Below are 46,393 nucleotides of genomic sequence, written 5' to 3'. Positions count from 1 at the left end.
CATGGCTGAATCAGGTCGAGAACTGGTTTGCCCGCATCCAGCGCGACGTCATTGCGCGTGGCGTATTCACCAGCACCAGGGATCTCGACAAAAAGCTCATGCGGTACATACGTCAATACAATAAGCAAGCACTCCCATTGAAATGGAAGTACTCCGATCCATCGCGGCGAATCCGGTGCAATTCATCTGGTTCAACGGACTAGTTCGCCATGAGCGCGAAAGTAGTTGGAAAATGGTCCACTGCCATGATGAGTGTGCTCCTGCTCACCATCCTTTTTGCAGTGCTAATCAGCTTTCACAACGCAATCGCACGCTACTTGTTTTCCATGGACCGGGAGGATATCCTTCCGCGCTCTCTGGCGACGATCCATCCGACGCAGCAGACGCCCCATCGAGCGAGCATCGTGCAAACAGTTTATGGCGGAGCGACGTTGCTTGTCTGTGGATACTTCCAACTCAATGCAGTGAATGTCGTTGTTCCGTTGACCGCGGCGCCCTCGGCTATCGGCATCATTGCGGTCCAGTGTCTCACTTGCTTTGCAGTAGTCGGATTCTTGTCGTCGAACCCACGACGTACCAACCGCTGGCAACGTGCGATCGCGCCAATATTGAGCTTTTTGGCCTTGATGGCGGTTCTGTACCTAGTCGTCGCCAACATGGCACTTTTGACAGGAGGTGTCTCCATTGCAAACCAAATCATCCCCGGCGGGATGTTGGCGACGGCGCTTATCGGTTTCAGCGTCGCAATCTGGCTGCGCCATCGCCGACCGTCCCTCTATCCGAATCTCGCCCGCGTGCTCACCGAGGTTTACGCCAGCCACATGAGCTGTTCCCGCCCCGCACCCATCAGGGTATCGCGTCACGAACCTGAGAATATCCCGATTCGATATCCGCGCCAGCTCAATGTCCTTGCGACCAAAAGTAGTGGCCCAGGAAATTGCGAATGATGCGACCGCGCTGATATCGCGTGCACTCAGCAAGACCACAGACTTCCTCCAGGTATTCGGTGAAGCGGCACACCTCATGCCGTACAGTGCCTGGCTCTGACCATAAAAACCGAGGAACGGTGCTCGCGTTGAGCACATCCAGAAGATGTCGAAGTGCTGCACTGACATCTGCCCGACTTCTCGGAATGGGATCGGGGCACGAGCATCGCGGCAGATGGTCGTTAACGAACGTGCAGACAAGTCGATCGTCAATCCGGGCTGCGGCTATCCGATGCACATTGAGCCAATGCGCGAAGTGCGCGACGCACCTGACATAGTGATTGACGGTACTGACTGCGTAGCCGGTATCAACGAGGTATTTGCAGTAGTCCTCTGCGAAGTCAGCAAGGACGCTGTGCCACAACCATGCCTGTGGTTGCGGTCGTAGTGGAACCAGGGCGATCATGATACTCTCCTGAAACGGATTACTACCCGATCAGGAAAGCACGCTTTTTTATGCGTAGTTTGTCCCGATACGCGGCGCTCCGCATGGCGAGTCGCACCAATGCTCGTGGCGCTCTGAAGAATGCAAACTCCGCGTAATTTGCCGCTATGCATTATTGCGGCTGTACTAAACCGCTGACGCGGTAGTGGGAGGTTGGCACAGGTCCGTGGCTGACGTTTCATGAAGAGGGTTGTCTGGCGCGGAACCCCGGCAAGGTGGTGGGCGGTATCGCTAGGAGCAGTATGTGAACGCCCGGTTGGGCATTCCACCCACTGCTTCCAGGAGGCTCGCCATGACGCCACTGCGCCAACGCATACTACATGACATGCAGATCCGCAACCTTGCGGAGAATACCCAGAAGTCCTATCTGATTCAGGTATCCAGTTTCGCCCGCCACTTTCGCCGTTCGCCCGAACTGCTGGGTCCCGAGGAGATCCGGGCCTGGCTCGTCTACCTCCGCGAAGAGCGCAAGCTGGCCCCCGCCAGTCTCTGCGCAACGATCGGCGCACTGCGTTTTCTCTACCGCGTGACGCTAAAACGATGAACTGCGCAGGCGCGATGCCGCGCTGGTCGATCAGATCGAGCACGACGTTGATATTGAGGGGAATCTGGACGCTTTCTGGTCGGCCCGACTCGACTAGCTTTACGAACTGGGAGTGGCATGAAGAACTCGTTGATCGCACCGCTCGCTGGGCGCCGCGACTGGTACCGGATCGAGGACGATATGGTGGTCACCCACGACAAAGCCGGAAACGCTGCTTCGCTGTTTGGTGACGACGCCTGGGACATCCGTGCGTATACGATTGGGCAGCGCACCTATATCTACTTCAGGGGCCATCTGCCTGAGGGCGCAAGTTGCGCCCTGTCAGAAGCAACTACGCGACAGTGGAAGCAGGCGATGTACTTTCTGATGCACGAAGCGACCGACACGGTACCGTCGTCCAGTACGCTAATAGCTGGGGCAGCCTGCCTGAAGGGATTCACGTTCTTTGCCGCTGCCCGTCAGCTTACGCTCTACGAGGGCCTGTCTAGCGTCGCCGTTGTTCTGGACTATGCGGCGCATTCTGGGAGGGAGAGAAAGGCCCAGATCCTTCATTCGATTCTGGTAAAGCTTCACCGTCTGGGCGTCGGGACCACAGGGTTGCGCGTACCGCTGGCCCAACTGCACAAGCCTCTGCTCGAGCGCTTTGCGCAACGTGCTGGAAGCTCACAATATCCTGTTATCCCGACGCGGATCTACCAGCACTTCCTGTCGACCTGTGAGCATGACCTCGGCGTCGCTGAGGGCGTCGCTGGCATCCTGTCGGACTACCTCGCACGAGTCTATGGCGGTGAGAGTCCGGCCACCCCTGCGGAACTGGCAAGAGCTGCTGCACACTTCGGACGCAATGAATCCCCTTACGTCGTGTCGTCGCTTGTGGCATCGATCAGGGCGCTATGCCAGCTTGTCATCCTGTCATTCACCGGCATGCGTGCGATGGAAGCGGAGAGCCTGCCGTACGACTGCCTGCGCGAAACCCCTCTGGATGGCGTGACCCATTACACCATCGAGGGCATCACGACCAAGTTGTCGGGCGGTCGTCCCACGCGCGCTTGCTGGGTGACCAGTCCGCTCGCTGGCCGCGCCATCAGGCTCGCGCAACGGTTGTCGGGCCAGGCGCACCGTGCGCACAGCGCGCAAGGCTACGCCGAATCAACGGACGGTTCGCACTTGTTGTTCTGTCGTATGGGTCTGCGTAGTGAGGGGTATGTGGCAGGCCGGGTGGCGAGTACCGTACGTAACGCTATCGAAGCCTTTATTAAGCGCGTCTTCCCAACGATCACGGTCGAGGACATCGCTGAATTGAAGCGTGTCGACTTGCACCGCGCGTGGGAAGACGAGCCGAAGTACGCGGTCGGGCAGCAGTGGCCGTTCACCCGGCACCAGCTTCGGAGGACGCTCGCGTTATACGCACACCGCAGCGGCCTCGTGACGCTGCCGACGCTCAAGCGTCAACTGCAGCACATCACTCAAGAAATGTCGATGTATTACGCGCGCGGTTCGGCGTTCGCGAAGGGCTTCATCGACACCGACAGGACCCACTTCGCGAAAGAATGGGCCGAGACGCAGGGCCTGTCCGAGTACCTTGCGTACGCCGAGCAGGTGCTGTTCTCTGACGAGAGGCTGTTCGGCGGGCACGCAGGTTGGGTGCAGAGCCGTGCCGTGCAGGCTTCGCCCGTGTCGGTTTATTCGCGCGAGCATACGGTGAGGATGTTCGGGAAGGGCGAACTGGCGTATCGCGAGACGGTGCTGGGCGGCTGCGTCAGCGTCGAGCCGTGCAAGTCGATGCCGCTCGACTGGATGCGTCTGGATTGCCTTGAATCGAACTGCCGTAACCTCGTGGTCGTGCCGTCGAAGCTTCAGCGCGTGATCAAGGCGCAGCAGGTTACGGTCGCGAGGTTGCGCGCGGTCGATGAGGCGAGTGTCGAATACCGTATCGAGGCCCAAACGCTGCAACGACTGCTTGACGCGCAGAAGAAAATGATCAAACCGGAGGCAGCATGAGCAACGCCATGACCGACTACTACGCCGCGCTAGAGCGACTGAAGAAACGCAAGGGTGCGCGCATCAACAACGACACCGTGGCGATCGAGGCGGGCCGCAAGAAGGGCAGCATCAAGAAGTCGCGCCCACAGTTCACCGAACTGATCGAAGCGATCGACGCGGCCAACGCTGTAGCTGAGCGCCCGCAGCTCGAACTTGTCGAACGTTTGAACCGCGCGAAGGGTGACGTGAAGGATCTGCAGACACAGCTCGACGAGTCGCTGGCTCGTGAACTCGCACTGCTGCGGCACGTGTTCAGCCTGCGCAAGGAACTGACCGCGCTGCGTGGCGGTAGCATCCTGCCCTTGCACTCGCGCTAGATCGGGCGGGCGCCCCCGCTCGAAACGGGTGCCTGGGCTGCTTTGCATGCGTTGACCCGGTGCTCGCGAAGGTTCCCGCTACGGGTCACCCGGCATAGTGACGTATCAAACCCGGTTGTGGTTCTGCGACACCGCTGAACGGGTCAAGGGCAGGCGCAGCCCGGATGCTCATAGGAGCTTGACGCGCGATGGGTTGCACGCGCCAGCGTGGTTGGAAGCCCGACTTTCTCGGGTTTCCAACCATGCGAAACCTGCCGCGAAAGACGGACATTCCGACGGTCGTACTGTCCACTTTTTCGACCAACCAAATGGACATCCTGCTGACTGCAGATCCCAGTATTTTCAAGGCTCCGACTGATGTCCATTGTCTTTCTCTTGCGCGTAATCGTGTTCCACAGCACGATCGCGGCCGTGACCAGATTGAGGCCGCTGGCGCGATAAGGCTGCGCCTCAAAGCTTTGGACCGCAGGTGAGAATGCGAACACAACCTAGCAGGTTGGTCGTCCGGATTATGTGAAGCATGATGACCTTCGTTCGCCGAGACTCAGGGCCTGATACGCCGGTCGTTTCACGCTTTGCTTAAAGCCTTGCGCGCCATCCAGAGTTTGCCCAGCGCAAACAGCCTTCGCCGCCGCATAGCTGCGCAGCTGGTCGGTCAAGAACAGAGCCTCGGGCGGCCTTTGCGCACGCTTACGATCGTTGGCGACTACACGCGCGAGTGTCTGGTCATCGATGTCGGGGCGTCACTCAGAGGGGAAGACGTGGTTTCCGCGCTGGAGAGCATCACATCAGATCGACCACTAACGCGATTTATGAAGGCAGACAAGGGGCCGAATTCATCCCGAAGGCCCTGGACCGATGGGCATACGAGAACGGAGAACAAATTGACTGCTCACGTCACGGCAAGCCAACTGAGTCCGAACCTCGGTCGAGCGCTGACGTTACTGGCGGGCTGCTCTCGCGATAGCCTGGAAAGAGCTTTGAAAAGCCGGCAGCACCGCCCAAACGAGGATTTATGTCGTTTTCAACATATTTGATGCCATTCTTCTGGAGGTTGTTTAGTCAATCTCGCAAAATGACCGCTTATTGTCGGTGGTGGGGAGTCTCTAAGCGCGGTAAGATCAAGGCTGTCTGAGGGCGCGCTGAAAGATCTGGTGATCGCGCTTAACCGGCTGTGGCTATGTCGCGGGAACAGTCCGTCTGTACGTGAAAGAAGCAGGAAGTCGGTCGTGCTTGCCAGTATAAAAATCGCGAGCGTATACGCGAAACTAACGGCGAACCGCTTTGGTCAGCGTTTCTCTCGGAGCGGATTGCCATCCCGAAACGTCCAGTTCGACGCCAAGGCCCATTGAGGGCGCGCAGAGTTGTGTCGGCTTTTCGCGGTGATGGACTGTTTATTCACGACTTTTTTGTTAACTATTCGGAATTATAGATAAAGTGCAAATCAAAAACCTTCTCGATTGCGCCCATGAACAAGCGCGGACGTTTGTTGATGAGAATCCTAGAATCAATTTCAGAGAGGTCGAAGAATTGTTTGATGGAGCATTTTTCTACTATCTTTCCCGTCATATCGGCGAGGTTACGATAGCGGAGATGTCAACTGTTATCAACGGGGCCCGTGACCTGCCTGATTTCTTCGGGTCAATCTTGGAGAGCGGCCCCTCGGTTGCTTCAGTTGAATAATACCGCTGCTTGAACCCGTCCGGCGTCAGGTGGGCCAGACTCGAATGCGGTCGGATGGCATTGTGGTGACGCCGCCACTGCTCGATCACAACCTTCGCTTCCGTGCGCGTTCGAAACCATTCAAGGCTCAAGCATTCATCTCGGAACTTGCCGTTGGAAGCTTTTGTCCGCGCCGTTCTGCCAAGGCTTTCCGGGATCGCTAAGCGCCGTGTCCATGCCGTTCTGTGCAGCCCACTTTAGGATGGCCCGCGATACGAATTCTGGGCCGTTCTCCGAACGCAAGTAACGAGGCGCATCATGAAGGCTGACCAGTTGGAGCAGGACTTCGATGTCGCGCTCGGAGCGAATCGATCCCGCCACGTCGATTGCCAGGCATTCACGCATGTACTCATCGATCACCGTCAGACACTTCAACTGCTGGCCGTTGGCGCACGCGTCAAATACGAAGTCGTGCGCCCAGATGCGTCGTACCGCCGGCCGAGGGCGATGGACCGACACGCGTCGACGGGGGCGCTTGCGCGGCACCGGTGCGTCCCGCACGGCCAATGTCGATTCGTAATGTAGCGCCGATCGGGAGACCGTGCACGCCGTTCGGACAGGCCTCGTGCTTTCGCGTAGGTGACCTGCTTGCGTCGAGCGGGCGCGCTCACCGCTTTTTTGCGTTGATCTCTTTCATCACGTCCACCTCGAGATAGCATCTTCTTCAGCCGCGCATTCTCTTGCTCGAGTTGCTTGAGCCGCTTCACGTCGGCAGCCTCCAGCCCGCCGAAATGTTGTCGCCAGTTGTAAATGGTTTGCTCGGTGACCCCGTGCTTCTTCGCCACCTCCGCGACCGGCGCCTTGTCCGCCTCGCGCAGGGTAGTGACCTTCTGTTCTTCGGTAAACCGGCTCTTCTTCATGACTTTCTTTTCTCCGTTGGAGGCCATTCACTCAAGTTTCAACTGGTCTGAAAATTCAAGGGCAGGTCACCGGTTAGAATGCCTGTGCATGACTTCGATGCCACCCGGGAGAATGCGGGCGCAACGAAATTTCTTGAACCGGAGCATCGAGCGAGTCCGGCGCTTGATCGCGCGGTGGTCCTGCTCGACGATGTTATTCAGATACTTCGTGCCTCGGCCCGGATTTTTCTGGACACAGATTTGCTGTAAAGCAGCTGTCTAGAAAAAGAGCTTTTTATGCTGAAGAAGGTGCCCACACAGCCGGTCGCGCCGCCGATGAAGTCAAGCGCTTGTCTACCGGGAGAAAGCGCAGCGTGGTACTCCGCCTGCTGCGCGGCGAGCCTGTCGACGTCGTTTCCCGTGAAGTCGGCGTGCCGATCGCGTGGCGTCAATCGTGGCGTGAGATGGCTTTGGCGGGGATGGACGCGGGCTTGAAGGAGCGGCACAGCGATCCTCTCGAAGCCCGGCTCAATGAGGCCATGCGCCGCGTTGGCGAGTTGACCATGGAGAACGAGATCCCGCACAAGGACCGCGAGCGGCAGGCACGCACCCCTTTAGCCGCACGGAAGTCGTCGAAATGAGCAACGAGCAAGCCCGCGCACCTCGCATCATCCCCATGCCCTGCGATCAAATCGGCAGCATGAACGCCCGGCCATTCCACTTAAAAATCTCGTCACCCTGTCCGAACAAGCGGCGCCACATCTATGCATCATCCGCTCGTTGCTCACACAACCACTCAATCATCTTCGAAAACCCGCAATCAGTTGTATGCAATTCGCGAATGGGCCTCGCGAACGACCACTTTCCCCCATTCCGACATCCCTGAGAAGACTCGATCCCTGATGAAAATCCTACCACTGCAAAAGCGCGTGGCATCCCACGCTATGGCCATCGCCACCACCCTCGCAACCTCGGTCGCCACGGCGCAAACCCCGGGCGTCGTGCAGCCTCGCAATCCCGACCGCGCCGTCCTGCCGGTCATCTCTGGCTCGAAGGTCAGCCTCCCCAATCGATCATGCACCGTAGGGGCGGTGTTGGTACCCAAGAGCATCCTCCACAGACTGACGCCTTACCAACGTGCCACACGATGGCTCGTGCTTGCCAAGCACTGCGCGCCGATGTACACGACCGTCCAGGTGGGTACCATTGCCATCGGCACCGTCGTGTGGCAGTCGGCTACCTCTGACATCGAGCTTGTGCGGGTATCGCCCAAGCCGAATCCGATGTCCTTGCAATGCGCCTCCTCTCACCACAGCGCAGCCTTCTGCAGTCCGATCCAGACTTATACGCCCCTTGCGAACAACCAGGTCTTCATGTCGCTCGCCGGGCAGGAAGCGCGCCTTGCTGTTACCGGGTGGTCGGACGCGCCGTATGAACAGTTCTGCACAAGCGGTTGGCGCACCGGCGTCCGCTGCGTGTGGCAAGGCATGTCTGTCGAGGCGGGAGTTTATAAACCGACTTATGAGCACATCAATGCCGCGCACTCGTCCGAGCTCGAGAGCATTGCAAACGGCGACTCCGGCGGACCGGTCGTCACGTACGAACGGCAACTTATCGGGATCATCTCCTCCGGCGAGCCTGTCGGCCGCTCCATCGTCTACTACACGCCAATGCAACAGGTGCTGTACGAGCTTTACAGCTACAGCCTCGCCCCGGCCGACCTACCCACCGATGTCGGCGAGGACAATCCGCTATCGCGCAACGGTGAATACGCCGGTTGGGAACTGGCGCCGACCGACGACGAGTGAGATGCCCGGTCGCGATCCACTGGCGGATGAAGGCGAGCGGGTCGGCGTTCATGACGCCGGCCTGTGTCGTCAGCATTCTGCGTGTGGGTAGTGGGAGTAGCTTTGCTCTGGAGGGCCGCCTCGGAAAACGGAAAACAATGCATGCTAAGCGGGAACCGCCGAAAATTCCGCTTGCGATGCTGGGCACTTCATGCATCATCCGCGCGTTGCCCACACAACCACCCAATCCCCTTCGAAAACCCCGCAATCAGTTGTGACTTACTCCTGTAACCAATTCTCTGAAGACATCGTGCGCTGCCTCATCGATGCCGAAGTGGTTGACGCCGTCGCCTTGTCGGACCACCACATGGGTAGGCAGGCCGACGTTGCGATCACCTGTATCGTCGCTGCCGGGCAGGTAACGCGTGCTGCGCCCTTCATTTCGCTCGTTCTCGCGAGCGACGAATCGCGGGCTGCGCTCGCCGCCACCGGCAATGGCGCCTTCATCGTCGCTCTTAGCCTGGCGGACGCTATCGCGTCCCAGCGCGTGCTTGAGCTTCCGCCGGCGCGCGCAAACTTTGTTGCGTTCATTGCAGCGGTGCCTCACGGCCACGAGTGCGCGAAGCAGATTCGCCTGCGTTCAGTGTAGGATGCGCGCCGCCATGTTTTCGCCAAGCAACTCTTACCCCGGCGCGGCCACGCCGCCAGCGGCCCATGGGCGCGATCAACTGAAATGGCGACCGGACTTTGCGCGGATTCAGGGAAAGATCTACCTCGCCGTCGCAGACCAGATTGAGCACGCCATCCGGTCCGGCTTGTTCCGGCCGGGTGACGCGCTGCCTACGCAGCGGAGCATTGCTGACGATCTGGGCTTTCACCTGAACACCATCAACCGCGCGTTTCGGGAAGTCGCGCGCCGAGGCCTTATCGACAGTCGCACTCGTCGCGGCTCGATCGTTGCCTCTAGGTCCGCTGCGGTCTGAGCATCGTCGCCGCGCTCACCGTTGTCGCCGCACCGATCGCACTTTTTTCTCGCGGCCTGATCCGCGCATTTTTCCCTCATGGGGCGACGCCCCGCGAGGGAGTTGCCCTATCGTTTCCAAGAGCAACTCTCATGAGCAACAAACAGATTGATGGCCTCGCCCGTAAGCGTCAATCCGAGGCCGTCTTGACGATCAGAACTTGACTTCCGAGAGCTGCTGATTCGCGAGCACGAGATCGAAGGCGGCGGGCTGGAATGCCGCCGCCGCACCACTCAAGGAAGTGGTCGTGCTCTTCGTGCCTCGGATTGCCGATCACTTCGAGGGGTGAGTAGACCCGGGGAGTTGCACCCCGAGTCTCTCGCAGGTAGGGTCGAGAACTGGCGCGCGCACGGTAGGCTCCGGTGATCTCTCCACCGCTTTCGCGGTTGACCTCAGTCCGGCTGCCATAGTCACGTTTCCAGCTCCCGCCACGTCGAACGTAGCTTGCGGTTTTCCCGCACTACGCTCTCCTGTCTGCTTCACGTCAAGGTTTATGGGACCTATCATGCCGGGCGCGCTTTCGGTGCGACGGTACGGCGGACCCCGGTAGCCATTGAACAGCCCCAGTTCCTCATACAGCCAACACGCCCGTGTCCTGAAACTGCGGAGTTGACGGAAGCCAAACCCCAGAAAGCCGAAGCTCTCCTTGCATCTCAGATCCACGGTGCGGCTCTTCTCCTCGTTCACCTCGACCTGTAGCCTGGCAAACTCCTCCCGTAGTCGCCTGCTTACCGCCCCCAGCAGCGAGTCATGGCGCGGGTGTGCATCGATCAGCACGAAGAGATCATCAGCGAAGCGGGCATACTCGACGTAGGTATACTTCCCGTTGCGCGTGGCTTCTTTCGCCCGCTCCAGCATCCGGTCCACCTCAGTGAGGTAGACGTTACTGAGCAGTGGCGAAATAGCCCCGGCGAAATGACGGGCGAACGCACTGACGTAGGACACGTAAAGGCGCTGGGTATTGGCTGCGAGGTTGCGCACGCGCATATCATCGATCATGCGTTGGCGTAGGGGTGTCATGGTGGACTCCGCTCTGAGTGGTCACGGCAGCAAACTGCACTGCCATCGTCGCACTCGAACGGATGCGTCCCGCGGATGATCCCGGAGCCGATGTCGCTGGCCAACCACCTCCTCCTCCGTCAGCGGGTTAGTTCAATGACGGATATCGCAACTGACTGGACTGAGTGTCTGGCTATGCCGCTTCGCAGCGGGTCATTCATCCTGGAGAACATTAAGTGCGTCATCCCTGCGTTGCCATTTCCGCTACGCGGCGTCGATTGCGACAACCATTCTGTCTCCGGGGGCGATACCTGAGGCAACGAACGTCGAATGCGCGAGGCGCAACAGCACGTCGCCGAATGTAGCGCTTCCGGTCAAGTACCGACGGAGATTAGGAGAGCCGAGGTCTGCCCGACGCATCGCCGAGAAGCGCATGTTCCGCATGACTGGTTCACTCGCGATGATTCGCTCGAGCATACCTAGGGCGTGTTCACACTAACTTAGTTTGATCGTATACTTTGGTGATGGAAATCACCGAAGCGCAATATCAACGGATCGAGCATTGTCTGCCGCGACAACGCGGCAACGTCAGCCTGACGAACCTGCAAGTGCTCAATGCGATTCTTTATGTCGCCGAGCACGGCTGCAAATGGCGCGGACTGCCGAAGCGTTTCGGTCGATGGCATACGATCTACACGCGGATGAACCGCTGGTCCAGAAGTGGCGTGCTGGATCGCGTGTTCACGGAATTGCAGCGTGCACAGCTCGTTCGCATCAGGATCGAGGCTGTCTCGCTGGATAGCACGATGATAAAGGTTCATCCTGACGGCACCGGTGCGTTAAAAAAACGGACCTCAGGCAATCGGAAAGTCCCGAGGCGGATGGACGACCAAGATTCATATGGTTGCCGCGGATGCTCGAACAGCCATAACGTTCGCGCTTTCTGCCGGCCAAGCGGGTGACGCGCCGCAGGGACGCGAATTGCTCAGGAGGCTCGGGCCGGCCAATCGGCCGCTGCACCTGTTGATGGACAAAGCGTACGAAGGCGACGAAACCAGGCAACTGGCACTCGATCTCGGCTTCATCCCGATTGTTCCGCCAAAAAGCAACCGCCTTGAGCCGTGGGAATACGATCGCGAAATGTACAAGCGCCGCAACGAGGTCGAGCGGCTGTTCCGGCGCCTCAAAGGCTTTCGCCGGATCTTCTCCCGATTCGACAAATTGGACGTCATGTTCGTCGCCTTCATCAACTTCGCACTTATTGTCGACGGCCTTAGATAGTGTGAACACGCCCTAGTCGAAGATACAGCAATGGCTCGAAATCGAGCCCGGCACCACGGCAAAGGAGCTGCATGAGTGTATCATCGCCATGGCTCCCACCATGTAATCCAACGCCCAGTTGCGCACACCCTGCGGCGCCGTGTCAAGGCGTGGCAAACGAATCGAGCGGAATCTGGTGACCAGGACACTCGGCACCGCAAGACCATTCAACCGTAACAATCACCCGGGCGTAACATCATCCCGTGCGGCAACACGCAGATCGACCGAATTCGCGGTCACGTTTTGGAACGCAGAATGCCTGCCATCGGCGCTCCACAGCGGCTATCCCGCGCAAGCGTTTTCGGGAGCGCCACGGGGCGACGTTGCACCGCTGGGCACCTGCGCGAGAGCAAAGCTTGTCCCCAGCCCCGGGATGCCGTGGCCGCCGCCTGAATCACGACGGCCGTGGTGTCGCCAGGCCCAGTGAGGCGCAGCGCACGAGCCAGCTACCTGTGCTCAATCTCGATACGATCGCCGCACGTTCCTGCCTATCTGGATCCGGTGAACATCGAACTGCTGGGTCTGTATCGCAAGCTCGCCTTCGCATCGCCCCCCAGCCAATACCTACTTCTTCCTTTAACCGCTGACGAGTGCGTAAGCAATTTTTTTGTCATCGCGCTGGTTTTCCGCCAGCATTCGTAAATGCTCAATAATCAGTCGATCCCCTCGGCTACGTGACCTCCTGGCCCCTGCCGGGCCACCAATAGAGGGACAAACTCTCTAAAGAACTCTCTAAAGTGTTCTTCGAGTCCTGCCACGTACATGCCTTTTCCGAGGCAGCAGCAGCCAGCGCCCCTACCAGCGCAGCGGCCCTCAGCGCACCACAGAGCACCATCTCTAACTTCTTCATAACTGTTTCCCCGTTCGGCTAACGTTAATATTACAAACCAATGTCGATTAAAATCACTTGCCGATATTGCCCACCACAATCACATACATCGCGCGATCCTTCCTGCAACCGACAGAGGAAGGCATCAAATATATCTAAGTTAATCCGAGTCGCCACTGATCCGTACATTCATTCCGGACCAAAGCAACTGGAATATTCCGCACACTCCCCGCAGCTTGATGTCCGGCAGACGTTCAACGCCTCGCTCTCGCAAAGTTCCTTGTAGAGAAATTTCTTCCATTTCATGCCGTGAACGTTCTTTTTAGCAAGCGTCGGGAACCAGTACGCCAGCAGCGCCGATAATTCTCCGCGCGAAGGAAAGCGTAATTCCTGCCATAAATGTCTGTTTCCTGCGCAGGCGCAGGCCAGCGCGTGCGAGATGCAATGGATCTCTGTCGTTGTGCCCACCCCCGGATTGGCGTGTGCCTTTAACAACATTACAAGATCGATATCGTCATAACGCGGCCCGCGTTGTGACTCCGCGGCTGGCGCGCCAAAGTAAAGGCCCAGTGAACTCTCGGCTTGGGGGAACCAGCGAGCAAGCAGCCAGTGTGTTTCTTCGGCGTTCAGTCCGGGGATAGGCAATCTTCCCGTACCGCCTTCGTGAACCGCCGCGGCGAGCACACCGGCGACCGCAAGCACCGTCAAGTCTTCCGGGTTTATTGCATGGCGCATCAGCGCCGCGTAGTAATCCATAGGGCTCCTCTCTGCTCATACTTGAGCCGCAGCATGTGTGTAGCACGCTTTCGGGCATATCTTCGCACATGCCGTGCAGCCAACGCAGAGACCCCGATGCGCAATCGTCATGACCTTCTTTTCATGCTCGTCCTCGTCTTCATCCAACGGAACATGATCGCCCTCTCCGTCGACGCCTAACAGTTGAAGTACGCCGCGCGAACACACCCGGAAGCATCGTCCGCATCCAATGCATTTTTCTTCATCGAGTAAATCTACAAAGTGCGGTATCCAGACCTCTCCGCTCGGGAGTACCACACTAAAAAGATGGCTCATTTCGAGGTCCGGAAGTTCAATCGGAAGCCGGGACCGCCGCCCGACGTGCCTGCATCAGCGCGGCATGCGCGTCGTGACAGCGTTGCGCGACTGTCATTATCTGCTCCCAACTCGTTGGCAGATCTTCCGACAGATCATGTAGATCCATCTTGGCCTGCGTGGCCAACGCGTTGAGTTTTTTCAGGCGCGTCTTAAGCTCCTGTGAATCGTTATTCATGATGCCCTCCTTATCGTACGACGCGCTACAGGCGTCACTGGCAACAAGATCCGCCATATACCGAGATCGGTTTCAACTAAGGGGCGCCTCATCGTCCCCTGCAAAATCGTACGATCGGCCACGTTCCCTAGTTAGCTTCTTGCGCAACCATGGAGGCGGCGTTCCTTTCAGAACCTCGCTCAGCTTGATTAAAATCTCCTGGATCGGCGTAGGCTGCGCCACTTTCACTGGATGGACCTTAAGCGCTACCACGCGCGCAGCCGCGGTACCGCCTATGGCCGCGACATACAAGATTACGCAGTCGCGGATCACTTCGAGCCTCGGCGCAAGTTTCTCATCATCGGCGTCTTGCACCAGCTTGTCTCCGAAATCAAAAATCTGTAAAAGTGTAAACCCTTCCGTAGTCACGTCGTAGACCGCAATGCTTTTCGCCCAGCCAAAATGAGCGTCGACGTGCACTTTGTCCTGTGTCGCAAATGCGATCTTCATGCGCTGCTCTCCTCATCAAGTTCAATTTACGGCATGTAACACCCTTCTCCTAAATCTAATCCTAGACCGAAACATCAGGACCGACCGATGATTGCGGCAGTTTCCAGTCGCCGGGATGAGGTTGCGAGATCCTCTCGACCATGAGATTGGCAATCTCGAAGACAAGATTCATTGTGCCGCGATAGCCTATCTGGCAACGATGGGCGTTGCCGACGCGGTCAAATACCGGAAAGCCCGCGCGCATGAGCGGCTTTCCGAGGCGACCGGCCATCTGCCTGCCGTGCGAATGCGTGATCAGCAGGTCGCAATTACTCGCGCCTCGTTCCATGTCCTCCAAGTCCCCCAATATGACCTCATTTGCCGGCAACAGCGCATGTGATGCCGAAGCAGTGGTACTAATGCAAACAGATAGTTCCGCGCCCATTTCACGGAGCAGCGAACCGATCGAAAGCAGTAGGTCCGGCTCCGCACCGATCGCCACCTTGAGACCACCGGTATAAAAATGGCTGTCGAGCATCGCATCCAGTAGTTGGCTGCGCTGCCGGCGATACCGGGCCGGGACTGCACGCCCCGAAAGTTGTGCAAGGAGATGCAAGAACCGGTCGTTCGGCTCCAACCCCGTTAGGCGCTCGATGATTTCGAACGGCACGCCGGCAATTGCTTCGACTGCCTTGGCGGCGTCGCGCGTTTGCTCACCCACGCCAATTGTGAATGAGGACGCCCCCGCGGCACGGATCTGATCAACCGTCGTTCCGCCCAGCGTCGTGCCACGCCACACTGAATCAAGGTGGCCGTCGAGGGACCCAGAAACATCTGGAAGTACAATCGGCTCCAGCCCGAATGCGCAAATAATCTCGCGAAGCTCGTCGATGTCGCCGGGCGATAGATGACTGCCCGGCACCAGATTGATCTGCTGACGTACCGTCGGCAACGGCTTCACCAGCGTCTCGACGATCGCGGTCACAGCGTGCCTGTAGCCGTCCTCAAAGGCGCCCACATAGTCCGGTGTCGAAACGACGACAAGTTCAGTATCGTCGAGTTCGCGCTTGCGTCTTCGCACCATCGCGAGATGCCCCTCCATATCTTCACCGTTCGTTTCAGTCAGGCCCGTCGTGCAGAGCACAACGATCTTAGGCGACGCGCGCTTGTGAATGTTCAGTAGTGCGGTCTCTACGTTCTCGTATCCGCCGAGAATTGTGGTGACCTCGCTCATCGCCGTTGTTTGCAGCGGTATGGCTTCTTTGAAATGGCGCACCAGTAGCACGAGCGCGAACGATGTACAGCCCTGCGAGCCGTGCATCACCGGCATGCATGCGTCAAGTCCCATGGCTGCGTAGGTCGCGCCGAGCGGTTGACTCATTTTTAGCGGATTAACGGTACAGGCCTTTTCTGACTCGACTACTATCGCCATAATATGTGCCCCTCTGTGAAACTCAACTCGATACCGAAGCGCGTAAGTTCAAATCGTAATCCTCATCGTCTGCGCCCTTCGGAATCGAATTGATGTGCCCGGAAAAACTAAGAATCCCCTCGCGATGCTCTGCTCCCTCGTCCCACGGTGCAGGAATACGCACCTGCTGCCAGACCGGGTTATGGATCGCACGGTCGATCTCCTGCATCAATTTGACAATGCCCTCGTACCCAGCGTATGGGTGGTGTCGTTCCTGATTCACATCGAGCCACGGCATGCGCGCTTTCAGCGCGACAAACTGCGAGCGCCCGCCGGACAGCATGATGTCGGCCTTCGCATCCCGGAGCATGTTGTACATCTCGCGTGCCGTCAAATTGTCGACCATGCGCGTGTCATCGCCCATGATGTCCTGGATTCTTTCCTTGTCCGCCTCCGTGCTCTTCTTCACACTAGTGCCGACGATCTTGAGCCCTGCCTCTTGCAACGCCGCGACCACTGACCACGACTTCACGCCGCCCGTGATTAGCAGCACACGTTTACCGTCGAGCCGCTGCCTGTACGGAGCAACACGCTCCCATACGCGCGCCTCTTCTGCGGTGACAAGGTGCTCGGTGCGCACGATAAGATCCTCGGGTGCACCCTGCTCCACCAGTAGTCTCGCAACCCGGCGCAACGCGTCGCTCATGTCGCCAATTCCATAGAATGAACCCTCGATGTATGGAATACCGTAGCGCTTCTCCATTTTTGTCGCGACGTTGAGCATGGACCTGGAGCACACCACCATGTTGACCTTCGCGCAGTGTGCGCTCGCGATCTCGCTATAGCGGCCGTCTCCCGAGATGCAGGACAGGATCCGGATGCCGAGCGCCTCGAACAACGGCCTTATCTGCCACAACTCGCCCGAGAGGTTATATTCACCGATAAGATTGATATCGAATGGTGTCTTGTACGCCGGCTCGCGCGTACCGATCACGTGATCGAGAATCGCCTCCCCCGCGAGCTTGTTGCCGAAGTTTTTAGATCCTGCGAAGCCGGGCGCATTCACCGGTATGATGGGCTTACCGAACTTTTCCGACGCGTGCTTGCATACGGCATCTATGTCGTCGCCGATCAATGCAGTCACGCACGTCTGATAGACGAAGACGGCGGGGGGATCATACTTTTCCAGAATTTCGCGCAGACTCGCGAAAAGCCGCCTCTCGCTGCCGTAAATTACATCGAGTTCATTGATATCGGTAGTGAACGCAGTGCGGTAGAGAGTCGGCCCAGACGAAGCCGAATGGCGGTTGTCCCAAGAGTTGCCCTCACATGCAATAGGCCCGTGCACCAGGTGTGCAACGTCGACCACGGGCTGCAATGCGATCCGCGCGCCGTCGAATGCGCATCCGCCAGCAGCCGCCCCCGGCGAAACCTGCTTCGAACAGCCTTGCTTTCGCTCCTTTTCGTTCTTCGCGAGGTTTTTTGCGCAACCCGGTTCGTTGAAGATCTCGACAGCCCTCGTCTTTAGCCACATCGTGGAGTCCCGACAATAGAAGTCCACGACTACAGGCAAATTGCGTGCCACCATCGCAGGCCCGTGTCAGCGGTCATAGCGGCGCTATGCCGAAGCCGGATTTGTCGTCCTTGCTACCTGTGTTGAAGAAGTTGAACCAATCACTACAGTGATGCGACAGGCAAGAGCCTGCCGGTAGCCTTCTCGCCCAGTTTCTCCAAATGCACGCGCGCAACCGTCTCGGCCGTCAGAAGCGGCGCAGCTTGATCCCATATTTACGCAGTGCGTAGCCGATCTGCCTCGGCGTGATATGCAGGAGTCGTGCGGCCTTCGCTTGTACCCATCCACAGCGCTCCATTGCCCACACAAGCTGCTCCCGCTCGCCCCCCGGTCTGTCGCTACCGCTTGGCGTCGCGAAGCTACCCCCATTCCAATCACCGGCACTTACGTTCGCCAGGGCATTCGGCACTTCACTGTTTGGAGCGTCCAACGTTCGGGCAGGACGCACAGCGTCTTCTCGTTCGATGTAATGCAATTCCTTTGTAAGGCACCGGCCTCTCCCACACAGAAAGGAAAAACAATCTATTGTGTCGTGATCCGCCATTGTCGCGGTACGCTCAACGCAATTTTCCAGTTCGCGCACATTGCCAGGCCAGTAGCAGCTGGACAGAACCCGAAACGCTTGCTCATTGAAATGCAGAGACCGACGATTGTCGCGGTTAAATCGATCTAGAAAGTACTGCGCCATTGCCGGAATGTCCTCACGGCGTTCACGCAAAGGCGGCAAAAGGATACTCACGACGTTGACGCGGTAGTAGAGATCCGCACGAAATTCCCCCGCCTTCACCATTTGTTCGAGGTTGCGGTTCGTGGCAACGATCAGCCGAACGTCTACTTTTACCGGGGTGGTGCCACCCACCCGCTCGAACTCGCGTTCCTGCAAAACCCGCAACAATTTGGCTTGGAACGACGGCGAGATGTCGCCGATCTCGTCGAGGAAAAGTGTCCCGCCGTGCGCCAGTTCGAATCGCCCTTTGCGCTGGAATTGCGCACCGGTAAACGCTCCCTTCTCATGACCGAACAATTCGCTTTCTAGCAGTGTCTCTGTTAGCGCCGCACAGTTCAGTGAGATGAACGGCTGGTCCTTGCGGGGGGATAACCGGTAAATCGCGCGCGCGATCAACTCCTTCCCAGTTCCGCTCTCGCCGCGCAAAAGCACCGTCGTCCGCGTAGGTGCTACTTGATGAACTTGCGAAAAGACGCGCTGCATGGATGCAGATTCTCCGAGCACATTGTCGATATGATACAAATTCCGGTCTGCGTTGACCTCTCGTCTCATCTCCTGTCGCGCGGTTTGGCGCATCTGGCCCGACGCACGATCGAGCAGAAGTGCCTGGCCCATCGGCGCCGCGACGACCTTCATGAGTTGGAGGTCGCTAGCGAAGGCGCGCTGTCCGTCAGTATTCTCACAAAACGCGACCAGTACGCCGAGTGGCCGCCCTTCATACGGGATCTGCGCCCCGAGCAGTGCCACATGCTCACCTTCCAATTCGTCGAACATTTCGATGCTGTCCACGAAGAGCGGTTCGTCACGCAATTTCGCCACCACCACCGCCGAATCGTTCGTGTGTATTCGCCCCAATACCCCGTCATGGGGCAGGAAACGCAGACGTTCGCGCCAGTCCGCTGACAACCCCGTGCCACACACGCCCCCCAAATGGCCGTCTGGTTCAGCAACCGCAATAAACGCAGAGCGCCATCCACACGCATGCGACAGGTAACGCAGAGATCTCTCCAACGTCCTTTCGGTATCTCGGGACGAGGTCAACGTCTTCACTACTTCGTAGACCACATCAAAGTTGAGATGACTCTCATTGACATCGAAATGCGACATAGATCTGAACTCCGGAAATTGCACGTCAGCGCCGCGGGACCCGAGTCCCAACACAATGAATTGCCGCGCTACATTTGCGCAAGCCACGGTGAATTCCTGCCGAAACGGGCACGAAAGCCGACAAAACAGACAAAGACGACACAATCGCAGTCGTGGTGTCGGAGATGCGACAAAAGACACGAGGTATCTTTGTACGCAGATTGGATACTATCGAAGAAAGACGTAGGTTTTGCGACAAATTTTGGTCCGCACGGCAGTCTATGTTTAAAAATGTACGAGCCGAACTTGATTTGTGAGGAAGTAGCATGGCTGCGCGTGAATTAGAGAATACGCGCCACGTAGCGTTAGTGCTCGATTCAAGTGACAGGACGTTTTATCGCCTGCACCTCTATTTGGCGCGCCGAGTTTCGGCCTTTCGACGCGTTTTGCCTCAGATGCCCATCAGTTTGAAGCACGTAGCGGCAAGCCTGCTGACTCTCCGTCTTGTGCACCGTCTCCGAGAGTACTCAGTTGCAGCGAACGGAAGAGAAAACGCTGAAGTGCGTTGGCGGCAGCCGAGCGGTCCTCTAAGCGCCCAGGACTAAAGAGACCGAATTCCGCCACCGGCGGCAGCGGCAACCCTACTGCGCGGGCATCGATCGCACGCATCGTATCGCGGCGCACCTGCCAATCCAGAAGTAGCGCAACGCCGAGCCCAGCCTCAACGGCTGACTGAACCGCCGAGAGGCTCGTGCTTTTGCAGGCCACGCGCCAAGCGATACCTGCTTCAAGCAACGTGGCAAAATAACTCTCCTGCCATCGGCATGCACCGCCGAATGCAACAATCGGCAGCGGACCGTCTCCGAGATCAGCATTGCGTGTGCGCGCGGCCGCCCAGTGAAGGGGATGTTGCCAGGTGACGAGAGGTTCCGCGGGGATCAGCGCGGGATCACCAATCGCGAAATCGAGTGTATTGCTCATGAGCCGCTGCGATAAGGCCGGACTCGCATCAACGACGATCTCCAGGGCAACATCAGGAAACAATGTCGAAAATTGCCGCAGTGCATGGCGGAGGTGACTCATGGCGATGTGCTCGGGAATTCCGATCTTCACGGTACCCGCAACTTCACCCGAATTAAGGGCGGAACGGGCCGCAAGGCCGACTTCGAGCAACTTGTGTGCATACGGCAACAGAACGTTCCCCGCAGAGGTCGGCTTCACGCCGCGCGGTGAGCGTTCAAGGAGGCGCTGCCCGACTTCGTCTTCGAGCCGCCGAAGCGCCATGCTGACGGCAGCCTGTGTACGATGGAGCTCCATGGCAGCATTGCTCACACTGCCGGCTTCCACTACCGTCACGAACGTACGCAGTAGCGTGCTGTCGAGATCGCGGATCATCAATTTCCCTCATTCAAACATAAAGATTATCAGCTTATACCACGCATACAGCTGCGGTTAATATCCTTCCGTCGCCCACGTAGACAGCATGGGCGCGCCAAAAACGAATGAGAATGAAGCCTAGATAGGGGGTTGCCAAAAGCATTCGCTGTGTTTAAGGAAGCGAAGGGGTCAGTTGTCGGTTGACAGAAATCATTTAGATGCGATGGCGTTTTTCAAAGCGGACTGCTCTGCGCTCTCGGGCGACCCGGTTTCGGGCCACTCGAGAGCGGTGGGCCCCTTCAACGCCGTTTCGTCGCACGCCGACCGGTGCGCAGTTTCGAGGTCAATCGTAGAGACTTTCGCAATCCGAGCGAGCCATCATCGCCTCGAAAGACGAGCGGATCGTGTCTCCGGTTCATTCGCCGCCGACCCGCAACCCAGCGCGCCGCGTTCGCTCCTTCTCATCTTATCTGGAGATCACATGAATACACCCAACGATCGGGTTCGCTTCGAGGAGCTTGCCCAGCACGCCATGGACCAGATACTCGCGATTTCGCCGGAAACCGCTGCGTTCCACCGAGGCGACTGGATCGATAGTGAGTACTATCGCCGCCATCTCATCGAAACCGTGTTACGCATGCGTCTCAACAACGAGGTAGGCGCATTCGCGCTTTACAAAATCAGCGGCCAGGATAACTCGCTCGCGCAGATGCTCGCGCAGCACCTCGCGCAAGAATATGGGCAAGAATGCCATCTTCTGCATGACATCGAGAGGTTCGGGCTTACCGCAGCAAGCGTGGAAAGCATTAGACCATTCAATAGCACAGACAAGCTAATCGGATATCTCTACCTAAGCATCGTCCGCGATGGCCCGCTCCCTACGATGCTCTGGAACTGGTTTCAGGGATGGTATTCGGGCCGCTATAACAAGGTCATCGCGCACTCAGCCGCGCGCGCATTCGGACACGATCAAGTAAAAGGTACGCTCAGCCACATTGAGTACGCCGAATCGCGGAGTCTCGAAGATTCCACATGGATCGCTCTGAGGCTCGCGATCAGCGGCTGGGGCGGAACGGGGAAAGCAGAAATCTATTTGAACAACTTTGTCGGAATGATTCACGAGTATTTCGAAGAGTTGCGTGTGGCGACCCTACCCCGGCCGGAAACGGGCACTGAACAGGCGGCACTCAAATGACCGCCATCATCGTTATTGAGCCGCGCTCGTCCGGGACCGCACTTGTCGCCTCAGCTGTACGGCTTGGCATGGCCACCCACGCGTATTCAGCCAACCGCGATGAGCCCCCCCTGTCACGCGAACTGCTCGCCGCTTCGGTGCCGTACGCCGTGGTAGATACTGACTCGCCGAACGCCGTGGCGGCCGCTGCAAGCGCCATCGGCGTCGATGCGATCGTACCCGGTGTACCCGGTTGCGAATACGCAACCGGCGTAGCAGCTGAGTCAGCGGCGCTCCTCGGTCTTCCACATTTGCAGCCGGAAGCGGCAGCACCCACGCACGACAAATACCGCAGCCCCATGCATCTCGCCGCCGCCGGACTGGCGGTTCCTTTGTTCGCCCTCGTTGTACATCGTCGCGACGCCATGACAGCCGCTTTACGTGTAGGTTTTTTAGCTGCCCGCAAGCCTGTCCGAGGAGGCATGCATGGGACGTACGTCAACTCTCTTTCCCAGTTGCAACTTGCGGTCGAGTGCGCCATGCATCACGGCGTTGTCGATGTCGGCCACAAGACCGGCAACGTGTTGCTCCTTGAACAGTATCCGGAGGGCCCAGAGTGCTGCATCGAAGGCTACGTCAGCAGCAAGCACGGACCCCGCGTCGTCGCCGTAACCGAAAATCTCTTGAGCGCAGAGCAGCATCTCGCGAAAATGGGCCAATTTGCCGAAGCCTCTTTGACCCCGGACCAAAGAGCCGCGCTCGTCACTTACGTCGAGCACGCAGCGGTGCAGATTGGACTGACCCTCGCTGTTTTCCACGCCAAAGTGCGCATAACACGCGACGGTCCGGTGCTGATCAAGATCGCGGCCTGCCTCGGAGGTGATCGCACCTGCCGGCTGATCGAACTCAGCAGGTCAATCTCTCTGCCAGAAATAACGATACGTAGCCACCTCGGCGATCCTGAGCCAGCCCACGATGCCGATGCAAAAGCTGCCGTGTGTGTCAGCGGCGTACGGTCCTTCGCACCGGTAGTGCGACACCGCCGCCGTCGAACGCGTTCGCGCCAGACCAGGTTTCCAGGAAGTGGAGGTCCATTCTCATATCGGCCGCACAGTGCCACAACGAGCGGCGACGAGCGACCGTGTCGCCATGTGTTGTGCATCGCGCCTGTTCGCCCGACCCGCGATTCGCGCCTTGCCGAAGCGCTGAGAACACCCGGATCCCGTCGCGCCTGTAACCGTATTTGAACGGTTTGCACTCCATGACAACCAACTACCCCGCCCCTCGTAGCCGCATAGTCGTGCTTAACCGTTGGTCCGACGGCTTCGCAGCCTACCATCGCTACATCGATCATGCTGCGAATAAGGTCGCTTACATCTGCACGCCGAACGGCGCCGCTGCGCTCGACGCTTCTCAAACCGCGCACGTTGAAGAGCTATCCGACATCCTTGATGAAGATGCGTTGCATAAGGCCATGAACTCCTGTCACGCGGCGCTCGGCGGCATCGACAGGCTGATCGCATTGTCCGAATTCGACCTTCTGAAGGCCGCGCGACTGCGCAATTCGTTCAATATTCCTGGCGATCTTCCCGATACCGTCGTGCGCTTTCGCGACAATGGCGCTATGAAGCATACCGTTGCTGCCGCGGGCCTGCGTGTGCCGCGCGTTGCAGCGTTGGAAGATGTGGCCTTTGCAAAAGTAAATTCGCCCCCTGTGATGCGCTTTCCGATCATTGTAAAGCCACGTACCGCCGCAGCAAGCCTAGACGTACGGCGCATAGACACCCGTGCCCGGTTGGATATGTTGTGGCCGACACTACCGCTGGTTGAGTACGAGTGCGAGGAGTACGTCGAAGGGCCCGTCTATCACGTTGACGGTTTCGTGCGCGACGGCACATGGGTAATCGCGCGCGTGTCCCGCTACATCAACACCCGTCTTCAGTTTGCACAAGGAAAACCCCTGGGCTCGGTGATGCTCGACCCGGGACCGCTGAATGATGCGGCTCTTGAATTCGCGGCCGCATGCCTGCGAGCGCTCGCCCTGAGTAATGGGCCGTTTCATCTCGAGATAATCGGAGCTTGCGACGGATTCTATTTTCTGGAAGTCGGTGCCCGTGTCGGCAGTGGGGAAATTCCCTTTCTTTTCCACGAATTGTACGGCGTCGACCTCTTTGACCTCTGGGTCACCCACCAATCAGGTGACGAGGCGCGGTTCGCCGCACGGGCGCAGGCGGCGTTAATCGCGTCAACCTCGTCCACACGCGGGGGATTCCTGATGCTGCCAGAGCCAGTCGGCAAAGTATTCGTCGGCGCACAATTGCCGAACGCTATCCCGGGGCTTTACGAAGCTGTCTTCCCAGCGAGACGTCACTTATTCAACGGTTCCAGCCGCACTGGCAACATCCTCGCACGCTTCCGCTATCGCGGCGCATCGGAGGAAGAAATCGACAAGGCAATTCGTGCAACGCTGCGCGATTTCCGCTACACGCTGGCGGAGAACGTGGCGCTCACCGAATAGCCGTACACATGACGCGTCACGCTATGCAAGACTTTGCGCCTCCTCCAACAATAGCTCGCGCATCCAGATACTTGCCGGATCACCACTATGCAGCGCAGGCCATTGAACAGCCTCAGTGAAAGTGGATAGCGGAAGCGGTACTTCGGCGATCCGCAGAGCAGAGGCCTCCCCGAGATGCCTGGCCAGCCTCAAAGGGATCGTCGCAATGCGACGCGTACCTGATAGCACCGCCGGAACAAGGTGAAATGTCGGGACGACGATCTCTTCACGCCTTCTGAGACCGAGGTCCAGCAGGAAAAACTCTTCGATTGAAGGCCTGCGTGCCCGCCCGAACCTCACTGTAACGTGTCCCATTGACATATACCGGTCGAGCGAAATCTGCTCCGACAACTGCTTGTTTGCAGGACAGCCGACACACACGAGCTTCTCGTCGAAGAGTGGCGCTTTCGGGTTAATATCCGGCAGCAATAGATCGGGCAGAATCAAAAAATCGGCGTCGCCACGCCGCAGTAGATCTCCAGGCTCGTCGTCTGGGAAAATCAATTCGAAACTTACTGCGGGAGCCTCGCGCGCAACGCGTTTAATGACCTTCTGGAAGTAGACGAGAGTCATGAAATCAGAGAGGCAGACCCTGAACCGGCGATCCGACTTTGCCGGCTGGAAGACGTCGCGCGAGATGATGGAAAGCTGGATATGCGATAGAGCCTCCCGCACCGGTCCGGCAAGCTCTATCGCCCGTGATGTGGGCACAAATTCTCGGCCTCTCATCACAAAGAGGTCGTCGCGAAAATAGTCTCGTAACCGCGACACCGCTGCACTCATGGCAGGTTGGCTCAAATTGATGTCGCGTGCCGCAAGCGTGACGTTACGCTTCGCCATCAATGCGTCCAACGCGACGAGAAGATTCAGATCGAGGCCTTTGAAGCGCATCTTTAATTATCCGCTTTGTGGATGATACATATCGAAACAATCGATTGTACAAATTTATTGAGGTCCCGCAAAGTTACGGCAATCCGGCTTGATATGCAAGTCACTAATATGAGTATTCCCGTCGTTCTACTGAACGACACTCAACATCAAGTCCCAGATATTGATCCGCAACGTGGCATTTCGCGGTTGCGACTTGGGCTGGTTCCCGGGTAAACGGTGACTCATCCAAAGATGAGTGAAAGACCATGAGAAGACTCAGCGATTGTGAAATGCCGCAATTTATTTCTGAAGTGCTAAACATGCGTGAACGTAACGGAGAGCGTCGTAAGGTTTACCTTACCTTTGACGACGGACCACACCCGATATGGACACCAAAAGTACTAGATCTGCTGGCGCGGCAACAGGTACCGGCAACCTTCTGTGTACTCGGCACCTACGCGGCTGAGTATCCGGAACTGATCCGGCGCATGGTTTCGGAAGGCCACCATGTCGCGAATCACAGTCTCTCCCATCGGGACTTGTCGAAATGTGAGCCGGATCAGATAAGGCACGAGATAGCGGAAGCGAACTCGCTTATCCAGCGTGCTTGCCCAGCGGCAACGGTGCGATATATGCGTGCGCCGTATGGAAAATGGACGAACGAAGTTATAGCCGAATCCATGAAAGCGGGACTAACGTCCCTCCACTGGTCCGTAGATCCACGAGATTGGTCCCGTCCGGGTGCAGACGCGATTGTCGATTCCGTACTGACGTCGGTGCTGCCCGGCTCGATCGTACTGCTGCACGACGGGTCTCCTCCGGAAGAGTGCGACTTGCATGATCGCGATGCTTCGCGTGAGCAGACTGTCATTGCACTATCACGCCTGATTCCACGATTGAAGGAAAGGGGCTTCGTCATCAGTTCGCTTCCGTAAGTTCAACCGAAAATCTCGCTTAATGAGTATCTCTGGCCCAGAGCTGCTCGACAGGTGGACGATATACTCCATTAGAAACGTTTCAGCAATAGACCCAGGTGTGCGCGCTGACCTACGGCTAGCACTAAGGAAATACTGACCCCGGATGCAGGCATTGGATGATCTGATTTTCAGTCGACGCCGATGGAAGCCTCCTGGACGACATCGGTACCATGAGGTGCGTTACTGGACATTTTTCTCGTACGCAAAACCGTGTCTTTCCTGCCCTATGAAGAAACGCCAAACCTACAGGCACGAGAATAATTGCCCCTCGAATCGAGCGTGAACCTTAGATGATATTTCCACGCCTGACTCCCGCGCCATCGCTCACGGCAGGCCTGTACTGAGAATCCCAACGTCTCCTAGCACACTGACCTGATGAACATTTCTGCCGCAATCAACACTACATCTGTCCTACTATATGCGTCACTTTCGGCCATCTATAAAAGCGCGCAGGTACTTCATACTCTACCGACTAGCGGCCGACCTGCATACGTCAACGTATCCAAGACCGAGTATTTGCCGGACATCGACGTCATCGTCCCGTGCTTTAACGAAAACCCAGAAACGCTGCGGGCGTGTCTCGACTCGATTGGCGCCCAGGACTACGCGGGCGGCATCAGGGTCCACGTGGTCGATGATGGATCCGCCAACCGCGATGCGTTGAAGGTGGTGTATCGGGAGCACGAACATGATCCGCGATTCAACTTCCTGCTTCTTCCAAAGAATGCGGGAAAGCGTAAAGCGCAAATCGCCGCAATACGTTCTTCGACCTCGGAACTCATACTTAACGTAGACTCGGACACCACTCTGGCTCCGGATGCAGTAAACAAACTCGTGCTGACAATGAGTGACCCATCGGTCGGTGCAGCCATGGGGCAATTGATAGCCAGTAATCGCAGCGACACGTGGCTGACCCGCCTGATCGATATGGAATACTGGCTTGCGTGCAACGAGGAGCGCGCGGCTCAAGCGCGATTTGGCGCTGTGATGTGCTGCTGCGGACCGTGTGCGATATATCGGCGCACAGCGCTTCTTCTGCTTCTGGACCAGTACGAAACGCAAATGTTCCGGGGCAAGCGCAGCGATTTTGGCGAAGACCGCCATCTGACAATTCTCATGCTCGCGGCGGGCTATCGAACGGAGTACGTTCGAGATGCAGTCGCCGCGACCGTCGTTCCAGACAAGCTGCGGCCGTACCTGCGCCAGCAATTGCGCTGGGCGCGAAGCACCTATCGCGACACGCTGCTCTCCCTCCGCCTTTTGCCTCGTCTTGACCGCTACCTAACTCTTGACGTGATCGCGCAAAATATTGGCTCTCTGCTGCTCGCCATTTCAATGATCTCCGGCTTTTTGCAGATATTGCTCACAGCCACGGCTCCTTGGCAGGCATGCTTCGTCATTGCTTCAATGACTGGGGTCCGCTGCTCCGTTGCTGCCATTCGCGCTCGCGAGCTTCGATTTCTTGGATTTTCAGTGCACACACTTATAAACCTATTGCTCCTGCTTCCGCTAAAAGCATACGCTCTATGTACCCTGGACAACAGTGACTGGCTTTCTCGCAGTTCTGCCGTCGAAGACGGCGGCGAGCACCGTGCTCCCAAGAGTGAGTAATGCGTAGCCTCGCGCGCTCACCAGGGAATCTTCCTTAAACAGTGGTCTGTATACATTTCTGGCTCCATGTCTAATGCGACGATCACGTTCTCGAGTGTAAAGAAATCCTACGGCGGTAAGCTTGCCGTTGACGGATTGTCCTTCCGTGTAGGGCCCGGCGAGTGCTTCGGTCTGCTCGGGCCTAATGGTGCAGGCAAAAGCACTACCACTCGAATGGTGCTAGGTATGGCGCTGCCTGACGCAGGCGTGATTACCGTCCTCGGGGAACCGGTGCCAGCGCGGGCACGCCTAGCGCGCAGGCGCATTGGCGTCGTTCCGCAATTCGACAACTTGGAGCCAGGTTTTAGTGTGAGCGAGAACCTGCAGCTCTTCGGGCGCTACTTTGGGATGAGCACAGGCGAAATCGAGGCGGTGGTCCCGTCCTTGCTGCAGTTCGCACATCTCGAGGACAGGGCTCACGCACGCGTCACCGAGTTGTCGGGCGGAATGAAGCGCCGTCTAACCATTGCACGCGCGCTTATCAACGATCCGCAACTTATTGTCATGGACGAACCGGCGACAGGGCTAGATCCGCATGCGCGCCACCTCATCTGGGATCGTTTGCGCTGCTTACTCGCACGCGGCAAAACGATTCTTCTCACTACTCATTTCATGGAAGAGGCAGAGCGATTGTGCGATCGACTATGTGTAATCGACAGAGGACGCAGCATTGCGGAGGGTGCACCTGATGCGTTAATCCAGGAGCAGATTGGAAGTCACGTTCTCGAGATATACGGCGGCAACCCTCATGAACTCAAAGCGCTGCTGATGTCGTTTGCACAGCGTACAGAGGTAAGCGGTGATGCACTGTTCTGCTACACGGCCGATCCACAACAGGTATGCACGCGACTGAGCGAGCGTACAGGTCTGCGTATTGTGCAACGTCCCGCGAACCTGGAAGACGTTTTTCTTCGGCTGACCGGGCGAGAAATGAAGGATTGAATAATGCGCGAAGTGTTTATGATTGCCCTACCCGGCAACGCCTGGAATTGGCGCACAGTATGGCGGCGCAATTATCTAGCGTGGAGAAAAGCGGCACTGATCTCCGTTCTCGGCAACCTTGCGGACCCGATGATGTACCTTTTCGGTCTCGGCTTCGGTGTCGGAATAATGATAGGCCACATCGACGGCGCTCCTTACATTGCGTTCCTGGCGGCTGGAATGGTTGCGACAAGCGCCATGACCTCAGCGACTTTTGAAACGATTTACGCTGCCTTCGCTCGCATGCAAGTTCAGCGCATGTGGGAAGCCGTGCTCTGCACCCAACTGACCATTGGCGATGTCATTATTGGCGAATTGGCATGGGCCGCTACAAAAGCCCTTCTCGCAGGCTCCGCCGTTATGGTGGTTGCGGCGATGCTCGGTTACGCGGCGTTTTCGAGCATCGTATTTGTTATGCCTGTCGTTCTTCTAACTGGCCTCGCTTTCGCGAGCGTGGCAATGGTACTCGTCGCGATCGCGCCGAGTTATGACTATTTCGTTTTCTACCAGACGCTTGTGCTTACGCCCATGTTGTTCCTGAGTGGTGTCGTCTTCCCTGTGCACCAACTGCCCGGGGCGCTTCAATACCTTGCACAGTTCCTGCCGCTTTCCCACTCCGTTGAATTGATCCGTCCGGCGATGCTTGCACGTCCGGTCGGCGGCATGGGGCTGCATCTGGGCGTGCTTTGTGTCTACACAATACTTCCATTCTTCTTGTCTGCGACACTGGTCCGCCGCCGCCTGATGTCTTGACGCTGACGGTGTTGCGACTCAGCAGCAGCCTTGTGATAAGCGCCGGACTGGGGCTACCTCCAAACCACCGCTTTCAACCTACTGAAATGCACGCCATGACCCACTTCATGCCGAAAACGCAGCCATTCGTGATTCTCGGGATGCCCAGAAGCGGCACTCACTATCTGGAAGAGCTGCTGAATGCTCATCCGAACGTCTTGAGCAATGGCGAGTTACTCAACATCCACGACGCCAATTGGCCTGACACCAACCGGCTCAAGTGCAGCAATCGGGAACTTCTCGAACTCGCTTATCTTCGCTATCCGGTCCAAAATGGCAAGGCGTACGCTACGCATATCGGTTGCAAGATCAATGAGCCGCAATTTATGGAACGCCCCGGATTCTTTGAGGAATTAGCACGGTGGCCATGCCTGAAGGCGATTTTTTTAGTCCGCAGGAATACGCTGGAATCGCTGCGATCCCTGGTGCAAGCGAGAGAAAGTGGTGAATGGCTGAAGTACGGTTCGGATAATTGGTCAGCTCCGCCTCCTCAGGTCGCATTGACTATTGAACTATGCGAAGCCTACTTCAAAGCCGCAGACGATTTTCATCGTCAAGTCGTCGACTCTTTCGCGCCAGAGAATCTGCTTACAATGGGCTATGAAAACCTCCTCAATGACCCCGCCGCATGCATGGAGGCGGTGCAGACGTTCCTTGGAACTTCCTTTCATCCTTGCTCCCACGGGACGACTCTTCAACGGCAGGAAGTACGGCCTCTGGAGCAAACCGTACTCAACTTCGACGAGTTGAAAAGTCACTTCAGTGGCGGGCAGTATGAGAGATTTTTTTGAAACAGCAACAGCAAGAGATGGACTTTCTCGTGATCGCATGGTTCATGTTCGCCCACGTTCATTTCCCTAGAAGTAGCACCAAATCGATCCTTCAAACCATTCTTCTATCTAAAGATTCATTTTACGATCTTTGCGTTTCCTACTGGCGCCGAATGCGATGCTTCCGCCTTCTGGGCAATCGCACGCCACGGGTTGCGCGTAATCGCAACTGAACAAGGTAACTTTCCATGTCCTCAAAGGTGCAGTGGAAACTGTGCTGGGAGAATGAGCTCCAGCTTTCCGATCATCTCGAATTGGCCCAGTTTTTCCGGACAACTTATGGTCCAACCGGACCGTTCAACGCAAAGCCGTTCGACGGCGGTCGAAGTTGGGCCGGGGCGAGGCCCGAACTCCGCGCCATTGCCTACGATTCGCAAGGTGTGGCGGCGCACATGGGTTCGTTACGCCGCTTCATCAAGATTGGCGCAACCGACGTGCTAGTGGCGGAACTGGGTCTGTATGGAGTGCGGCCAGACCTAGAGGGGCTCGGAATCAGCCAATCTATTCGTGCGATGTACCCTGTATTGCACGAGCTTCGTGTGCCATTCGCATTCGGCACCGTCCGCCATGCTTTGAAGACCCACTTCACCAGGTTATGTCGACATGGAATGGGAACAGTCATCTCGGGGGTTCGCGTCCGCTCAACGCTTCCCAACGTTCACCTCGATTTGCCGGCAACACGTGTTGAAGAAGTACTGGCGGTGATTTTGCCGATTGATAGGGCGATGAGTGAGTGGCCGCACGGGACTGAAATCGAACGCAATGGCCCTGAGCTGTGACTCGCCTGCATCTGAACCGGACATGCGGTCAGCGGCTCGATCTGTCCTGCAACGAGATTTGAACGCACACGCTCAGGTAAACTAAATTGAAAAACGTAACGCATTTTGACTTATTGCGTAGGGAGTTGGACGCGGACGATCCGTGGCGACTGGACAGTAATCCGTTCGAGCGTGAGCGTCATATGCACATGCTTCGGTTAGCGCTCTCTAAAGGCCCCGTTGCCCATGCTCTCGAGGTCGGATGTGCGGGGGGCGCATTCACAGAAAAATTGGCACCTTACTGTGAGCGGCTCACCGTGATGGATGTGATGCCGCAAGCGCTTGCGAGGACACGCAAGCGGCTAAATTACCCGCCAAACGTGAACTGGATCGTTGCAGACGTCCAGCACTTTTCCTGCGCAGAGCGGTTCGAACTGATCGTAGTCGCGGAGGTTTTCTACTATCTCGCCGACATCGCTGAAGTGCGGGATGCTATCCACAAACTGGCATGCGTACTCGCGCCTGACGGCCAGTTGATATTCGGTTCAGCACGTGACGCCAATTGTCAACGCTGGGGACATATTGCTGGTGCTGAAACGGTGCTGAAGATGCTAAGCGAACGGTTCACCGAGATTGAGCGAGTCGAGTGCGTCGGCCAGTCGTCCAATGAGGATTGCCTGCTCGCATGCTTCCAGAACGCGGTGCATTTTTCCCATCAATCAGATTTCCCTTGCTAGGGTGAAAAATACCATGCGCATCTGTGGCCTCAAGCTGACACACGACGGAGCAATCGCCGTTGTCGAAGATGGAAAGCTCCTTTTTTGCATCGAACAGGAGAAGCGGGACAACAATCCGAGATATCACGATATACGGAACCTCGATGCAATTGAAACCGCACTAGCCGAGCACGGTCTACGGACTGACGACATCGACGAATTTGTGATCGACGGCTGGGACGGCGAAGTGACGTCGCAGTTTCAGATGCTGAGCGGCCCCAGCCCAATCGTCCTCGAGGGTGCCCTCTATACGGAAAGAGAAAACGGCGAACTTCTGGCTTCGGTCGACGGCACTGGGCTGCTGATCGGTGGCAAGTCATATCGGTACAGGAGCTACCCTCACGTGTCCGGCCATGTCGCCGCCGCATATTGCACGAGTCCGTTCGCACAACTTGGGCAACCTGCGTTATGCCTAGTGTGGGATGGCGGCATGGTGCCACGGTTGTACCATGTAGGACGCGACGACGTGCGGCTCATTGGCCAGTTATTCCCCATCATCGGTCAAATGTATGCGGCGGCCGGACATCATTTCGGGCCGTATGCAAAGGGGGCGGGTGCGGAGTGGGACCTGGGAGTGGCCGGAAAGCTAATGGCATACATCGCCCTTGGGTCAGTCGACGAAGAAATCGTTGATATATTTCACCATCTTTACCTGGAACGCTTTGCAGGCGACACAGAACTTGCGCGAAACTATCGCCAGAATCTCCATCTTCCGAGTACATCGCTCGCAGCGATACGCGATTTCTTCCACGCATGCGCGCCGGAGCTGCAGGCTAAACCTGCCGAAGACGTACTCGCCTCTTTCCATACTTTCCTCGAGCGCCTACTCGTCCGCGAAATGGAAAAGGCTCTGCGGCGCCATTGTATTCCTGGGCCGCGCAACCTATGCATATCCGGCGGATGTGGACTCAATATCAAATGGAACAGTGCATTACGCGCAAGTGGCTTGTTCGACGCTACCTGGATTCCGCCCTTTCCGAACGACAGCGGTTCGGCGATCGGCACCGCATGCTGCGCAATAGCCGCGAACGAGGGCTTCATGCCGTTAGAGTGGTCGGTATATAGCGGCCCCGCAATGAAAACGGGCACCCGAGTGCCCGGCTGGTCTGCGTCGCCTTGTTCCCTAGCTGAACTTGCACATATTCTCGCCAAAAATAGACCCGTCGTTTTTCTTGCCGGACGCGCCGAGCTGGGCCCACGAGCACTTGGGGCGAGAAGTATTCTCGCCGCTGCGACTTCGCCGAGCATGAAGGCTCTTCTCAACGATGTCAAGCATCGGGAATATTTCCGTCCTGTGGCACCCATATGTCTTGAAGACCGGGCGCCTGCTGTATTTCTCCCCGGCACTCCAGACCCCTACATGCTGTTCGATCATCAAACACGCGACGAATGGCGGGACAGGATACCTGCCGTCGTGCATCTCGACGGTTCTGCGCGATTGCAGACCATTGCAAGGTCATCCGAACACCCTGTTGCGCAACTGCTAATCGAATACGAGAAGCTCACAGGCCTTCCCTTGCTGTGCAACACCAGCGCCAACCACCTGGGACGAGGCTTTTTTCCCGATGTTGCGTCGGCGTGTGAATGGGGACGTGTCGAACACGTTTGGTGCAATGGTCTTCTATTTACCAAGACATGCCGAAACGAGATTTCGGCGTCAGTCGATGAGCCGGTATCGTTTGGGCTCGCATGAATTTGAGCTGCACCGTAATGCCGCAACAAGTGAGCGCTAGCTCATACCCCGACCGGACCGATCTAAGTAGGCAAGTATGGCGAATGAGCCTTCCACTTTAGAGTTGTATGCGCACGGCTTCCGGGTTCCCCCGGAAGCAAGAGCACGCTTGCTTCGGCAAACGCCGGCCATTCTCTGGTTTACCGGCCTATCAGCTGCGGGAAAGTCGGCTATCGCTGACACCGTGGAGGCGCGTCTCCATACAGCTGGCCGACTCACCTACATTCTTGACGGCGACTCCGTCAGGCTCGGTCTATGCAAAGACCTTGGCTTTACCGATGCAGACCGTCACGAGAACGTACGGCGCGTCGCGGAGGTCGCAAAATTAATGGCCGACGCCGGCATCGTTGTTTTGGTGTGCCTCATCTCGCCGTTCCGCCGCGATAGGGAACTCGCCCGCTCTACGGCGGGCCGCCGTAATTTCGCCGAAATCCATGTCCACGCGAGTTTAGCCGCGGCGGAGGCCCGTGACCCTAAAGGGTTGTATCGGCTGGCAAGGCGCGGCGCAATCCAGCGCTTCACCGGCATCGACTCCCCGTATGAGGAGCCGACGGATCCGGACGTCTTCATTGACACATGTTGCAAGTCCATCGACGAAGGTGCCGATATGGTCCTGAATTGGCTCCACAGTTCTGACCGTTGCCATCATTCGTGATTGCATACACGCTTCGCGGCAACACCGTTGAAACTGGGGGAGTTCTGCATCCGACAATTGAGAACACTCATCGCTCGCAAGCCAGGTAGATAGATAGATAGATGAATGACGAGGTCCATTGCAGCTCCGGTCGTGCACGTTTGCATCCGCAATCGTGCGCGGTGGCTTTTCACTGCACAACAGGCCGGGTTGTCACGCGTGCCGCAGTAGTCGCTGCAGTGTTTCCACTGCTCGGCTCGCTGGCCGACTGCACGGTCGGCCCAGAATACCACACGCCAGCGCCACCCGCGATTCAGCATTACACAGCAACGCCTCTACCTGATCGCACGGCTTCGTCGCAGGGCGAAGCGGGTCTCGAGCAGCGGTTTGCGGCCGGCGGCGACCTGCCCGCTCAGTGGTGGACGCTTTATCGCTGCGAGCCGCTCAACACGCTGATAAGCGAAGCACTTAAAAATAGCCCAACGATCGCAGCAGCCAGTGCCGCGCTACGCCAGGCCGCCGAGAATCTGAGCGCACAAGCAGGCAGCGCACTCTACCCCTCTGTCGATATCAAGCTCAACGCGATACGTGAGAAGCTGAACGGCGCGACGTTGGGGCAGCCCAACGTCAACAAAATACTGACTCTATACAACACATCAGTAAGTGTTTCATATGATCTGGATCTGTTTGGTGGAGTTCGGCGCGAGCTCGAATCGCTGGGCGCGCAGGTCGATTTTGAGCGCTTTCAGCTGCAAGGCGCCTACCTAGCACTGTCGGCAAACATCGTCACGACTGCCGTCAAGGAAGCGTCGCTGCGTGAGCAGATCAGCGCGACCGAGAACATCGTAGCCGACGAGGAGACGCAGCTTGGCGTTTTGCGCAAGCAATTCGAGTTCGGCGGCGTGGACCGGATTGCCGTGCTCTCGGAAGAGACGTTAGTCGCGCAAACACGGGCGACGCTACCGCTGCTGCGGCAGTCGCTCGATCGGACTCGGCACCAGCTTGCCGTGCTTTCGGGCAGATTACCGAGCGAGACAGGTGTGTCCGAATTCACGATGTCGATGTTCACGCTACCGCAAACCTTGCCGGTCAGTCTGCCTTCCTCGCTGGTCAGGCAGCGGCCGGATATTTTGGCCGCTGATGCCGTGCTGCACCAGGCGAGCGCCGAGGTCGGTGTCGCCACGGCAAACCTCTATCCACAACTTATGCTCTCCGCGAATTACGGCCCGCAGTCTTTAACGCCCGCTGGCATGCTGAAGTATGCCGACATGATCTGGAACATCGGCGCGGGACTCACCCAACCAATATTCCATGGTGGGCAGTTGACCGCAAAAAAAAGGGCGGCGCAAGCCGCCTTTGACGAGGCCAACGCGCGATATCGGGAAGTCGTGCTGCTCGCGTTCGAAGATGTGGCGGACACGTTGCGCGCACTCGATCACGACGCGGCTGCTCTTGCCGCCCAAACCGACGCCTGGCGCTCGGCTAGCAGTTCACTGGATGTGGCGCGCGGACAGTTTCGAGTCGGCGGAGTCAGCTATCTGTCGCTGCTCGACGCACAGCGCCAATATCAGCAGGCCGTCGTGAATCTCGCGCAGGCGCAAGCAGCTCGCTATGCAGATACAGCTGCTTTATTCCAGGCACTGGGTGGCGGTTGGTGGAATGACACGGCGTATGACGAGAAGGGGCATGCCAACGCCGGCCCCCGCTCCCAGTGATTGCTCATGACGATTGCTACGCGCCGCATACGTTTCACGGGTAACGCGCCAAAGACGCTTGTGCGTCGTGAGTTTGCCGTGCAAGGACACTACGATGACGATGAAAAGACCAACAGGAAAACGGATGACCATCATGCTGATCTGCGTGGGCAGTCTGCTCGGCACGCTCATCGGCTTCAATCTTTACAAAGCGCATATGATTAAAAAGTTCATGATGCGCGATGGCATGGCCGCCGCCACGGTCACGTCAGCTGTGGTCAGCTATCAGACTTGGCAGCCACAGCTTTCCGCCACGGGCAGCCTGCGCGCGGTGCACGGCGTCGACGTGACGACAGAAGTCTCAGGCCTCGTGCGCGAGCTCAAATTCAGTTCCGGTGAGGAGGTGAAAGCCGGACAGGTTCTCCTGCGCCTCAACGACGACTCTGATCGCGCACAGCTCGCATCGCTACAAGCTGCCGCGGACCTTTCGCAAACGGTTTACACGCGCGACAAGGCACAGTATGACATTCAGGCCATCTCAAAAGCCCAGTTGGATGCCGACACAGCCGAACTGAAGAGCAAACGGGCGCAAGTCGAACAGCAAGCTGCCCTCGTCGCCAAGAAAACCATTCGCGCACCTTTCGCAGGACGCGTGGGGATCACCACCGTTAATCCCGGCCAGTACATCAACCCGGGGGACGCAATTGTTACCCTGCAAGTCGTCGATCCCATTTACGTCGACTTTCACCTACCCCAGGAGCAACTGGGACAACTCGAGGCCGGACAGCACGTCGCCGTAAATACAAGCACATTTGCGAACCTTAGCTTCAGTGGCCAAGTCCGCGCGATAAATCCGCGCGTGGACAACGCGACCCGCAACGTTCAGATCGAAGCGGTGCTGGACAACCACGAGCGCAAGCTGTTGCCCGGCATGTACGCGAACGTGAAGATCGATGTGAGTAGCGAGCAGCGCTATCTGACCTTGCCTCAAACCGCGATCGCGCACAATGCGTACGGTGCAACGGTATTCGTCATTAGACCGAGCGAGCACAAAAACGCGCACGGTAAAACGATGCCGGTGGCGCAACAGGTATTCGTGACGCCGGGACCCACGCGCGGCGATCAGGTGGCGATCCTGAGGGGTCTCGACGAAGGCGCGCAGGTCGTCACGAGCGGTCAGCTCAAGCTACAGAACGGCACACCGCTCATCATCAATAATCGTGTGCTGCCTGCGGACAATCCTGCTCCGACGCCTCAGGAGCAGTGAAAGGCCTCCCGATGAAATTCACCGACATTTTTCTCAACCGACCGGTCCTCGCGTCAGTACTGAGCGTGCTGATCCTCGTACTGGGCTTGCGTTCGCTCTCCACGCTGAAGGTCAGTGAATATCCTCAGACCCAGACGGGCGTAGTCACGCTTACCACTTCCTATTACGGTGCGAGCGCCGACACAATGGCTGGGTTTATCACGCAGCCGCTGGAAGCCGCCATCGCCCAGGTGCAGGGCATTGACTACATGTCGTCGAAAAGCAGCACGGGCGTGTCGACGATCAACGCGACACTACGCATGAATTATGATCCGAACCGCGCACTCACCGAGATCAATACACAGATAGCGTCAGTGCGTAACCAGTTGCCGCGCGAGGCCCAGCAGCCGGTGCTGACGATGCAGGTGGGTCAGACCACTGACGCGATGTATATGGGCTTCTACAGCGACGTGCTGCCGCCCAACAGTGTCACCGACTATCTGCTGCGCGTCGTGAAGCCGAAGCTCGACTCCATTCAGGGCGTGCAGACCGCGGAAGTACTGGGCGGTCGCCAGTTCGCATTGCGCGCATGGCTCGATTCAACCAAGCTCGCAGCACATAATGTCACTGCTTCCGATGTCTACACAGCACTCGGCAACAATAACTACCTCGCGACACTCGGCACAACAAAAGGTCAGATGACCAGCGTCAGTCTAAACGCGCGTACCGACGTCCATTCGGTGGAGGACTTTCAGAAACTGGCTGTCAAACAAAAGAACGGAGTGATAGTGCGTCTCGAGGACGTTGCCAATGTCGTGCTAGGCGCGGACAATTACGATTCCAGCGTGGCATTTGGCGGCAAGCGTTCTGTGTTTATCGGAATTAAGGTAGCGCCTGACGCAAACGTGCTCGATGTGGCCAGACGCGTTAAAGCCGTGTTTCCCGATCTGCAGAAGCAGTTCCCGACGGGGATGGCTGGTGACATCGTCTACGACGCGACAGACTTCATCAACAGCGCGATTGATGAAGTAGTGAAGACGCTCGTCGAGGCGTTGCTGATTGTCACGGCCGTTATCTTCCTCTTCTTCGGTCGCTTGCGCGCCGTCATCGTACCCGTGATCGCGATGCCGCTTTCGCTGATTGGTACGTTCTTCATGATGCAGTTGCTCGGTTACTCGATCAATCTGTTGACGTTACTCGCGATGGTGCTCGCGATTGGGCTGGTGGTCGACGATGCGATCATCGTCGTCGAGAACGTCGACCGCCACATGAATGAAGGCAAGTCTCCCATGGAAGCCGCGCTAACCGCCGCGCGCGAGCTTGGCGGCCCGATTCTGGCCATGACCGCCGTGCTGATCGCCGCATATCTGCCTATCGGCTTTCAGGGCGGCCTGACAGGCACCCTTTTCACTGAATTTGCGTTCACCCTTGCGAGCGCCGTCGCGGTGTCAGGCGTGATTGCGCTAACCCTGTCGCCGATGATGTGCTCGCGCATTTTCCAGAACGTGCACGAGTCCGGGCGTTTCGCCGTTTTCGTCAATCGACAGCTGGATCGTGTGCATACCGGCTATGCGCGGCTCTTGCACGCGGCCCTCGACACATCTTCCGTGTTCGTCGTCATGGGAGTTATGCTGCTTTGCGGAACCGTGTATCTCTTTTCAACATCTCAGGCAGAGCTTGCGCCGCAGGAGGACCAAGGCATCGTCCTATCGCTGATCCAGGGCCCGCCGAATGCCACAGTCCAGCAAATGCAGACATACGCCGATCAGATATTAGAAATGTCGAAGCGCTTGCCCGAGTATGCCCAGATGTTTCAGCTAACTGGCCTGCCAACGTTGAATCAGGGCTTCGGCGGCGTGCTCTTCAAGACTTGGGACAAGCGGAAAAGAGGCGCAACCGATCTACAACAGGAGCTCCAGCAGAGGTGGAATGGCATTGCTGGTGCTCGTGTCGCCGCGTTCCAGTTCCCGCCTTTGCCGGGCGCACAGGGTTTCCCCGTGCAATTCGTGATCAGCACGACAGAGCCCTTCGAGAATCTCGACGAGGTGGCGAAAGACGTACTCCAGAAAGCGCGTGCAAGTGGCATGTTTCTCTTTGTCGATAGCGATCTAAGGATCGACAAGCCAGAAACGGTCGTCATAGTTGACCGCGACAAGATCGCGTCACTCGGCCTCACGCAAAGCGATGTAGGACAGGCGCTAGGCGCTGCACTCGGCGGTAACTACGCAAACTACTTCTCGATCGCTGGCCGCTCATACAAGGTGATTCCGCAAGTCCAGCAAATAGATCGACTGAATCCGTCACAGGTACTCGACTATTACTTGCGGACGCCGGACGGCAGCATGATTCCGGCGTCGACGGTTGCGCACCTGAAGCAAGCGGTCGTCCCCGAATCGATCAATCGGTTCCAGCAACTCAATGCGGCAACGATCTCCGCTGTGATCTCACCTAGCGTCTCCCAGGGCGAAGTTCTCGACTTCCTTCGTAAGTCCACGACCGACGCAGCTCCGGCAGGTTACAACACCGACTACGCAGGGCTATCGCGCCAGTTCATGCAAGAGTCCGGTAACTTCCTGGTCACGCTCATGTTCGCGACGATTATCGTGTTCCTTGCGCTTTCAGCGCAATTCGAAAGCTTCCGCGATGCCCTGGTCATTTTGGTGTCCGTCCCGATGGCGCTCTTCGGTGCTCTCGTCTTCATCAATGCCGGCTTTTCGACGCTCAACATCTATACGCAGGTTGGACTTGTCACGCTCATGGGGCTCGTCAGCAAACATGCGATTCTTGTCGTGCAGTTCGCAAACCAGCTTCAGCGCGTGGGCCGCGGCAAGCGAGAAGCCTTGGAGGAAGCGGCAGGTGCACGCTTACGCCCGATCCTCATGACGACGGTCGCCATGGTGCTCGGCGTACTGCCCTTAGTCGTCGCCTCGGGCGCGGGCGCAGCAGGCCGCAACGCAATGGGCCTAGTGATCTTCACCGGACTATCGATCGGCACTGCGTTCACACTGTTCGTCGTACCGGCAATGTATATGTTGCTGGGTGCAAATCATCAAGGGACGCCAAAAGACCAGTCATGACCTGGTTGTCCATCTGTGCAGTAGCGATGTCTTCGTCTATTCAAAATACGCACTCCCCGGCACCCGTGCGTCAGCATGATTGCCGCGTGAGGACAAGCGATGCGCTGCTTGGCTTTGGATTTCGTCGAGCACGCCTAACCCACCCTTCTGCGGTTACGGAAGCCAACGCTGGAAGGCCCACCGGTCGTGCTCGTCGAGCGCTATTGAGCTCACAGGCAATGAGATGGACAAGAGAACAATGAAGCGTCACACGCTTGCAATGGCACATGGATCAAGGTGCTGGGGTCGTGACCCGACGCAAACGCACGAGCGCGACGAGGTTTCTGACCCGATGCAAAGTCCATCGTTGTCAGCGCGCCTAAGGTTGACCCAGAGCACATTGTCGGATCTCAGGTATAGCATCTCCATTTTCACACTATCGACACAACGATCCATAGCACGCGTCAGATTGCTATAGACATCAATTTTACTTGTTTGATTTCGCCACGGCGGATTGCTATCGTCGATTGCATAGATATCCCAGTGCGTCATTTTTCTACTGATGTAGCAAAACGTTATCAGCATCGATATATGGATCTCGACCTGTTCTATCGAGATTCGTGCGTCACTTCCCCGCCATCATCGACTTTCGCCTCGATGCATTGCCATTACAGGAGAGAATCCATGAAAAACTGCGTTTTGCCTTCTAAAGGCCTATCGCCGACCGTCGATTTGCTGTATGACTATGCTCCGTTTTTGGAGCGGGGCGCATCTGCAGGGGCAATCGGGACGCTTTCCTCGAATATCGAAAGTCCACGCGTTGCTATCGTGGGGGCAGGCATCAGCGGCCTTCTTGCTGCTAGCGAACTAATGCGAGCAGGTATAGGCGACGTCACTGTGTTTGAAGCTCGCGATCGGATTGGCGGCAGGTTGTGGTCACAGGCGTTTGACTCGGAGCACCCACATCTCATCGCCGAAATGGGCGCAATGCGGTTTCCTCCAAGTTCGACCGGTCTTTTTCATTACCTTGACCGGTACGATATTCCCACCACAGCATCGTTCCCCGACCCTGGAGTCGTTAATACGGAGCTGCATTATCGGGGCGTTCGCCATATTTGGCCGGCCGGAGATCCGCCGCCGCCTCTATTCAGGCGTGTACACGAAGGCTGGAGAGCCCTTCTGCGGGATGGATGCGTGATCAACGGCATATCTCTCGTCGCGCCGGCCGAAATTACGGCGATGTTGAAAGCACAGCGTTTTAGAGAGGCACGCGCCGCGTGGCAAAGATGGCTGGATTTATTTCGCGACAGTTCGTTCTATGCCGCCATGATCACCATTTTCACGGGTCCTTGCCCACCTGGAGGTACTGCGTGGGAAAGACCATACGACTTCGAATTGTTTGGATCTCTTGGGATTGGCTCGGGTGGTTTTCTTCCTGTCTTTCAGGCCGGATTCACCGAGATTCTGCGTCTCGTCATTAACGGTTACATGGACGATCAACGCCTCGTCTCGTGTGGAATTTCAACGTTGTCTGAACGCATTGCAGGCGAGAATATTTGTGGAAGCACGGTCGCCGAACGGGTTCGCTTTAGCGGCGTCGGTCGCATCTACAAGGAAGGTGCAGAGATCAAGCTCATGACCGACGAAGAAGAAATTGCGACGTTTGACCGGTTGATCGTCACCAGCAACAACAGGGCGATGCAGATGGTTCATGGCTTGACAGATGACGAAACCTTTCTCAGCCGCGACGTATCAAGAGCGGTCAGAGAAACCCATCTGACCGGATCGTCAAAGCTCTTCATGCTCACCCGAGACAAGTTCTGGATAAACAAGAAACTTCCCGTCACCATCCAGTCTGACAGCTTCGCACGAGGCGTATACTGCCTTGACTACGAACCTCACAACCCAGATGGCCGGGGTGTGGTTTTGCTCAGCTATACTTGGGAGGACGACGCTCATAAGTTGTTGAGTGTTTCAGACAAAAGAGAGCGGTGCGAGTGCTTAGTCGACGACCTGTCTACCTTCCATCCAGAACTTGCGCGTCACCTAATCCCTGCAGATGAGGACTATGAACACTGCGTCCTCCACCATGACTGGCTAACCGATCCTCATTCGTGCGGCGCCTTCAAGCTCAACTACCCAGGTGAGGATGTCTATTCGCAGCGTCTGTTTTTTCAATTCCAGACGGCAAACGATCCAGCAAGCGATACAGGGCTCTACCTGGCAGGATGCGGCTGTTCTTTCACCGGTGGGTGGATTGAGGGAGCCGTGCAGACAGCGATCAACAGCGCATGCGCCGTTATACGTAGCGTCGGCGGAGATCTTTTACCTGGCAACCCTCTTGACGAAATACGCAGTGCCTACTGCTACTAAAATCGCGCGCTCAGACCTCCCACCTGCAAAAATTTATGTATTTTCAAAACACTCTTGAATCGCTTTGCGACCTCGTAAGGTCGGGAGCAGTTATAGCGGAAGAAATCCGGGACCACGCACTGAACGCTGACGCTCGCCAGACGCATCTAAACTGTTTCATACGTGCTCGCAGCCCGGAGGCGCACTTTGCGAGAGCGAATGACACTCTGAGAGGTGCGCCACTCTACGGCATTCCTTTTTCTACAAAAGACAATATCTGCGTCAAGGGACTCCCTGTAACCGCCGGGACACCGGGCATGGAAGATTGTATAGCCACTCGCGACGCACTTTTGGTCAGAAAACTCAAATCTCTCGGCGCCGTCGTCGCCGGCAAGAACAACATGCATGAACTGAGCTTTGGAATCACGTCCGTCAATCCTCATTGGGGAACCGTGGGTAATCCGGTGGCTCCGGGCCATTTGTCCGGCGGAAGCAGCGGTGGCTGCGCCGCAGCTGTGGCAGCCGGTATTGTCCCGATGGCGATCGGAACCGACACTGGTGGCTCGGTGAGGATACCCGCGGCCTTTTGCGGCATAGCGGGTTTCAGACCAACAAGTGGCCGGTGGTCTTCAACCGGAATCATTCCGGTTTCACGCACGAAGGACTCACCGGGCCTCCTGACGCGGACAGCGAAAGACGCTTTGTTTCTGTATGACTTGCTGAGTTCCGATAGACAAATCCCGTCAAAACAAACAGATACTCGCTGCCGAATCGGTCTTCCAAACTCCATGTGGAACGACGTGGATGATGACGTTCTGGATCACTGCTGGCGGGCGATCAGGCGTCTCACTCGCGCAGGATTTCAGTGCGTCGACCTCGATGACGCAGTTGTTTCCGAATTAAGTAAGTTCGGCACTTTTACCATTCCGGTTTACGAATTTTTTACGGACTTTCCACGCGCACTGCTCTCGCTTGGATGGGGAAGCAGGGTTAATGCTGTGTTCGAGAACATCCATGACAAGCGCGTAAGGAGCATCATTCATCAACAACTTGACGGAAATCTGATCTCCGCAAAAGACTATTCCGCCGCAGTGCAGAACGTTAGCGCCTTGCGGCTGCAAATGAATGCGCTGCTCAACGCTCGAGGGATCGATTTTCTCGCTTATCCCACTGTCCCGCTCACCATTCCTCACGTTAGCGATGCGGAGCGTCCAGGACTGTTCGCCGACGTGATTCGGAACACCGACCTCGCCAGCAATGTCGCAATGCCCTCCATTACCTTGCCTGTAGCGCCGAACGATGCATTACCCGTGGGATTGAGCCTTGATGCCGCACGCGGCCAAGACCGCCGGCTCCTCCTGATGGCAGCCGCTGCGGAAGAGATTCTTGCTTCGTAGCGTACGCGACTTTCCGCCGCGCTGGCGCTGGACTTCCAAACGATCACACACCGCTCCGAGGTAAACACTTCATGCAGATTTCGTTGCAAAGAATAAGCATGCTTTTTGACGCGGGTAGCTTTGTGGACCATGATCCAAAAGCGGAATCCCACTTCCTCTGCGGCGAGGGACTGATCAATTCGGTCAAGTCGTTTCTGGTCATGAATCGTGGTCAAGACTGTATGTTCAAGGCAACCGGACAATGGCGCACCGCCGAGCAAATCATAAGCACAGTGACTCAGGCCCGGGACCAGCGGGCTCCGTTGATCTACATACAGGATCATCCGGGAGAGGTGGGCAGTTTCGATACAACGAAGGTAATTTCATCGGATATGTCGAGATTGCTTTTGTCTCCAATAGGTATGGGCAGGGTCAGCGCGTCGCTCGCAGAGTTAGCAGAGACCAATCTGCTGATCTCAGCAATACTTGGACCGACGTCAGGCCCATTGGCTCTTCCGATCATGCTCGCCGATCTGGTGTTGATGACTAGCAAAGGGGCCCTATGTATGGGCCGTCCGGATATGGTGAAGGCGATGCTGGCTGAGCAGTCGGATCTGTATTCGCTTGGCGGAACAGACGTTCACTGCAGGGGCTCAGGGTCAGTTCATCTCGCGTTCGAAGATGAACGCCGTCTATTCGAATGCGTAAGAGATTTTCTGCGCTGCCTCGTCAAAGACAAGGCGCCGGCCATGCTCGAATATCAGGAACCCGATGCAGTCGATTTTGAAAATCTGATTCCACCCGATCACCGCACACCCTACGACATGCATCATTTGCTGCTCTCTTTTGTCGACAAAGGCAGCTTCACTGAGACAAACGCCGAATACGCACAAGAAGCATTGACAGGCTATGCGCGCGTCAAGGGACATTTCGCGGCGATCGTGGCAAACAACCCGCGATTCAGTAGCGGCGCCATCCACCGAAAATCCGCGGCCAAGATGGCAAAAATGATAAACATTGCTGCAAAAACCAGCATGCCAATCATCTTCCTTGCCGACATTCCCGGGTTCATGATAGGCAGGGAAGCTGAAAATAGCGGCATATTTTTGGCAGCGGCGGAGTTGTTCAGAGCACATGTCAGATGCCACGTGCCTAAGCTACTGCTCGTCGTCCGAAAAGCCTACACCGGCGGTGTGTATGCGATGAGCGGTCCCGGATTCGATCCAATAGCCGTGCTGGCGTATCCGCAGGCACACATCGGCGTTTTTAGTCCAGAGACAATGAGCAAAGTGATATCTGGCGCTGACGGCGCTACTAGAGACACGATGCGGAAGCTATCGGACGAGATCCAGAATCCCAATCTGTTGAAGGCTAATGGCCTGATTACAGACGTAATAGAGATTGAAGAAACTAGACAACAGGTTGTCAGATATCTGTTCCCGACGTGACGCAGTCTCTTCCTCACGGAAGATTTTAGCGTACGACCGCGCGCAATGGCGCCTCGAAGAGGACCGTTTTGCACCATCAAAAGCCCTCAGCCTTCTGAAGGTTTCAGCAAAATCGAGGCTCTGTCGATGCGCAATCAGCGATACGTGATCGTTTACCCGTGCAGAGAACTAGACTGCGGCCGCAGAATTTGGAAGAAGGTCTCAGAAACTCAGGTGCCCACGTCAAGTTTCGCGCCTGCGCCTTACTGCCCTCGCGACGTTCCACGTACGTTGCCATGTTCAAGTTCGTGCATCATATCGGTAATTTGCGTATGCCCCTGTTTCACCCGATCGCCTGTCGGGGACAACGTTGCGAAGACCGTCGCGCGTGCCAGCGAATTTGCTATCAGCCGCTGATCGTCGGCGTTATCGGTGCAGCACCGGGACTTCGGCCATTACCGCCCCGAGTACACCACTTTGCTGGACCATACAGGACGCCTTCAACAAGCGACCGTCGGTTATTCCGCACTTGGCCATCCGCTCAATTATGATGTGGGGCGGGAAAATCAAATCGTTGAATGCTAGCTGTCATTTCTCGCGTCTCCTAGTCCGTTGAACCAGATGAATTGCACCGGATTCTCCGCGATGGATCGGAGTACTTCCATTTCAATGGGAGTGCCTGCTTATTGTATTGACGTATGTACCGCATGAGCTTTTTGTCGAGATCC

The 46,393-nt window shown here is 57.0% G+C and carries 38 protein-coding genes and 5 pseudogenes; 30 read left to right on the top strand and 13 right to left on the bottom strand.

The genetic code is table 11. From position 1 onward, the window contains the following. From AB4Y35_RS41660 to AB4Y35_RS41630, 7 genes and pseudogenes are all read left to right on the top strand, one after another. Positions 1–203 (top strand): annotated as a pseudogene (locus AB4Y35_RS41660) (IS630 family transposase); the annotation flags it as partial. Between the two features lie 6 nt (positions 204–209). Next, positions 210–947, top strand: coding sequence for a hypothetical protein (locus AB4Y35_RS41655; RefSeq protein WP_368692697.1), 738 nt, complete (start codon positions 210–212; stop codon positions 945–947). 776 nt (positions 948–1,723) lie between these two features. Next, the gene (locus AB4Y35_RS41650; protein ID WP_368692696.1) at positions 1,724–1,975 is read left to right on the top strand and encodes a site-specific integrase; all 252 of its coding nucleotides are present in this window, start codon (positions 1,724–1,726) and stop codon (positions 1,973–1,975) included. 117 nt (positions 1,976–2,092) lie between these two features. After that, the gene (locus AB4Y35_RS41645; protein WP_368692695.1) at positions 2,093–3,976 is read left to right on the top strand and encodes an integrase; all 1,884 of its coding nucleotides are present in this window, start codon (positions 2,093–2,095) and stop codon (positions 3,974–3,976) included. Next, on the top strand, positions 3,973–4,335 hold the full coding sequence (locus AB4Y35_RS41640) for a hypothetical protein (RefSeq protein WP_368692694.1): 363 nt from the start codon (positions 3,973–3,975) through the stop codon (positions 4,333–4,335). Before AB4Y35_RS41645 ends, AB4Y35_RS41640 begins: the two co-directional genes overlap by 4 nt. A 671-nt stretch (positions 4,336–5,006) precedes the next feature. Then, positions 5,007–5,254 (top strand): annotated as a pseudogene (locus tag AB4Y35_RS41635) (transposase family protein); the annotation flags it as partial. Positions 5,255–5,772: 518 nt separating this feature from the next. Beyond that, on the top strand, positions 5,773–6,018 hold the full coding sequence (locus tag AB4Y35_RS41630) for a hypothetical protein (RefSeq protein ID WP_368692699.1): 246 nt from the start codon (positions 5,773–5,775) through the stop codon (positions 6,016–6,018). Here AB4Y35_RS41630 and AB4Y35_RS41625 read toward each other — a convergent pair. Both AB4Y35_RS41625 and AB4Y35_RS41620 read right to left on the bottom strand, forming a co-directional pair. Further along, positions 5,997–6,917: pseudogene (locus tag AB4Y35_RS41625) on the bottom strand (integrase core domain-containing protein); the annotation flags it as partial. The gene AB4Y35_RS41630 and the pseudogene AB4Y35_RS41625 sit on opposite strands and share 22 nt — an antisense overlap. Before the next feature lie 84 nt (positions 6,918–7,001). Beyond that, positions 7,002–7,133 (bottom strand): annotated as a pseudogene (locus AB4Y35_RS41620) (DDE-type integrase/transposase/recombinase); the annotation flags it as partial. Positions 7,134–7,270: 137 nt separating this feature from the next. Here AB4Y35_RS41620 and AB4Y35_RS41615 point away from each other — a divergent pair. The 4 genes from AB4Y35_RS41615 (at position 7,271) to AB4Y35_RS41600 (ending at position 9,666) form a co-directional block, all read left to right on the top strand. After that, a complete protein-coding gene (locus tag AB4Y35_RS41615; protein WP_368692693.1) occupies positions 7,271–7,537 on the top strand; it encodes a hypothetical protein in 267 nt (88 codons plus the stop codon). A gap of 303 nt (positions 7,538–7,840) precedes the next feature. Next, positions 7,841–8,704, top strand: a complete 864-nt coding sequence (locus AB4Y35_RS41610) for a trypsin-like serine protease (protein WP_368708781.1) — start codon at positions 7,841–7,843, stop codon at positions 8,702–8,704. 190 nt (positions 8,705–8,894) lie between these two features. Next, positions 8,895–9,332: a hypothetical protein gene (locus AB4Y35_RS41605; protein ID WP_368692691.1), complete on the top strand. Its 438-nt coding sequence runs from the start codon at positions 8,895–8,897 to the stop codon at positions 9,330–9,332. A 13-nt stretch (positions 9,333–9,345) separates the two neighbouring features. Next, the gene (locus AB4Y35_RS41600; protein WP_368692690.1) at positions 9,346–9,666 is read left to right on the top strand and encodes a GntR family transcriptional regulator; all 321 of its coding nucleotides are present in this window, start codon (positions 9,346–9,348) and stop codon (positions 9,664–9,666) included. 312 nt (positions 9,667–9,978) lie between these two features. Here AB4Y35_RS41600 and AB4Y35_RS41595 read toward each other — a convergent pair whose 3' ends face one another. Continuing rightward, the gene (locus AB4Y35_RS41595) at positions 9,979–10,725 is read right to left on the bottom strand and encodes a reverse transcriptase domain-containing protein (protein WP_368692689.1); all 747 of its coding nucleotides are present in this window, start codon (positions 10,723–10,725) and stop codon (positions 9,979–9,981) included. A gap of 503 nt (positions 10,726–11,228) precedes the next feature. On the opposite strand from AB4Y35_RS41595, the gene AB4Y35_RS41590 reads away from it, so the two are divergent. Beyond that, a protein-coding gene (locus AB4Y35_RS41590) for an IS5 family transposase (RefSeq protein ID WP_368692688.1) occupies positions 11,229–11,985 on the top strand; the annotation gives its coding sequence in 2 pieces (ribosomal slippage) (positions 11,229–11,548 and positions 11,547–11,985; 759 coding nt in all). Positions 11,986–13,042: 1,057 nt separating this feature from the next. Here the strand turns inward: AB4Y35_RS41590 and AB4Y35_RS41585 are convergent. The 8 genes from AB4Y35_RS41585 to AB4Y35_RS41550 form a co-directional block, all read right to left on the bottom strand. Beyond that, entirely contained in the window at positions 13,043–13,609 is a 567-nt protein-coding gene (locus tag AB4Y35_RS41585; RefSeq protein WP_368692687.1) for a nitrogen fixation protein NifQ, read from the bottom strand. Between the two features lie 15 nt (positions 13,610–13,624). Next, entirely contained in the window at positions 13,625–13,924 is a 300-nt protein-coding gene (gene fdxB / locus AB4Y35_RS41580; protein WP_368692686.1) for a ferredoxin III, nif-specific, read from the bottom strand. 16 nt (positions 13,925–13,940) lie between these two features. Next, positions 13,941–14,141: a CCE_0567 family metalloprotein gene (locus tag AB4Y35_RS41575; protein WP_368692685.1), complete on the bottom strand. Its 201-nt coding sequence runs from the start codon at positions 14,139–14,141 to the stop codon at positions 13,941–13,943. Positions 14,142–14,213: 72 nt separating this feature from the next. After that, positions 14,214–14,630 carry a nitrogen fixation protein NifX gene (gene nifX / locus AB4Y35_RS41570; protein ID WP_368692684.1) on the bottom strand — a complete coding sequence of 139 codons (417 nt, stop codon included), beginning with the start codon at positions 14,628–14,630 and terminating at the stop codon, positions 14,214–14,216. Between the two features lie 61 nt (positions 14,631–14,691). Beyond that, positions 14,692–16,041 (bottom strand): nitrogenase iron-molybdenum cofactor biosynthesis protein NifN, encoded by a 1,350-nt coding sequence (nifN, locus tag AB4Y35_RS41565; RefSeq protein WP_368692683.1) that lies wholly within the window; start codon positions 16,039–16,041, stop codon positions 14,692–14,694. Positions 16,042–16,063: 22 nt separating this feature from the next. Continuing rightward, on the bottom strand, positions 16,064–17,554 hold the full coding sequence (nifE, locus tag AB4Y35_RS41560; protein WP_368692682.1) for a nitrogenase iron-molybdenum cofactor biosynthesis protein NifE: 1,491 nt from the start codon (positions 17,552–17,554) through the stop codon (positions 16,064–16,066). A 226-nt stretch (positions 17,555–17,780) separates the two neighbouring features. Beyond that, on the bottom strand, positions 17,781–19,427 hold the full coding sequence (gene nifA, locus AB4Y35_RS41555) for a nif-specific transcriptional activator NifA (protein ID WP_368692681.1): 1,647 nt from the start codon (positions 19,425–19,427) through the stop codon (positions 17,781–17,783). A 441-nt stretch (positions 19,428–19,868) separates the two neighbouring features. Continuing rightward, positions 19,869–20,801 carry a LysR family transcriptional regulator gene (locus AB4Y35_RS41550; protein WP_368692680.1) on the bottom strand — a complete coding sequence of 311 codons (933 nt, stop codon included), beginning with the start codon at positions 20,799–20,801 and terminating at the stop codon, positions 19,869–19,871. 463 nt (positions 20,802–21,264) lie between these two features. On the opposite strand from AB4Y35_RS41550, the gene AB4Y35_RS41545 reads away from it, so the two are divergent. The 3 genes from AB4Y35_RS41545 to AB4Y35_RS41535 are packed head-to-tail and all read left to right on the top strand — an operon-like array spanning position 21,265 to position 24,475. Beyond that, positions 21,265–21,978, top strand: a complete 714-nt coding sequence (locus tag AB4Y35_RS41545) for a hypothetical protein (protein ID WP_368692679.1) — start codon at positions 21,265–21,267, stop codon at positions 21,976–21,978. Beyond that, positions 21,975–23,204 carry an acetyl-CoA carboxylase biotin carboxylase subunit family protein gene (locus AB4Y35_RS41540; RefSeq protein WP_368692678.1) on the top strand — a complete coding sequence of 410 codons (1,230 nt, stop codon included), beginning with the start codon at positions 21,975–21,977 and terminating at the stop codon, positions 23,202–23,204. Before AB4Y35_RS41545 ends, AB4Y35_RS41540 begins: the two co-directional genes overlap by 4 nt. Before the next feature lie 14 nt (positions 23,205–23,218). Beyond that, positions 23,219–24,475 carry an acetyl-CoA carboxylase biotin carboxylase subunit family protein gene (locus tag AB4Y35_RS41535; protein ID WP_368692677.1) on the top strand — a complete coding sequence of 419 codons (1,257 nt, stop codon included), beginning with the start codon at positions 23,219–23,221 and terminating at the stop codon, positions 24,473–24,475. Positions 24,476–24,496: 21 nt separating this feature from the next. Here the strand turns inward: AB4Y35_RS41535 and AB4Y35_RS41530 are convergent, their stop codons facing one another. After that, entirely contained in the window at positions 24,497–25,405 is a 909-nt protein-coding gene (locus AB4Y35_RS41530) for a LysR family transcriptional regulator (protein ID WP_368692676.1), read from the bottom strand. A 245-nt stretch (positions 25,406–25,650) separates the two neighbouring features. Between AB4Y35_RS41530 and nodB the strand changes: the two genes are divergently transcribed. The 15 genes from nodB (at position 25,651) to AB4Y35_RS41455 (ending at position 45,686) form a co-directional block, all read left to right on the top strand. Further along, positions 25,651–26,319 (top strand): chitooligosaccharide deacetylase NodB, encoded by a 669-nt coding sequence (nodB, locus tag AB4Y35_RS41525; protein WP_368692675.1) that lies wholly within the window; start codon positions 25,651–25,653, stop codon positions 26,317–26,319. A gap of 417 nt (positions 26,320–26,736) precedes the next feature. Then, the gene (nodC, locus tag AB4Y35_RS41520; protein ID WP_368692674.1) at positions 26,737–27,972 is read left to right on the top strand and encodes a chitooligosaccharide synthase NodC; all 1,236 of its coding nucleotides are present in this window, start codon (positions 26,737–26,739) and stop codon (positions 27,970–27,972) included. A 54-nt stretch (positions 27,973–28,026) separates the two neighbouring features. Continuing rightward, positions 28,027–28,953, top strand: coding sequence for a nodulation factor ABC transporter ATP-binding protein NodI (gene nodI / locus AB4Y35_RS41515; RefSeq protein WP_368692698.1), 927 nt, complete (start codon positions 28,027–28,029; stop codon positions 28,951–28,953). 3 nt (positions 28,954–28,956) lie between these two features. Continuing rightward, entirely contained in the window at positions 28,957–29,745 is a 789-nt protein-coding gene (locus AB4Y35_RS41510; RefSeq protein WP_368692673.1) for an ABC transporter permease, read from the top strand. Between the two features lie 95 nt (positions 29,746–29,840). Then, positions 29,841–30,575, top strand: a complete 735-nt coding sequence (locus AB4Y35_RS41505; RefSeq protein WP_368692672.1) for a sulfotransferase — start codon at positions 29,841–29,843, stop codon at positions 30,573–30,575. A 227-nt stretch (positions 30,576–30,802) separates the two neighbouring features. After that, a complete protein-coding gene (locus tag AB4Y35_RS41500) occupies positions 30,803–31,393 on the top strand; it encodes a NodA family N-acyltransferase (RefSeq protein WP_368692671.1) in 591 nt (196 codons plus the stop codon). Positions 31,394–31,479: 86 nt separating this feature from the next. Then, positions 31,480–32,109 carry a nodulation methyltransferase NodS gene (gene nodS / locus AB4Y35_RS41495; RefSeq protein ID WP_368692670.1) on the top strand — a complete coding sequence of 210 codons (630 nt, stop codon included), beginning with the start codon at positions 31,480–31,482 and terminating at the stop codon, positions 32,107–32,109. A 1-nt stretch (position 32,110) separates the two neighbouring features. Beyond that, complete coding sequence (nodU, locus tag AB4Y35_RS41490) at positions 32,111–33,841, top strand: nodulation protein NodU (protein ID WP_368692669.1); 1,731 nt, start codon at positions 32,111–32,113, stop codon at positions 33,839–33,841. Positions 33,842–33,917: 76 nt separating this feature from the next. Further along, positions 33,918–34,535: an adenylyl-sulfate kinase gene (gene cysC, locus AB4Y35_RS41485; protein WP_368692668.1), complete on the top strand. Its 618-nt coding sequence runs from the start codon at positions 33,918–33,920 to the stop codon at positions 34,533–34,535. Positions 34,536–34,636: 101 nt separating this feature from the next. Next, on the top strand, positions 34,637–36,229 hold the full coding sequence (locus AB4Y35_RS41480; protein WP_368692667.1) for an efflux transporter outer membrane subunit: 1,593 nt from the start codon (positions 34,637–34,639) through the stop codon (positions 36,227–36,229). Between the two features lie 94 nt (positions 36,230–36,323). Next, positions 36,324–37,475, top strand: a complete 1,152-nt coding sequence (locus AB4Y35_RS41475; RefSeq protein WP_368692666.1) for an efflux RND transporter periplasmic adaptor subunit — start codon at positions 36,324–36,326, stop codon at positions 37,473–37,475. Positions 37,476–37,486: 11 nt separating this feature from the next. Next, positions 37,487–40,531 carry an efflux RND transporter permease subunit gene (locus tag AB4Y35_RS41470; RefSeq protein ID WP_368692665.1) on the top strand — a complete coding sequence of 1,015 codons (3,045 nt, stop codon included), beginning with the start codon at positions 37,487–37,489 and terminating at the stop codon, positions 40,529–40,531. A 663-nt stretch (positions 40,532–41,194) separates the two neighbouring features. Continuing rightward, positions 41,195–42,883 carry an NAD(P)/FAD-dependent oxidoreductase gene (locus tag AB4Y35_RS41465; RefSeq protein ID WP_368692664.1) on the top strand — a complete coding sequence of 563 codons (1,689 nt, stop codon included), beginning with the start codon at positions 41,195–41,197 and terminating at the stop codon, positions 42,881–42,883. A 35-nt stretch (positions 42,884–42,918) separates the two neighbouring features. Then, positions 42,919–44,259, top strand: a complete 1,341-nt coding sequence (locus AB4Y35_RS41460) for an amidase family protein (protein ID WP_368692663.1) — start codon at positions 42,919–42,921, stop codon at positions 44,257–44,259. Between the two features lie 71 nt (positions 44,260–44,330). After that, positions 44,331–45,686, top strand: coding sequence for a carboxyl transferase domain-containing protein (locus AB4Y35_RS41455; protein WP_368692662.1), 1,356 nt, complete (start codon positions 44,331–44,333; stop codon positions 45,684–45,686). Positions 45,687–46,269: 583 nt separating this feature from the next. Here AB4Y35_RS41455 and AB4Y35_RS41450 read toward each other — a convergent pair. After that, a pseudogene (locus tag AB4Y35_RS41450) lies at positions 46,270–46,393 on the bottom strand (IS630 family transposase); the annotation flags it as partial.

The organism is Paraburkholderia sp. EG286A, from assembly GCF_040965375.1.
Classification (GTDB): domain Bacteria; phylum Pseudomonadota; class Gammaproteobacteria; order Burkholderiales; family Burkholderiaceae; genus Paraburkholderia.
Note: the sequence above shows the minus strand (reverse complement) of the source record. Positions and strands in the feature narration are given on the sequence as shown.

Coding starts and splice junctions, on each gene's coding strand:
- AB4Y35_RS41480 (WP_368692667.1), top strand. CDS start 34,637: ATGAATGACGAGGTCCATTGCAGCTCCGGTCGTGCACGTTTGCATCCG.
- nodB (WP_368692675.1), top strand. CDS start 25,651: ATGAGAAGACTCAGCGATTGTGAAATGCCGCAATTTATTTCTGAAGTG.
- AB4Y35_RS41505 (WP_368692672.1), top strand. CDS start 29,841: ATGACCCACTTCATGCCGAAAACGCAGCCATTCGTGATTCTCGGGATG.
- AB4Y35_RS41465 (WP_368692664.1), top strand. CDS start 41,195: ATGAAAAACTGCGTTTTGCCTTCTAAAGGCCTATCGCCGACCGTCGAT.
- fdxB (WP_368692686.1), bottom strand. CDS start 13,924: ATGAGCCATCTTTTTAGTGTGGTACTCCCGAGCGGAGAGGTCTGGATA.
- cysC (WP_368692668.1), top strand. CDS start 33,918: ATGGCGAATGAGCCTTCCACTTTAGAGTTGTATGCGCACGGCTTCCGG.
- AB4Y35_RS41595 (WP_368692689.1), bottom strand. CDS start 10,725: ATGACACCCCTACGCCAACGCATGATCGATGATATGCGCGTGCGCAAC.
- AB4Y35_RS41470 (WP_368692665.1), top strand. CDS start 37,487: ATGAAATTCACCGACATTTTTCTCAACCGACCGGTCCTCGCGTCAGTA.
- AB4Y35_RS41600 (WP_368692690.1), top strand. CDS start 9,346: ATGTTTTCGCCAAGCAACTCTTACCCCGGCGCGGCCACGCCGCCAGCG.
- nifX (WP_368692684.1), bottom strand. CDS start 14,630: ATGAAGATCGCATTTGCGACACAGGACAAAGTGCACGTCGACGCTCAT.
- nifN (WP_368692683.1), bottom strand. CDS start 16,041: ATGGCGATAGTAGTCGAGTCAGAAAAGGCCTGTACCGTTAATCCGCTA.
- AB4Y35_RS41535 (WP_368692677.1), top strand. CDS start 23,219: ATGACAACCAACTACCCCGCCCCTCGTAGCCGCATAGTCGTGCTTAAC.
- AB4Y35_RS41650 (WP_368692696.1), top strand. CDS start 1,724: ATGACGCCACTGCGCCAACGCATACTACATGACATGCAGATCCGCAAC.
- nifE (WP_368692682.1), bottom strand. CDS start 17,554: ATGTGGCTAAAGACGAGGGCTGTCGAGATCTTCAACGAACCGGGTTGC.
- AB4Y35_RS41575 (WP_368692685.1), bottom strand. CDS start 14,141: ATGAATAACGATTCACAGGAGCTTAAGACGCGCCTGAAAAAACTCAAC.
- AB4Y35_RS41550 (WP_368692680.1), bottom strand. CDS start 20,801: ATGATCCGCGATCTCGACAGCACGCTACTGCGTACGTTCGTGACGGTA.
- AB4Y35_RS41645 (WP_368692695.1), top strand. CDS start 2,093: ATGAAGAACTCGTTGATCGCACCGCTCGCTGGGCGCCGCGACTGGTAC.
- AB4Y35_RS41540 (WP_368692678.1), top strand. CDS start 21,975: ATGACCGCCATCATCGTTATTGAGCCGCGCTCGTCCGGGACCGCACTT.
- AB4Y35_RS41510 (WP_368692673.1), top strand. CDS start 28,957: ATGCGCGAAGTGTTTATGATTGCCCTACCCGGCAACGCCTGGAATTGG.
- nifA (WP_368692681.1), bottom strand. CDS start 19,427: ATGTCGCATTTCGATGTCAATGAGAGTCATCTCAACTTTGATGTGGTC.
- AB4Y35_RS41610 (WP_368708781.1), top strand. CDS start 7,841: ATGGCCATCGCCACCACCCTCGCAACCTCGGTCGCCACGGCGCAAACC.
- AB4Y35_RS41585 (WP_368692687.1), bottom strand. CDS start 13,609: ATGGATTACTACGCGGCGCTGATGCGCCATGCAATAAACCCGGAAGAC.
- nodC (WP_368692674.1), top strand. CDS start 26,737: ATGAACATTTCTGCCGCAATCAACACTACATCTGTCCTACTATATGCG.
- AB4Y35_RS41530 (WP_368692676.1), bottom strand. CDS start 25,405: ATGCGCTTCAAAGGCCTCGATCTGAATCTTCTCGTCGCGTTGGACGCA.
- AB4Y35_RS41655 (WP_368692697.1), top strand. CDS start 210: ATGAGCGCGAAAGTAGTTGGAAAATGGTCCACTGCCATGATGAGTGTG.
- AB4Y35_RS41455 (WP_368692662.1), top strand. CDS start 44,331: ATGCAGATTTCGTTGCAAAGAATAAGCATGCTTTTTGACGCGGGTAGC.
- AB4Y35_RS41545 (WP_368692679.1), top strand. CDS start 21,265: ATGAATACACCCAACGATCGGGTTCGCTTCGAGGAGCTTGCCCAGCAC.
- AB4Y35_RS41500 (WP_368692671.1), top strand. CDS start 30,803: ATGTCCTCAAAGGTGCAGTGGAAACTGTGCTGGGAGAATGAGCTCCAG.
- AB4Y35_RS41475 (WP_368692666.1), top strand. CDS start 36,324: ATGACGATGAAAAGACCAACAGGAAAACGGATGACCATCATGCTGATC.
- AB4Y35_RS41640 (WP_368692694.1), top strand. CDS start 3,973: ATGAGCAACGCCATGACCGACTACTACGCCGCGCTAGAGCGACTGAAG.
- AB4Y35_RS41460 (WP_368692663.1), top strand. CDS start 42,919: ATGTATTTTCAAAACACTCTTGAATCGCTTTGCGACCTCGTAAGGTCG.
- AB4Y35_RS41605 (WP_368692691.1), top strand. CDS start 8,895: ATGCATCATCCGCGCGTTGCCCACACAACCACCCAATCCCCTTCGAAA.